Source organism: Hymenobacter segetis, from assembly GCF_038448715.1.
Lineage (GTDB): Bacteria > Bacteroidota > Bacteroidia > Cytophagales > Hymenobacteraceae > Hymenobacter > Hymenobacter segetis.
This window is the reverse complement of sequence record NZ_JBCEVZ010000008.1, coordinates 1-56,709: the sequence shown is the minus strand read 5'-3', so window position 1 is coordinate 56,709 and position 56,709 is coordinate 1. Positions and strand designations below refer to the sequence as shown.

General features: G+C 60.0%; 53 protein-coding genes and 1 tRNA gene (1 of these 54 only partly in view). 31 read left to right on the top strand and 23 right to left on the bottom strand.

Annotation, left to right across the window (positions count from 1 at the left end):
• The 3 genes from AAFH49_RS05365 to AAFH49_RS05355 all read left to right on the top strand — a co-directional run.
• Positions 1–856: the 3' portion of a phytoene desaturase family protein gene (locus tag AAFH49_RS05365; RefSeq protein WP_342296475.1), read on the top strand. Its footprint begins 593 nt before the window's first position; the window shows 856 of its 1,449 coding nt (coding positions 594–1,449); its start codon lies off the left edge, out of view; it ends in the stop codon at positions 854–856.
• 70 nt (positions 857–926) lie between these two features.
• The gene (locus AAFH49_RS05360) at positions 927–1,415 is read left to right on the top strand and encodes a TlpA family protein disulfide reductase (RefSeq protein WP_342296474.1); all 489 of its coding nucleotides are present in this window, start codon (positions 927–929) and stop codon (positions 1,413–1,415) included.
• A 36-nt stretch (positions 1,416–1,451) separates the two neighbouring features.
• Entirely contained in the window at positions 1,452–2,057 is a 606-nt protein-coding gene (locus tag AAFH49_RS05355) for a thioredoxin family protein (RefSeq protein WP_342296473.1), read from the top strand.
• Between the two features lie 68 nt (positions 2,058–2,125).
• Here AAFH49_RS05355 and AAFH49_RS05350 read toward each other — a convergent pair whose 3' ends face one another.
• The 3 genes from AAFH49_RS05350 to AAFH49_RS05340 form a co-directional block, all read right to left on the bottom strand.
• Positions 2,126–3,100 (bottom strand): NAD(P)H-quinone oxidoreductase, encoded by a 975-nt coding sequence (locus AAFH49_RS05350; protein WP_342296472.1) that lies wholly within the window; start codon positions 3,098–3,100, stop codon positions 2,126–2,128.
• 112 nt (positions 3,101–3,212) lie between these two features.
• Positions 3,213–3,740 (bottom strand): PAS domain-containing protein, encoded by a 528-nt coding sequence (locus AAFH49_RS05345; protein ID WP_342296471.1) that lies wholly within the window; start codon positions 3,738–3,740, stop codon positions 3,213–3,215.
• A gap of 37 nt (positions 3,741–3,777) precedes the next feature.
• Positions 3,778–4,143, bottom strand: coding sequence for a hypothetical protein (locus AAFH49_RS05340; protein ID WP_342296470.1), 366 nt, complete (start codon positions 4,141–4,143; stop codon positions 3,778–3,780).
• Between the two features lie 187 nt (positions 4,144–4,330).
• Between AAFH49_RS05340 and AAFH49_RS05335 the strand changes: the two genes are divergently transcribed.
• Positions 4,331–4,903 (top strand): hypothetical protein, encoded by a 573-nt coding sequence (locus AAFH49_RS05335; protein WP_342296469.1) that lies wholly within the window; start codon positions 4,331–4,333, stop codon positions 4,901–4,903.
• A 136-nt stretch (positions 4,904–5,039) separates the two neighbouring features.
• Here AAFH49_RS05335 and AAFH49_RS05330 read toward each other — a convergent pair whose 3' ends face one another.
• Positions 5,040–7,229 carry a glutamine synthetase III family protein gene (locus tag AAFH49_RS05330; protein WP_342296468.1) on the bottom strand — a complete coding sequence of 730 codons (2,190 nt, stop codon included), beginning with the start codon at positions 7,227–7,229 and terminating at the stop codon, positions 5,040–5,042.
• Positions 7,230–7,478: 249 nt separating this feature from the next.
• Here AAFH49_RS05330 and AAFH49_RS05325 point away from each other — a divergent pair, with 249 nt between their 5' ends.
• Both AAFH49_RS05325 and mtaB read left to right on the top strand, forming a co-directional pair.
• Entirely contained in the window at positions 7,479–9,341 is a 1,863-nt protein-coding gene (locus AAFH49_RS05325) for an LTA synthase family protein (RefSeq protein ID WP_342296467.1), read from the top strand.
• 30 nt (positions 9,342–9,371) lie between these two features.
• A complete protein-coding gene (gene mtaB / locus AAFH49_RS05320) occupies positions 9,372–10,706 on the top strand; it encodes a tRNA (N(6)-L-threonylcarbamoyladenosine(37)-C(2))-methylthiotransferase MtaB (protein ID WP_342296466.1) in 1,335 nt (444 codons plus the stop codon).
• Between the two features lie 195 nt (positions 10,707–10,901).
• On the opposite strand, the gene AAFH49_RS05315 is transcribed toward mtaB, so the two are convergent.
• The 3 genes from AAFH49_RS05315 to AAFH49_RS05305 all read right to left on the bottom strand — a co-directional run bounded on the left by AAFH49_RS05315 (position 10,902) and on the right by AAFH49_RS05305 (position 13,891).
• Positions 10,902–11,732, bottom strand: coding sequence for a hypothetical protein (locus AAFH49_RS05315; protein ID WP_342296465.1), 831 nt, complete (start codon positions 11,730–11,732; stop codon positions 10,902–10,904).
• 49 nt (positions 11,733–11,781) lie between these two features.
• On the bottom strand, positions 11,782–12,582 hold the full coding sequence (locus tag AAFH49_RS05310; RefSeq protein WP_342296464.1) for a hypothetical protein: 801 nt from the start codon (positions 12,580–12,582) through the stop codon (positions 11,782–11,784).
• 67 nt (positions 12,583–12,649) lie between these two features.
• Positions 12,650–13,891 (bottom strand): ABC transporter permease, encoded by a 1,242-nt coding sequence (locus tag AAFH49_RS05305; protein ID WP_342296463.1) that lies wholly within the window; start codon positions 13,889–13,891, stop codon positions 12,650–12,652.
• 177 nt (positions 13,892–14,068) lie between these two features.
• On the opposite strand from AAFH49_RS05305, the gene AAFH49_RS05300 reads away from it, so the two are divergent.
• Together AAFH49_RS05300 and AAFH49_RS05295 are read left to right on the top strand one after the other, a co-directional pair.
• The gene (locus AAFH49_RS05300; protein WP_342296462.1) at positions 14,069–15,334 is read left to right on the top strand and encodes an asparagine synthetase B; all 1,266 of its coding nucleotides are present in this window, start codon (positions 14,069–14,071) and stop codon (positions 15,332–15,334) included.
• 227 nt (positions 15,335–15,561) lie between these two features.
• On the top strand, positions 15,562–16,359 hold the full coding sequence (locus AAFH49_RS05295; protein ID WP_342296461.1) for a phosphatase PAP2 family protein: 798 nt from the start codon (positions 15,562–15,564) through the stop codon (positions 16,357–16,359).
• Between the two features lie 192 nt (positions 16,360–16,551).
• Here AAFH49_RS05295 and AAFH49_RS05290 read toward each other — a convergent pair whose 3' ends face one another.
• Positions 16,552–16,860, bottom strand: coding sequence for a hypothetical protein (locus tag AAFH49_RS05290; RefSeq protein WP_342296460.1), 309 nt, complete (start codon positions 16,858–16,860; stop codon positions 16,552–16,554).
• A gap of 252 nt (positions 16,861–17,112) precedes the next feature.
• Here AAFH49_RS05290 and AAFH49_RS05285 point away from each other — a divergent pair, with 252 nt between their 5' ends.
• From AAFH49_RS05285 to fahA, 3 genes are all read left to right on the top strand, one after another.
• Positions 17,113–18,216 carry an Mrp/NBP35 family ATP-binding protein gene (locus AAFH49_RS05285; protein WP_342296459.1) on the top strand — a complete coding sequence of 368 codons (1,104 nt, stop codon included), beginning with the start codon at positions 17,113–17,115 and terminating at the stop codon, positions 18,214–18,216.
• A 48-nt stretch (positions 18,217–18,264) separates the two neighbouring features.
• Positions 18,265–18,480, top strand: a complete 216-nt coding sequence (locus AAFH49_RS05280; RefSeq protein ID WP_198069023.1) for a NifU family protein — start codon at positions 18,265–18,267, stop codon at positions 18,478–18,480.
• Between the two features lie 188 nt (positions 18,481–18,668).
• Positions 18,669–19,961, top strand: a complete 1,293-nt coding sequence (gene fahA / locus AAFH49_RS05275; RefSeq protein ID WP_342296458.1) for a fumarylacetoacetase — start codon at positions 18,669–18,671, stop codon at positions 19,959–19,961.
• 175 nt (positions 19,962–20,136) lie between these two features.
• Here the strand turns inward: fahA and AAFH49_RS05270 are convergent, their stop codons facing one another.
• The 3 genes from AAFH49_RS05270 to lpxK form a co-directional block, all read right to left on the bottom strand.
• Positions 20,137–20,736, bottom strand: a complete 600-nt coding sequence (locus tag AAFH49_RS05270; RefSeq protein ID WP_425293317.1) for a MiaE family protein — start codon at positions 20,734–20,736, stop codon at positions 20,137–20,139.
• 7 nt (positions 20,737–20,743) lie between these two features.
• A complete protein-coding gene (locus AAFH49_RS05265) occupies positions 20,744–22,717 on the bottom strand; it encodes a putative porin (protein ID WP_342296456.1) in 1,974 nt (657 codons plus the stop codon).
• Between the two features lie 123 nt (positions 22,718–22,840).
• On the bottom strand, positions 22,841–23,911 hold the full coding sequence (gene lpxK, locus AAFH49_RS05260) for a tetraacyldisaccharide 4'-kinase (RefSeq protein ID WP_342296455.1): 1,071 nt from the start codon (positions 23,909–23,911) through the stop codon (positions 22,841–22,843).
• 90 nt (positions 23,912–24,001) lie between these two features.
• Between lpxK and AAFH49_RS05255 the strand changes: the two genes are divergently transcribed.
• From AAFH49_RS05255 to groL, 12 genes are all read left to right on the top strand, one after another.
• Entirely contained in the window at positions 24,002–24,691 is a 690-nt protein-coding gene (locus AAFH49_RS05255; protein WP_342296454.1) for a uracil-DNA glycosylase family protein, read from the top strand.
• A gap of 25 nt (positions 24,692–24,716) precedes the next feature.
• Positions 24,717–25,838: a Nif3-like dinuclear metal center hexameric protein gene (locus AAFH49_RS05250; protein ID WP_342296453.1), complete on the top strand. Its 1,122-nt coding sequence runs from the start codon at positions 24,717–24,719 to the stop codon at positions 25,836–25,838.
• Complete coding sequence (locus AAFH49_RS05245) at positions 25,828–26,589, top strand: zinc ribbon domain-containing protein (protein WP_342296452.1); 762 nt, start codon at positions 25,828–25,830, stop codon at positions 26,587–26,589. The genes AAFH49_RS05250 and AAFH49_RS05245 overlap by 11 nt, the downstream gene beginning before the upstream one ends.
• A gap of 106 nt (positions 26,590–26,695) precedes the next feature.
• Positions 26,696–28,249 (top strand): DUF3808 domain-containing protein, encoded by a 1,554-nt coding sequence (locus AAFH49_RS05240; protein WP_342296451.1) that lies wholly within the window; start codon positions 26,696–26,698, stop codon positions 28,247–28,249.
• 57 nt (positions 28,250–28,306) lie between these two features.
• Positions 28,307–29,581 carry an anthranilate synthase component I family protein gene (locus AAFH49_RS05235; RefSeq protein ID WP_342296450.1) on the top strand — a complete coding sequence of 425 codons (1,275 nt, stop codon included), beginning with the start codon at positions 28,307–28,309 and terminating at the stop codon, positions 29,579–29,581.
• Between the two features lie 155 nt (positions 29,582–29,736).
• Positions 29,737–31,173, top strand: coding sequence for a tRNA (N6-isopentenyl adenosine(37)-C2)-methylthiotransferase MiaB (gene miaB, locus AAFH49_RS05230; protein WP_342296449.1), 1,437 nt, complete (start codon positions 29,737–29,739; stop codon positions 31,171–31,173).
• A gap of 59 nt (positions 31,174–31,232) precedes the next feature.
• Positions 31,233–32,525 carry a sigma-54 interaction domain-containing protein gene (locus AAFH49_RS05225; RefSeq protein WP_342296448.1) on the top strand — a complete coding sequence of 431 codons (1,293 nt, stop codon included), beginning with the start codon at positions 31,233–31,235 and terminating at the stop codon, positions 32,523–32,525.
• Positions 32,526–32,556: 31 nt separating this feature from the next.
• Positions 32,557–33,042, top strand: a complete 486-nt coding sequence (locus AAFH49_RS05220; protein ID WP_342296447.1) for an LptE family protein — start codon at positions 32,557–32,559, stop codon at positions 33,040–33,042.
• Between the two features lie 215 nt (positions 33,043–33,257).
• A complete protein-coding gene (locus AAFH49_RS05215) occupies positions 33,258–34,868 on the top strand; it encodes a hypothetical protein (RefSeq protein WP_342296446.1) in 1,611 nt (536 codons plus the stop codon).
• Positions 34,869–34,895: 27 nt separating this feature from the next.
• A complete protein-coding gene (gene secG / locus AAFH49_RS05210) occupies positions 34,896–35,294 on the top strand; it encodes a preprotein translocase subunit SecG (protein WP_342296445.1) in 399 nt (132 codons plus the stop codon).
• 246 nt (positions 35,295–35,540) lie between these two features.
• Positions 35,541–35,834, top strand: a complete 294-nt coding sequence (gene groES / locus AAFH49_RS05205; protein WP_342296444.1) for a co-chaperone GroES — start codon at positions 35,541–35,543, stop codon at positions 35,832–35,834.
• 63 nt (positions 35,835–35,897) lie between these two features.
• The gene (groL, locus tag AAFH49_RS05200) at positions 35,898–37,544 is read left to right on the top strand and encodes a chaperonin GroEL (RefSeq protein WP_342296443.1); all 1,647 of its coding nucleotides are present in this window, start codon (positions 35,898–35,900) and stop codon (positions 37,542–37,544) included.
• A 27-nt stretch (positions 37,545–37,571) separates the two neighbouring features.
• Here groL and AAFH49_RS05195 read toward each other — a convergent pair whose 3' ends face one another.
• The 3 genes from AAFH49_RS05195 to AAFH49_RS05185 all read right to left on the bottom strand — a co-directional run bounded on the left by AAFH49_RS05195 (position 37,572) and on the right by AAFH49_RS05185 (position 40,695).
• Positions 37,572–37,922, bottom strand: coding sequence for a hypothetical protein (locus tag AAFH49_RS05195; RefSeq protein ID WP_342296442.1), 351 nt, complete (start codon positions 37,920–37,922; stop codon positions 37,572–37,574).
• A gap of 56 nt (positions 37,923–37,978) precedes the next feature.
• Positions 37,979–39,544: a peptide MFS transporter gene (locus tag AAFH49_RS05190; protein ID WP_342296441.1), complete on the bottom strand. Its 1,566-nt coding sequence runs from the start codon at positions 39,542–39,544 to the stop codon at positions 37,979–37,981.
• Positions 39,545–39,777: 233 nt separating this feature from the next.
• Complete coding sequence (locus AAFH49_RS05185; RefSeq protein WP_342296440.1) at positions 39,778–40,695, bottom strand: AraC family transcriptional regulator; 918 nt, start codon at positions 40,693–40,695, stop codon at positions 39,778–39,780.
• A 231-nt stretch (positions 40,696–40,926) separates the two neighbouring features.
• On the opposite strand from AAFH49_RS05185, the gene pckA reads away from it, so the two are divergent.
• Entirely contained in the window at positions 40,927–42,552 is a 1,626-nt protein-coding gene (gene pckA / locus AAFH49_RS05180) for a phosphoenolpyruvate carboxykinase (ATP) (RefSeq protein ID WP_342296439.1), read from the top strand.
• Between the two features lie 93 nt (positions 42,553–42,645).
• Here the strand turns inward: pckA and AAFH49_RS05175 are convergent, their stop codons facing one another.
• The gene (locus tag AAFH49_RS05175; protein ID WP_342296438.1) at positions 42,646–43,605 is read right to left on the bottom strand and encodes an NmrA/HSCARG family protein; all 960 of its coding nucleotides are present in this window, start codon (positions 43,603–43,605) and stop codon (positions 42,646–42,648) included.
• A gap of 157 nt (positions 43,606–43,762) precedes the next feature.
• Between AAFH49_RS05175 and AAFH49_RS05170 the strand changes: the two genes are divergently transcribed.
• Positions 43,763–44,458: a 16S rRNA (uracil(1498)-N(3))-methyltransferase gene (locus tag AAFH49_RS05170; protein ID WP_342296437.1), complete on the top strand. Its 696-nt coding sequence runs from the start codon at positions 43,763–43,765 to the stop codon at positions 44,456–44,458.
• 6 nt (positions 44,459–44,464) lie between these two features.
• Here the strand turns inward: AAFH49_RS05170 and AAFH49_RS05165 are convergent, their stop codons facing one another.
• From AAFH49_RS05165 to AAFH49_RS05150, 4 genes are all read right to left on the bottom strand, one after another.
• A complete protein-coding gene (locus AAFH49_RS05165; RefSeq protein ID WP_342296436.1) occupies positions 44,465–45,334 on the bottom strand; it encodes a cation diffusion facilitator family transporter in 870 nt (289 codons plus the stop codon).
• 45 nt (positions 45,335–45,379) lie between these two features.
• Positions 45,380–45,835 carry a hypothetical protein gene (locus AAFH49_RS05160; protein WP_342296435.1) on the bottom strand — a complete coding sequence of 152 codons (456 nt, stop codon included), beginning with the start codon at positions 45,833–45,835 and terminating at the stop codon, positions 45,380–45,382.
• Between the two features lie 85 nt (positions 45,836–45,920).
• A complete protein-coding gene (locus tag AAFH49_RS05155) occupies positions 45,921–46,607 on the bottom strand; it encodes a hypothetical protein (protein ID WP_342296434.1) in 687 nt (228 codons plus the stop codon).
• An 89-nt stretch (positions 46,608–46,696) separates the two neighbouring features.
• Positions 46,697–47,242, bottom strand: coding sequence for a Crp/Fnr family transcriptional regulator (locus tag AAFH49_RS05150; protein WP_342296433.1), 546 nt, complete (start codon positions 47,240–47,242; stop codon positions 46,697–46,699).
• Between the two features lie 202 nt (positions 47,243–47,444).
• Between AAFH49_RS05150 and AAFH49_RS05145 the strand changes: the two genes are divergently transcribed.
• From AAFH49_RS05145 to AAFH49_RS05125, 5 genes are read left to right on the top strand one after another with little or no spacing between them, the layout of a single operon-like run.
• A complete protein-coding gene (locus tag AAFH49_RS05145) occupies positions 47,445–48,101 on the top strand; it encodes a DUF4159 domain-containing protein (RefSeq protein ID WP_342296432.1) in 657 nt (218 codons plus the stop codon).
• 60 nt (positions 48,102–48,161) lie between these two features.
• Positions 48,162–48,746: a biliverdin-producing heme oxygenase gene (locus AAFH49_RS05140; protein WP_342296431.1), complete on the top strand. Its 585-nt coding sequence runs from the start codon at positions 48,162–48,164 to the stop codon at positions 48,744–48,746.
• Positions 48,728–51,043 (top strand): ATP-binding protein, encoded by a 2,316-nt coding sequence (locus AAFH49_RS05135; RefSeq protein ID WP_342296430.1) that lies wholly within the window; start codon positions 48,728–48,730, stop codon positions 51,041–51,043. Before AAFH49_RS05140 ends, AAFH49_RS05135 begins: the two co-directional genes overlap by 19 nt.
• Before the next feature lie 4 nt (positions 51,044–51,047).
• Complete coding sequence (locus AAFH49_RS05130; RefSeq protein ID WP_342296429.1) at positions 51,048–51,494, top strand: response regulator; 447 nt, start codon at positions 51,048–51,050, stop codon at positions 51,492–51,494.
• 6 nt (positions 51,495–51,500) lie between these two features.
• Positions 51,501–52,748: a sensor histidine kinase gene (locus AAFH49_RS05125; RefSeq protein ID WP_342296428.1), complete on the top strand. Its 1,248-nt coding sequence runs from the start codon at positions 51,501–51,503 to the stop codon at positions 52,746–52,748.
• A 103-nt stretch (positions 52,749–52,851) separates the two neighbouring features.
• On the opposite strand, the gene AAFH49_RS05120 is transcribed toward AAFH49_RS05125, so the two are convergent.
• The 4 genes from AAFH49_RS05120 to AAFH49_RS05105 all read right to left on the bottom strand — a co-directional run bounded on the left by AAFH49_RS05120 (position 52,852) and on the right by AAFH49_RS05105 (position 56,332).
• Positions 52,852–53,388, bottom strand: a complete 537-nt coding sequence (locus tag AAFH49_RS05120) for a 1-acyl-sn-glycerol-3-phosphate acyltransferase (RefSeq protein WP_342296427.1) — start codon at positions 53,386–53,388, stop codon at positions 52,852–52,854.
• 172 nt (positions 53,389–53,560) lie between these two features.
• Positions 53,561–54,373 carry a patatin-like phospholipase family protein gene (locus AAFH49_RS05115; RefSeq protein ID WP_342296426.1) on the bottom strand — a complete coding sequence of 271 codons (813 nt, stop codon included), beginning with the start codon at positions 54,371–54,373 and terminating at the stop codon, positions 53,561–53,563.
• Between the two features lie 63 nt (positions 54,374–54,436).
• Positions 54,437–55,285 carry an MBL fold metallo-hydrolase gene (locus AAFH49_RS05110; RefSeq protein ID WP_342296425.1) on the bottom strand — a complete coding sequence of 283 codons (849 nt, stop codon included), beginning with the start codon at positions 55,283–55,285 and terminating at the stop codon, positions 54,437–54,439.
• Positions 55,286–55,384: 99 nt separating this feature from the next.
• Positions 55,385–56,332 (bottom strand): acetyl-CoA carboxylase carboxyltransferase subunit alpha, encoded by a 948-nt coding sequence (locus tag AAFH49_RS05105; RefSeq protein ID WP_342296424.1) that lies wholly within the window; start codon positions 56,330–56,332, stop codon positions 55,385–55,387.
• Between the two features lie 302 nt (positions 56,333–56,634).
• On the opposite strand from AAFH49_RS05105, the gene AAFH49_RS05100 reads away from it, so the two are divergent.
• Positions 56,635–56,708: transfer RNA gene (locus AAFH49_RS05100), tRNA-Asp, on the top strand.
• The last annotated feature ends 1 nt before the right edge of the window (position 56,709 follow it).

Genomic DNA, 56,709 nt, shown 5'->3' with positions numbered 1-56,709 from the left:
GTTGGTGCTGCTGATTGCGGCCCACCGCGGCGGCTGGCCAATGCCCAAAGGCGGCTCCCAAGCAATTGCCGATGCGCTGGTGGCGCATTTCGTGGCCCTGGGCGGACGGGTTGAAACCGGCACGTCTGTGCGTTCACTGGCGCAGCTGCCGTCGGCGCGGGCCGTGCTTTTTGATGTGACCCCAGCGCAGCTGCTTCAGATTGCCGGGCATAGCCTGTCGAGTATTTACCAGTGGCAGTTGCGGCGCTACCGCTACGGCATGGGGGTCTTCAAAATCGACTGGGCACTGGCCGAACCAATTCCCTTCACCGCGCCTGAATGTGCCCGGGCCGGCACTATCCATTTGGGCAATACGCTGGCCGAAATCGCCGCCAGCGAACAAGCCACCTCACGCGGCCAGCACTCAGAAAAGCCCTTTGTGCTGCTGGCCCAGCAAAGCCTCTTCGACGCCACTCGCGCTCCGGCCGGGCGGCACACCGCCTGGGCCTACTGCCACGTCCCCAACGGCTCGCGCCAGAACATGACCGCCGCCATCGAGCGCCAAGTCGAACGCTTTGCACCCGGCTTTCGGGAGCGCATTCTGGCCCGCCACACTTTCGACACCGCCCAGATGGAGGAATACAACCCCAACTATGTGGGCGGCGACATCAACGGCGGACGATTGGACATCAGCCAGTTATTCACGCGCCCGGCGCTACGGGCATCGCCCTACCGCACCTCGCAACGCGGGCTATATTTGTGTTCCTCGGCCACACCACCCGGCGGGGGCGTGCACGGCATGTGCGGCTATTACGCCGCCCGCCGCGCCCTGCGCGATGTATTTCGGCTGCCCGCGCCGCCGCTGTATGGGGCGTAAATCAGGGCCGGGCGCAACTTCCGGCCGCACTTGCCTGTCTGTGGAGGAACGCCCCCGCTGCTCATATTTAATGCGTCTGATAAAAATCCTTGTTCTGGGCGGCAGCTTGCTCTGCTCCGCCTCTGCATTTGCCCAGCAGATAACTGTCATCCGATTTCCGGAGCTGCAAAAGCGCCTGGCACGGCCTACGGACACGACCTACGTGGTGAATTTCTGGGCTACCTGGTGCGCGCCCTGTGTGAAAGAATTGCCCAATTTCGAGCAGCTGCGCGTGGCTAATGCTACCAAAAAAGTAAAAATCCTGCTCGTAAGCTTGGACTACGCTTCGCAACTCGACAAGAAGGTGAAACCCTTCGTGAAGCAGCGCGGCCTGAAATCGGAGGTGCTGCTACTGAACGAGCCCGACCCCAACGAATGGATTTCCAAAGTGGACGTCAAATGGTCAGGTGCGCTACCCTTTACCCTGATTTTCAACAACAAGACCAAACGCCGCGCCACCTTCGAGCGCGAGCTGTCAGCCGCCGAGCTCCAGGCAGCCCTGAAAAACATTCAGCAATAACTATCTTTAAAGAACACCCCGCAATCTCTTTGAGCCATGAAAAAAGCCCTGACATTCCTCGCCCTCTGCTTCATATTACTGAGCAGCTTCGTGTTGCGCCCACTGGCCGACGGATACAAAGTCGGAGATAAAGCCGCCGATTTCAAGCTAAAAAACATCGACGGCAAAATGGTGTCGCTGGCTGATAACAAAGCTGCCAAAGGCTACATTGTGGTATTCACCTGCAACACCTGCCCTTTCGCCAAAGCCTACGAAAGCCGCATCATCGACTTGAACACCAAATATGCGCCGCTGGGCTACCCCGTGGTAGCCATCAACCCCAACGACCCGGCCGTGGCCCCCAGCGACTCCTACGCTGCCATGCAAAGCAAGAAATACGCCTTCCCCTACCTGCAGGACGAGTCGCAGCAAGTGGCCAAAACCTACGGTGCCACGCGCACGCCGCACCTCTTCGTGCTCACCCGTAAGGGGACGGATTTTGTGGTGTCCTACATCGGGGCCATCGACGATAATTCGGAAGACGCTAAACTGGCGAAAACCAAGTACGTGGAAAATGCCATGACGGAAATTCTGGCCGTCAAGCCCGCCACTACCAGCGAAACCAAGGCCATCGGCTGCGGCATTAAATGGAAGCGGGCGTAAGCGTTTAGCTTTTCATTAAAGCAAAAAGGCCCGTTCCAAACGATATGGAACGGGCCTTTTTGCTTGAACTACACACCTACTTCCAGCACAATTTTGCCGATATGGGCACTGCTTTCCATTAATTCATGCGCAGCAGCAGCCTCCGCAAGCGGAAAAGTTTTGTAGATAACCGGCCGGAACTTGCCGGCCGCAATCAGCGGCCACACGTGCTGCTCGACGGCTGCTGCCAGCGCGGCTTTAAATTCGGCTGAGCGGGGCCGCAGCGTGCTGCCCGTGATGCTCAGCCGCCGCCGCATCACCTCCAGCGCGTTGAATTCGCCCTTGCCGCCTTGCATGGCATTCACGAACACCAAGCGGCCGTCGTCCTTCAGCAGGCGCAGGTTTTTGGCGATGTAGTCGCCGCCAATCATGTCGAGAATCACATCGACGCCGGCCTCGTTCAGTACCGCCTCAAAATCCTGGGTTTTGTAGTTGATGGCCCAGTCGGCCCCCAGCTCCAGACAAGCCGAGCATTTGGCATCATCGCCGGCCGTGATGGCCACGTGGCTGCCCAACGCCCGCGCCAGCTGAATGGCCGTGGTGCCAATGCCGCTGCTGCCGCCGTGCACCAGCAGCGTTTCGCCGGGCTGCAGGCCGCCGCGCTGAAACACGTTGTGCCACACTGTAAACACGGTTTCGGGCAGCGCAGCGGCCTCTACCATGCTCAGGCCGGCGGGCACGGGCAGGCAGTGGCGAGCATCCACCACGGCGTATTCGGCATAGCCACCAGCGGGCAGCAGGGCGCACACGGCATCGCCGGGCTGCCAGCGGGTCACATCGGCCCCACTGGATTCTATGGTGCCGGCTATTTCCAGGCCGGGCACCAAGCCGGTTACGTCGCCGCTACCGGCATACTTGCCCTGGCGCATCAGTACATCCGGCCGGTTTACACCGGCGGCGTGCACGCGGATGAGCACTTCGTGCGCCGCTGGCTGCGGCTTGGACTGCTGTTGCAAGTGGAGAACTTCCGGCCCGCCGGGCTGCTGGATAACGATGGCATTCATAGGAAACAGGAAAATGGGCGACCCAAGCGGGTCAACGGATAAGCAGATGATACCGCTACTAACGCAAAACGGCTCCGAAGAGCCGTTTTGAACAATGCTTATTCGCTAAAGCCTATTTGCCCGCCGCTTCGCGCAGTTGTTTTACTTCCCGCTCCAAATCCAGCGTGCGGAACATTACCTTGGCTTCGAGGTCCGAGTACGCGGCTTCGAGCTGGTCACGCATCTGGCGCTGCTCCTGGATGTCGGTGCAGGTGCCAAACCAGGCGATAATCTCGCCATTCTCGCCCCGGCGCGGCAGGGCTTGGCCCAGAAACCAGCGGTACGAGCCATCCTTGGCTTTGAAGCGGTATTCGATATTGTAGTTATCGCCGGTGGCCAGCGAGTGGCCCCATACGTCACGGGCGCGGGCACGGTCGTCGGGGTGCAGCAGGTTGTTCCACATATCCGGCCCCACGCTGTCGGCCAGCACATAGCCCGTGAAATTGGTCCAGCGCTGGTTGAAATAGGTGTGAAACCCATTCTGGTCAGTAATCCAGACCAATTGCGGAATCATATCGGCCAGGAAAGTGAACTGCTCAGGCCCTACGAGCCCATTCTGGGCGATGGCGGGCAACGGGGTAACTTCTTGCGGTGTGCTCACGAATCAGAAAAGCTTAAAAACCGAAATAAAAGTACGCTTAGGCGCGGTCGAGCTGCATTTCCATGCCCGACGCGAAATACAGATTCAATTGACTGCGCAAGCCATCGGCCGAGCGGCGCATGCGTGTGACCAAGGCGCGGGTAGCCTCGTTGGGCAGCTCGAAGTTGAGGTAGGGCCGGTTCATGAGCTCGTCGCGCATCACAGCCCAGTTGCCGGTTTGGCTGGGGCCGGGCGGCGTGGGCTTGGCCTCTACCTTACCCGGCCGGAGCACCAGCCGGTCGGCCAGTGCCAGTGGACTAGCGGGGTCATTGTGGTTCAGCACCCGGCTGGCCACCTGCCATTCCCCGCCGAAATAGTCATCGGGCAGATGTTGTAAATTTATATCCAGCAGCAAATCAGACATACAGAAGAAAAAGCGCCACCCTTAGGTGGAAAATTAACAAGCAAATGGCAGATGGGTTACCACATTTTTGGGCCAATCCCCAATTTTCAGTAGTTCCCGCAAACCATTGCTTACCGCAGCGCCTAACCCCTTTGGGCGTTGCTGCGTTCCTTACGCAGCCCATTAGGGCCGATATTCGTTGCAATCCATGAAAAAACCACGCTTCCTGCCCACCCTTCTCGGTGCCGCCCGCTTCACCGGCCTCGCGGCCTGGCAAACAGGCCGCCTGTTTCGCCAGCTGGCCGGCCGTGCCCTCGACAGCGTGCAGGACGTGCTCCGGGCCGAAGTAGAGAAAGGCAACCTCAAGCTGGTCGCCGATTTCCTGGCCGATAAAGCGCTGCCCGCCGCACGCGTCCTGCTCATCGAGCAAATGACCGTGCGTCTGCTGCTCCGCCTGGGCTTGCGCGGTGCGCTGGCCTCCAACGTGGTGGGCTGGGTGCTGCCCTTCGTGATTGAAAAGCTGATTGTCGTGGGCAACAAAAGCGGCTTGTTTGATAAGCTAAAGGCCAATCCCACAGTCAGCGACGCCTTGGAAAAGCTAGACGAGCTGCGCAGTGCTACCTGGAAAATGCTGGTACCCGACCCTGGCAGCAGCGCCGAAGTAGTGGTTGATGAAGCCGAAGATGCCCTAACGCCCCGCCTGCCCTTGCTACTAGCCGCACCCGCGCCTAAAGCCAGAAAAACCGCCAAGCCTCGTCAGGCAGACACAATTCCAGAATAAGTCAAAAGCAAACCCCACTGCAAACGATTGCGGCCGCTTACCAAAAAAAGCCATCTCACCCGAGATGGCTCTTTCAAAACCGGGGCGCGGCGAGAATTCCCACCCAACACCGGACCCGATTCCGTCCGCTGACGAATTACCGGCTGAACAATAGTTCGCGGTACTTCACCAGAGGCCAGTCCTCGTCGGCCACCATCTGCTCCAGTTTATCAACGGCGCGGCGGATGGGGTCGAATTTTGGTTTTACTTCTTCGCAGTACGCTACGGCCAGGGCGCGGGCGTCTCCGATTTTGTTAGCTTTTTTACGCGCCTCCGTCATGGCGTCGGCGTTGGTTTTGATGGTCGAAACGTAGCGGGAAATGGCTTTAATCATTTCCAGCGTTACCTGGCTGTGCTCGTCGTCGAGGCCGAGCTCGCGCAGGCCGCGCACGTTGTTCACCAGCTTGGTCTGATACGAAAGCGCGGTCGGGATGATGTGGTTGATGGCCAAATCGCCCATTACGCGGCTTTCAATCTGGATTTTCTTCATGTACTCCTCCAGCAAAATCTCGTGGCGGGCGTGCAGCTCAATTTCCGAGAAGATGCCGTGACGGGCAAACAGGTCAGCCGCATCATCGCGAACAAGAGCATCCAAGGCCTGGGGCGTGGTGGCAATGTTGCTGAGGCCACGCTTTTCGGCTTCTTCTTTCCATTCGTCGGAGTAGCCGTTGCCCTCGAAACGAATATTCTTCGAAGATATTACATACTCGCGGAGAATTTCCACGATGGCCACTTCTTTTTTCTTGCCCTGCTCGATGAGGCTGTCAACCGACTCCTTGAAGTCGATGAGCTGGTCGGCAACGATGGTGTTGAGTACCGTCATGGCCGAGGAGCAGTTGGCCGACGAACCCACGGCACGCAGCTCGAACTTGTTGCCGGTGAAGGCGAAGGGCGAGGTACGGTTGCGGTCGGTGTTGTCGAGCAGGATGGCTGGAATCTTGTCGATGCCCAGCTTCAGGTAAATGTTGTCGCCTTTGTCAAGCGGCAGCTTGGCGGTGCGCTCCAACTCGTCGAGCACGCCGTCCAGCATCGAACCCAGGAACACCGACATGATGGCCGGCGGGGCCTCGTTGGCACCCAGACGGTGGTCGTTGCTGGCCGAGGCGATGCTCGAACGCAGCAAATCAGCGTAGCGGTGCACCGCTTTGATGGTGGTGATGAGGAAGGCCAAGAATTGCAGGTTCTCCTTGGGACGACGGCCGGGGGCGAGCAGGTTTACACCGGTGTCGGTGCTCATTGCCCAGTTGTTGTGCTTGCCGCTACCGTTCACGCCGGCGAAGGGCTTCTCGTGCAGCAGCACTTTGAAGTTGTGACGCTCGCCTACGCGGGCCATCACGTCCATCAGCAACTGGTTGTGGTCAACGGCCAAGTTAGCGTCCTCAAACGTGGGGGCACACTCAAACTGGTTGGGAGCCACCTCGTTGTGACGGGTGCGCAACGGAATACCGAGCAGGTTAGCTTCTTCCTCAAACTCCAGCATGAAGCCGTGCACACGGGCCGGAATCGAGCCGAAATAATGGTCATCGAGCTGCTGGCCTTTGGCCGGCGTGTGCCCAAACAGGGTACGGCCGGTCATCACCAGGTCGGGGCGGGCGTCGTACAGCGCCTTGTCAACCAGGAAATACTCCTGCTCGATGCCGAGCGTGGTGTTCACGCGGCTCACGTCTTTGTCGAAGTAGTGGCAAACGTCGAGGGCCGACTTTTCCAGCAGGGCCAGCGACTTCAGCAGCGGGGCTTTGTAGTCGAGGGCTTCGCCGGTGTAAGCCACGAAAATCGTGGGGATGCACAGCGTTTTGGCACCTACGGTTTCGATGATGAAGGCGGGCGAAGTGGGGTCCCAGGCGGTGTAGCCACGGGCCTCGAAGGTGTTACGGATGCCGCCGTTGGGGAACGACGAGGCATCGGGCTCCTGCTGCACGAGGGCCGAACCTTTGAAGTTTTCAATTGGCCGACCGTCGGAGTTCAGGTCGAAGAACGAGTCGTGCTTTTCAGCGGTGGCGCCGGTCAGGGGCTGGAACCAGTGGGTGTAGTGGGTAGCACCCTTGGCCATGGCCCAGGTTTTCATGGCCGAGGCCACGGCGTCGGCCACGTTGCGCTCCACGGTAGCGCCCTGCTTGATGGCGGCCTGGAGCTTTTTGAAATAATCGCCGGGCATGGTGGCCCGCATGGCTTCCAGATTGAACACGCTTTGCCCAAAGCTGTCGGAGCGACGGGCGGCGGCGGGCTCCACGGTAATGGGGCGGCGCAGATTAACGAGTTCTAAAGCTTTAAAGCGGAGGATGGCCATAAGAATTGACTACCAAACGGGGAAAGAGTGAAGCGGATGAGTTCGTATTCTGAGGGCAAAGATAAAACATGAATCACAAATCATAGCGAGTCGCCCTGAATTCTTAAGTCTTTTTCTCGTTTTGCGCCTCTTTTTACTGTTACACCCTTTCATTTTTGCCCTCTTTTCGAAAATTAAGCCGGCTTCCTAGTTGAGCTTGTTAGGAGACTAATGTTTTTGGGGCGCAACGGTGGCGTCTATCTTTAGGGCGTGAAAAACCGCTTTGCGTTCCAGCCGCGCTACTTTTTTTTCTGGCTGGTGTTTTTTGAGCTATGCCGGGGCCTTTTTCTGGGATATCAGCACAAGGCAACGGCTCAGTTGTCGGTGGCGCAGGTGCTGGGTAGTCTGGGACATGGCCTGCGGCTGGATGCTTCGGCGGCGGCTTATGTGTGCCTGATTCCTTTTCTCCTATTTGTGATTGGCAGCCTATTTCCCCGGTTCCACTTGCAGCGGCTGCTAACGGGCTATTCGGCCATCATCGGCATCGTGCTGGCGGTGCTAGTCACGGCTGACCTGGAGCTGTACCGTGCGTGGGGCTTCCGGCTCGATGACACGCCTATCCAGTACCTGAATTCGCCGCAGGAAATGGCGGCCTCGGCCGGCAGCGCGCCCATTGCCCTGCTGGTGCTGCTGCTGCTGGGCCTGGTGGGCGCGGGCACCTACCTATATAAGGTAATGGTGGGACGGCTTGCGCCACTGCCGGCGTGGTTTGGGCGCGGGCGGGCGGCGCTGGCCAGCCTGCTCTACGCCGCGCTGCTGGTAGTGCCGCTGCGCGGAGGCACCCAGCAGATTCCGGTGAACCAAAGCGACGTGTATTTCTCCAACGTGGCCTTTGCCAACCACGCGGCCCTCAATGCGCCGTGGAACATGATAAGCGCGCTGGTGCTGCGGGCGGCCGAGCAGCCCATCCAGCCCTTCATGCCCGACAGCACGGCCCGCCGTCTGGTGGCAGGACTGTACCCACTGGCTGTGGGTGCGCCGGCCCGGCCCGATTCGTCGGCGCTGGTGCTGAGCGAAGCGCGGCCCAACGTGCTGTTCATCATTCTCGAAAGCTTCACTTCGAAGTTTGTGGGCAGCGTGGGCGGCGAAAAGGGCGTGACGCCCACCCTCGACAGCCTGGCCCGAACCGGGATTCTGTTCAACAACATCTTCGCGGCCGGCGACCGCAGCCAGAAGGGCCTGGTTTCGCTGCTTTCGGGCTACCCCAATCAGCCTACTACCAGCATCATCAAGTTCCCCCGCAAAACGGAGCGCCTCCCTCATTTGGGCCGGTCGCTGGCGGCGGTGGGCTACCGCTCGCACTATTATTATGGGGGTGAGCTGGCGTTTGCCAACATGAGAAGCTACCTGCAAGCGGGTGGCTACGAGAAATTTACGGAGCGAAATGATTTTGCTGCGGCCGACCAGAACTCGAAGTGGGGGGCACATGATGGGGTGCTGTTCAACCGTATTCTGGGCGACCTGCGCCAGCAGCAGCAGCCGTTCTTCGTCACGGCCTTCACGCTCAGCAGTCACGAGCCTTTTGAGGTGCCGATGAAACCGCATTTCCGCGGCACCGATGAGGTGGCGCTGTTCCGCAATTCCGTTTATTATACGGATTATACGCTGGGCAAATTTCTAAAAGAGGCCAAAAAGCAGCCCTGGTACGCCCATACCCTAATCGTTCTGGTGGCCGACCATGGCCACCAACAGCCCGGCAACTCCTCAAACCAAAGCCCCGACAAATTCCGGATTCCGCTGTTGCTGGCCGGCGGCGCGTTGCGGCCCGAAGCCCGGGGCCGGGTGGTGAGCGCCCTGGGTTCGCAAACGGACGTGGCCACTACGCTGCTGCACCAGTTGCAGCTGCCGGCCACCGCCTTCGTCTGGAGCCGCGACCTGCTGGCTCCGCACAACCCGCCCTTTGTGTATTACTGCTTTAATAACGGTTTCGGGGCTGTTTCGCCTCAAGGCACCATCACCTTTGATAACGTGGGCAGCCACGTTATCGACCGCGACGCCGGCACCCCCGACAGCCAGTTGAAACTGGGCCAGGCCATGGAGCAGGTATCAATGGAAGACTTTGCGCACAAGTAGAACGCGCCCGGGCCGTACCTTTGCGGGACTATGCCTACCCCCCAATCCGTTGCTTTTTATACCCTCGGCTGCAAGCTGAACTTCTCCGAAACATCGGCTATCGGCCGGCAGTTTGAGGAAAAAGGCTTCCAGAAAATCCCTTTTGAGGCCGGGGCCGACCTCTATGTTATCAATACCTGCTCGGTGACAGACCACGCCGACCGCAAGTGCCGCAAGGTGGTGCAGCAGGCCCTGAAGCACAATCCGGATGCGTTTGTGGCCATCGTGGGCTGCTACGCGCAGCTTAAGCCGCAGGAAATCGCGGCCATTCCCGGCGTGAGCGCCGTGCTGGGTGCGGCCGAGAAGTTTATGCTCGTGGATATCCTGGCCGATTTCAAGAAGCCCGCCGTCGGGCAGCCCGGCGCGGTGCACGCCTCGCCCATCTCGGAAGCCACCGAATTTGTGGCCGCGCACTCCTTCGGTGACCGCACCCGCACCTTCCTCAAAGTGCAGGACGGCTGCGACTATTCCTGCTCGTTCTGCACCATCCCGCTGGCGCGGGGCGGCAGCCGCTCGGGCAGCGTAGCCAGCGTGGTGGAGCGCGTGGAGAAACTGGCCGAAACCGGTGTAAAGGAAATCGTGCTCACCGGCGTCAATCTTGGCGATTTCGGCCTGCAAGGCCCCGAGCGCGAGCGCCGCGAAGATTTCACCCAACTGGTACAGGCATTGGACCAGGTAGCCGGCATCCGCCGCTTCCGCATCAGCAGCTGCGAGCCCAATCTTCTCACCGATGAGATTCTGACCACCGTGGCCGCGTCGGAACGATTCATGCCGCACTTCCACATCCCGCTGCAAAGCGGCTCGGATAAAATTCTGGGCCTGATGCGCCGCCGCTACCGCCGGGCGCTCTACGCCCAGCGCGTGGCCCGCATCAAGGAACTCATGCCGCACGCCTGCATCGGCGTCGATGTCATCGTGGGCTTTCCCGGCGAAACGGACGCGGATTTTTTAGACACCTATAATTTTCTGAACGAGCTGCCCATTAGCTATCTGCACGTTTTTCCGTACTCGGAGCGGGCCGATACGCTGGCTCCCACCCTGCCCGGCCGCGTGCAGGACCGGGTGCGGCACGAGCGCACCACCCAGCTGCGCAGCCTTTCGGAGAAGAAAAAGCGGTTTTTCTACGAAGAACACCTCGGCCTCGAAACCGAAGTGCTGTTTGAAGACGACGTGACCAATGGCCAAATGGAGGGCTTCACGCCCAACTACATCCGCGTAGCCGCGAAATACGACCCGCTGCTGGTGGGCGAAATGAAGCCGCTGCGCCTCACAAGCGTGAATGCTGCCGGGCTGATGGAGGCCGAAGAAATGGGCATATTCGCCTAATCCCCGGACCATGGATTCGCTCAAATTTTTCGGATTTCCCGGATTTTGTGAACGGTACACACAGTTAAGAACCAAACGTCGCTTAAAAAGTAAAAAGGCCACTTTCGGAGTGGACTTTTTACTTTTTATCTGATATAAAGTCGTCGACAAAATCCGGGGAATCCGAAAAATCCGAGCGAATCCGTGGTCCGGGGATTAGACCATGCTCTGCCGGGCCATAGCCAGCATTTCGCGCAGCATCTGTTGCTGCTCCAGCAGGTGCTGGTTGCGCATTTCGGAAAGGGCCAACTGGTGCTGCAAGTGCTGAGCGTGCAGAGCAGCAGCCACATAAACTTCAGGCGAGGGCGTGCTTGGAGGCAATATTGCCGGGGCGGATATGGGCTGAGACTGTGCGGCAGCCGCCATCGGTACGGGCTCCGGCATCTGTGGCACGCTCGGTGCGGCCGGGGCTTGAGCAGTCGGCGTAACGGGTGTAACCTGGGCTTCGGGAGTAGCAGGTGCTTCAATTGCGACGGGCGTTTCAACTACAGCGGGGGTAGCTGAAACCGGCGCGGACTGGGGCATTTCAATCTCAGTGGGTGCTGACGCCCCAACGGCGCGCACGGGCTGATTGGCCGCGGCAGCTAGCGCCAACGTAGCCGCAATTTCGGCGGGCTGGAGCCGGGAGCCGGCCACGCCCGGCCCGGCCCGGCGGGCAGCGTGAACTTCCACATCGGATAAATCGATGGGTTCAAGCGGCGCTTCCGGTGAGATTGCGGCGGGTGGTGCGACGGCTTTAGGGGCATGTTCGCCGCTCACCAGCATGGGGCCCCGGCCCAGCAAAAGCCAGTCTCTGGACACATTTGGATAAATCTCAAATACTTTGCACAGCAGGTCGTAGCCGGGCTTGTTGCGGCCGTCGATGAGGTGCTGAACAACGCTGGCCGTCTTGCCCAGGGAGATGGCAAAGCTGTTTTTGGTCAACCCAAACTGCTGAATGAGTTGCGCAAAGCGCTGGTCGATAGGAACGGAAACGGGCACAGCCATACACTTACACAAATGAGTAGTTGTGCAAATGTATAACATTCGGCCATGTTTACTTTAGTTTGACCTGCGTGGCTTTTGCAGCTACTGGCACCAGCAGCCCGCGCGGCTGGACCCGGGCGTATGGAAAATGATAGGTGTTGTCGGGCTCGAAATTCAGGATGACGTGCGGCAGCATCCGTTCGTAGTACAGCCGCACCTCGTGCGGCGTGAGAGCAAAGCTTTCTAAATCCGGTTCGGAAGCGCGGGCTTCTTCGGCGGGCCCAGCGTCTGACTGAAATCGCACGCGCTTAGCGGTCCAATCCCAGCTGAAACGCTCGGCCACGGTAGTAATGACGGCTGAATCTGCTTCGTTGCCCATACCGGCCAGGGTTTCGCCAAAGCGGCGGCTGATGGCACCGTGCATCCGGCGCGTCAGTTGCGCGGGCGGGTCGGCTAAGAGGTCGGCCAGGGCCAGCTGACGGCCAGTGCGCAGGTCGAAGGTGACGTGCAGGGCCTGCTCCCACGAATAGGCCCCAGTGAATTCCTGCGAGTATTCTATGGATAGCAGACCTTGCTGATTTAGCAGCACGCTATAGTCACAGCCCGTCAGGCCCTGCCCGACCGTCTGCCAGCCCCGGCCGCCTTCCGCATCGAAACAACACGTCCGCTCGGCTTGGCGCAGTTGCTGGCGCACGCTCAGCCTGGAGTCGGTTTCCCCACTAAGCACCAGCGCCACGATGCGGCGGTTGATGCGTCCGGCCACGGCGGAATCGGCTAGTTGCACCTGCGGCACTTTAAATCGATTGGCCTGCCGGCCTTCCGTAACCGTAACGACGCGTGCCGGGGCCACCCCAGCCCCGGCTTGTGCCAAGCCAGGTGTGGCCCCAGCTAAAAACCAGGCACATAAAACCCAATTACATAGCCTGTTCACAACTATGTTATTCGTAGCGCAGCGAATCAATCGGGTCCAGCGCGGCGGCTTTGCTGGCCGGGTAGTAGCCCGAGGCCATACCCACGCCCACGCAGATAACCAGGCCCGCCGCCATCCAGCCCCACGGCACCAGGAAGGACCCCGAACCCACGAACTTGGCCACTAGGTTGCCGCCAAGCACGCCCAGCAGAATGCCCATGCCGCCGCCCAGCAGGCAAATCACAATGGCCTCCATCAGAAACTGAAACCGGATTTGGCGGGCCGTGGCACCCAGTGCCTTGCGAATGCCGATTTCGCGGGTGCGCTCCGTTACCGACACCAGCATGATGTTCATGAGGGCAATGCTGGCCCCGAGCAGCGTTACGAAGGCAATGATGCTACCACCGGCCTTCATTTTGCCCGAAATCGAATCCAGGTCATTGGCCAGCGACTCGCTGCTTTCGACCACGAAACTTTCTTCCTGGCCCAACTTGTCGTGCCGCACGGCGCGCATGATGCCGGTGGCCTGGCCCATGATGAAGTTTAGGGTGGCGTGGTTGTCGGTGGCCGTTTTCACGTCGTAGGTGAGGGCGCGCTGGCGAGGCATCTGGTTGCCGGTTTCGAGGGGCAGCAGGGCGATGCGGTCGGCCCCGCCGCCCCCACCGGCTCCGCTGCCGCTCTTTTCGAGCAGGCCCACAATCAGGAAGCGGCGGCCCATAGCGGCCACGTATTTGCCCACCGGGCTTTGCTTCGGGAATAGTTTGGAGCGGATTTCGTCGCCCACAATCATCACGTTGGCCCCGCTGTTGAGCTCGGATTGTGAGAAGGTGCGGCCGCCGGCCAGGTTGTAGCCTTCGATTTTCAGGTAGTTTTCGTCGCCGGCCACCACTTGCATGTTGGGGTTGGTTTTGGTACCGTTGGCTTTCATCTCCACAGCCCCGGCGATGAAGGCCGAAATGCCAACTTTGGCATTGTCGCCGATGGCCTTTTTGTACTGCTTGGCTTGCAGGAAGTTGATGGGCGGATATTGCTTGGCCTGCACGCCGCCGCGCCGCCCGCGGTTGCTGTAGCCTTTGGCGTGCAGCTCAAATGAGTTGGCTCCGAGGCTGGCAAAGGTTTCGGACAGCGAATTTTTCATCGCATCGATGCCCGTGAGGATGCCCACCAGCGCAAACAGCCCGATGCTGAGAATAAGCGCCGTGAGAATGGTGCGCAGTAGGTTGGCGCGGATGGAACGGAAGGCTTCGCGGACGTTTTCGAAAGGGCTCATGGGCAGGGACTTTGGCCGGCAGGGTTGGCGTTGCCGAGGAAATGGACGTGCCTGCAGCGGGTTGCTACGGGGGCCACACGGCAGCGCAAGGACGCCAAAGTTCGGCGGCCGACGCTTAACTTGAACCACTGGCGCCGCAACCTCGTTGGTTTGCTGCGTTTCCTTCTCTCAAAAACTATGCTGCTCAAGCGTTTTTTGTTGCTTTTGCTCGTGGCCGTGGCCCCGCTGGCGGCCCGCGCCAACCATGTGTTCATCCCAATGGATAACACCCAGAAAGAGTGCCTGAAGGCCTACGGCGTGGCTTTCTGGCTGCTTCAGCGCGAAGTACCCGTCGACTGGTTACTTAATTATCGGGGCGGCTCTTTTGCCTTCGAGAGCACTCCGGGGGCCGAGAATGAGCTGGCCGTGCGCGGCGTCAGCTTTCAGGTAATCAGCGAGGCGCAGTACACCAGCATACTCCAGGAAATAGCTGACCCCAACGCCAACATGGACGTGATGAAGCTGGAGAAAGTGCCCAAAATCGCGGTCTACACGCCCAAAGGCAAGCAGCCTTGGGACGATGCCGTGACCATGGTGCTCACCTACGCCGAAATCCCCTACACCCAGATTTACGACGACGAGGTGCTGAAGGGCGAGCTGCCCAAGTACGACTGGCTGCACCTGCACCACGAAGATTTCACCGGCGAGTACGGCAAGTTCTACGCCACCTACCGCAACTACCCGTGGTACCAGCAGCAGGTGCGCGATGCCGAAGCCGCCGCCAAGCGCAACGGCTTTGCCAAAGTGAGTGTGATGAAAGGCGCGGTGGCCACCAAAATGCAGGAATTCATAGCAGGCGGTGGCTTCCTGTTCGCCATGTGCTCGGCCACCGACAGCTACGACATTGCGCTGGCGGGCTTGGGCATCGACATCGTAGAAAGCATGTACGACGGCGACCCAGCCGACCCCAATGCCCAATCCAAGCTGAATTTCAACCGCTGCCTGGCCTTCCAGAACTTCCAGCTGGTGCGCGACCCGTATTTCTACGAGTATTCCAACATCGACATGCAGCCCAATGAGCGTGGCCTAGGCGAGCAGAACGACTATTTCTCGCTCTTCACCTACTCGGCCAAGTACGACCCGGTGCCCACCATGCTCTGCCAGAACCACGACAAAACCATCCACGGCTTCATGGGCCAGACTACGGCCTTCCGCAAAAGCCTCATCAAGCCCGACGTCATCGTGATGGGCGAAACCAAGCAAACCGGCGAGGCCCGCTACATCCACGGCACGCTGGGCAAAGGCACCTGGACCTTTTACGGCGGCCACGACCCCGAAGACTACCAGCACCTCGTGGGCGAAGAGCCGACCGACCTGGCGCTGCACCCCAACTCGCCCGGCTACCGATTGATATTGAACAACATTCTCTTCCCGGCGGCCAAGAAGAAGAAGCAGAAAACCTAAGCCGCACGGCTCTACATCCCCAAGCCCCAACTTTCACCGGTTGGGGCTTTTTTATTGACTGGAATTTTTAGCCGGCAGGCATTATTCCTTTTCGCAGCGCCCGGCATTTTGCCTTGACGGGAATTTCCCGGCTGTTCGCACCGCGTAGCGTGCCATTCGCCGGGTTCAGTCCCGTGGCAGGGCTACTTGTGGCTTAATTTTAAGGACCACATTTATATGCCTTTGATTTGCTTTTACGCTTAAGCCTATTCCTGTTTGCGTTGGGCAGCTTGACTGCTAGTCCGGCCCACGCCCAGCAACTCCCGGCTTTGCCGGCTGATTCGGCCATTCAGGCCCCACGGCCTGTCAATAAGGTCCGGGCCGTGGCCCTGCGCATTGCCGTACCCTCGGCGCTGGTTGCGGTGGGTGTGATGGCCCACAGTCCCACTTACAGCACGGTGCTTTGCCAGGCCAAACAGGACATGCAGGCCGAAACGCAGGAGGTTTTCAGGGGCTTCGATTCGTATGGCATCGACGACTATTCGCGTCACGCGCCCTTAGCCTTGGCTTACGGCCTGATGGCCACCGGCCACCGGGGCGAGCGCTCGGCCGTGGGCTTCACCCTCATCTACCTGGCCGCCCACGAGCTCGACGAAGGCATCGTGAGCAACCTCAAGCGCATCACCGCCGAGCCGCGCCCCTACAACGCCCAGGATTTGAGCTCTTTTCCGTCGTCGCACACGGCGCAGGCCTTTCTCACGGCCACGCTGCTGCACGAGCAGTACGGCCGCCAGTACCCGTGGGTGAGCGTGAGCGGCTACGCCGTGGCCACCGCCACCGGGGCCATGCGCCTGATGGGCAACAAGCACTGGGCCACCGATGTGCTGGCCGGGGCCGCCATCGGTTTCCTCTCGGCCGAAACCGTGTGGCACCTGTATCCCGCCTTCACCAAAATGCTGCCGCCGCGCCTGACGCACAAGCTGCTGCTGGTGCCCACCTACGTGCCCGGCGCGGGGGCCGGGGCCGCACTGGCCTTCCGGCCGTAGCGCCAACAGCATTCACCCAGGAATTGCACCTCCGCCCCTTTGCCGGCAACGTGTCCACTCAACCAATATCGAGGACGAACATAACGACTTGCTCGCCCCGCACACCGGCGCGCTCAGCATATCCGCCGGCCTGCTAACTGCCCGCCAGCCCGCACCTGAAACTTGTGCATGGCCTTTGCCAGCGCCAGCGGCTTACCGCTGGCTTGTGGGAAAGCTTGTTGAGGCCGCCGCAGTGAGGGTTGCCGTCATGTACCAGCCCGCCTGCGTGGCGGTATTGCTGGCCAGTAGCTGCACATATAACTTGCCCGGCGCGGTGGTCGTAACCGAATTCTCCCGTAAGGTCAACGGGCCAATTTCCGGCTGTAGGCGTGGCAAAGCCACTTTAGCGGCCTTGGGCACAATCAACTCAAATACGACCAGTTGCTCCAGTTCTTCTTCACATTGGGCACAGCATAAAGGGAGCAGACCGCCGGGTCCAGCATCTTGGTCACGATGTTGCATAAAGGTTGCACGAGAAAGGTGAGTTAAATGACACGCCGGAAAGAAAGGAAAATGTTTTTTTCGTAAATATGACATCTGTCATCCGGACAACCACAATTTAAAAAAATAATTTTAATTATTTTTTTTATTATCATAATCATATAAACCAACAACCTCAACAGTAGCAAGCAGCCAATACCGCGCTGCCGAACCGTGCCGGCCCTTCCGGGGTTATCTTTGCAGTACGCTGCCATTTGGCGCATTGCCTTATCCATGACCATAACCAAAGAAGCCGTTCTCAAAGCCCTGGGCTACGTGGAAGAGCCCGACCTGGGCCAGGACCTCGTGACGCTCAACATGATTGAGAACATTGCCATTGACGGCCTTACCGTCGCGTTTACCGTAGTGCTCACCACGCCCGCCTGCCCGCTCAAGCAGCTCATTCACGATGCCTGTGAACGCGCCATCCACACGATGGTGGACAAGGACGCCAACGTGGTGATTACCATGGATTCGCGCGTGACCACCGGCCGCCACAACCGCGGCGACCTGCTGCCCGGCGTCAAAAACATCATCGCCATTGCCTCGGGCAAGGGCGGCGTGGGCAAAAGCACCGTCACGGCCAACCTGGCGGTGGCCCTTGCCGCTACCGGGGCCAAAGTTGGTCTGGTCGATGCCGACATTTCGGGCCCCAGCATGCCCGTCATGTTCAACGTAGAGAACGAAGCGCCGCACGTTTTCCAGGGCCCGAACGGTAAGAACCTGATTCAGCCCATCGAAAAATACGGCGTGAAGCTGATGAGCATCGGCTTCCTGGCCCCGGCCGAGAGCGCCATTGTGTGGCGCGGGCCGATGGCTTCGTCGGCCCTCAAGCAATTCATCACTGAAGTGGATTGGGGAGAGTTGGACTATCTGCTGCTCGACCTGCCGCCCGGCACTTCCGACATTCACCTCACGCTGGTGCAAACCGTGCCCGTGACCGGGGCCGTCATCGTGACCACGCCCCAAAAAGTGGCGCTGGCCGATGCCCAGAAGGGTTTGCAGATGTTCCGCCAGCCCCAAATCAATGTGCCTGTGTTGGGCGTGGTGGAGAACATGGCCTGGTTTACTCCCGCCGAGCTGCCCAACAACAAATACTTCATCTTCGGCGAAAACGGCGGCCAACGCCTGGCCGCGCAGCACGACGTACCCCTGCTGGGCCAACTGCCGCTGGTACAGAGCATCCGCGAAAACGGCGACCAGGGCCAGCCGGCCGTGCTCGACCCGGAATCGGTGGTGGGCAAGATGTTCGCTGATTTGGCCGAGGCCGTGGCCCGCCAGGTGAGTATCCGCAACAACGTGGCCCCCAAAACGGCCGTCGTGCAAATGAATTCCTAACTACCCGTGGAAACAACAACCTCCCCTCCCGCCTTCGACCATCCGCTGATGCCCCGCATCGAAGCGGCCCTCAACACTCTGCGCCCCTACCTGGCCACTGATGGCGGCAACGTGCGCGTGGCCAACATCACCCCCGAGGGCGTGCTGCAACTGGAGTGGGAAGGGGCCTGCGGGGCCTGCCCCATGTCGCCGATGACCCGCGCCGGCTTGGAAGACACGGTGAAAAAAGCCGTACCCGAAATCACGGCCGTGGAGGCGCGGTAGGCCTTTTTCTACTTATTGAAACCCCATAGAACGTCATGCTGAGCGAAGCCGAAGCATCTCTACCGCGCAAGTAATTATTTGCTTCTGCGGTAGAGATGCTTCGGCTTCGCTCAGCATGACGTTCTGTTTATTGCGAGCTTCCCGCGCAGTCCACCCTAATTTTACCGCCCGAACTTCACCACACTCACATGCCCAACGCCCTTAACTCGCCCGCACTCCGTTCCTGGATTGATATTCGCCCCGAAAGTGACTTCCCCATCCAGAACCTGCCCTTTGGCGTGTTTGAAACCGATGAGCGCGGGCCGCATCTGTGCGTGGCCATTGGCGGCTATATCTTTGATTTATATGCCGCCAGCCAGTTTGGTTTTTTTGAGGATTTGGATGAGTTGGGCGATGCCCAGCCGAAAGTGTTCCGGCGGAAGTCGCTCAATGCATTTCTGCGGCTGGGCCGGCCGGCCTGGCGCGCCGTGCGCCAGCGCGTGAGCGAGCTGCTGCGCCACGACGAGCCCCGCCTGCGCGACAACGAGCTGGCCGTGCGCGACTGCCTCCTGCGCCAGACCGAAGTACGCATGCTGCGCCCCGTGAAGCCCGCCAACTACACCGATTTCTACAGCAGCATCGAGCACGCCACCAACGTGGGCACCATGTTCCGCGACCCGGCCAACGCCCTGCTGCCCAACTGGCGGCACCTGCCCATCGGCTACCACGGGCGCACCAGCAGCATCGTGGCCTCGGGCACGCCCATTCGCCGGCCCAACGGCCAGCGCAAGGCTCCGACCGAGGACGCGCCCACCTTCGGCCCTAGCCGCCAGCTCGATTTTGAGCTGGAAATGGCCTTTGTGGTCGGCACCGGCACCGAGCTAGGCACGACGGTGCCCATCGGCGAAGCCGAAGACCACATCTTCGGCCTCTGCCTGTTCAACGACTGGAGCGCCCGCGACCTGCAAAGCTGGGAATACGTGCCGCTGGGGCCGTTTCTGGGCAAAAACTTCGGCAGCAGCGTGGCCCCGTGGGTGGTGACGCTGGATGCGCTGGAGCCCTTCCGCGTGGCCGGCCCGGTGCAGGAGCCCGCGCCTCTGCCCTACCTGAGCCAAAGCGGCGCGCACAACTTCGACGTGCACCTCGAAGTTGCCCTGGCCCCCGCCAACGGCCCCGAAACCACCATCAGCCGCGCCAATTTCGGGCTGATGTACTGGAGTATGGCCCAGCAGCTCACCCACCACGCCTCCAACGGCTGCAACCTCGAAGCCGGCGACCTCTACGCCTCCGGCACCATCTCGGGCCCCACGCCCGATTCGCTGGGCTCCATGCTGGAGCTGTCGTGGCGCGGCACCCGGCCCGTGCCCCTGGCCGATGGCTCGGAGCGGAGCTTCCTGCTCGATGGCGATACCGTGACCATGCGCGGCTACGCGGAGAAGGACGGTATTCGCATTGGCTTTGGCGAAGTGCGCGGCACGGTGCTGCCGGCGCTGTCATTGTAGTCGCCTGTCATTGCGAGGAGGCACAACGAAGCAATCCGTCCTGTCAAAACCAGATTCTTTATTAAGCGACAAGCCCCGGCACTGTGCAGTACCGGGGCTTGTTACATTTCAGGGTTTATCACATTGCAAAGGACGGATTGCCACGCTCCACTGCGTTCCGCTCGCAATGACAAAATCAATGCATTCGGTCGTCGCGCACGGGCAAATTCGTCACGATTTCACCTTCAATTACCAGTAATTCCTGCAACCGTTCTTCGACTAATTTCGGGTCGCAATATTCTTTGGCCAAATCGACGTAGCTCACGAAATGCGCGGCTTCGGAAACCATTAATTCGTAATAGAATTTACTTAATTCCTGGTCGGCGATATTTTGCCAGAGCAATTTAAAACGCTCGCAGCTGCGGGCTTCAATTAGCGCCGAAACCAGGAGTTGGTCCATGAGCTGGCGCTCGCGGGCACCACCTTTGCGCACGTGGGCCAGCAGCTGCACCACGTACTCGTCTTTGCGCGGGCGGCCCAGGGCAAAACCGCGCTTGCGTAGCTCCAGCAGCACTCTTTCGAAGTGGCTCCACTCCTCGGCCACTAGGTCGGTGAGCTCGTCCACGAGGCGGGTTTTCTCGGGGTAATGGATAATCATGCTGATGCCGGTGCTGGCGGCTTTCTGCTCGCACCAGGCATGGTCGACCAGAATATCTTCGATATTTTTCTCCGCAATATTTACCCAGCGCGGGTCGGTATTGAGTTTTAATTTGAGGATGGTTTTTTCTTTCATCATCATATTTCTAATTGAAGAAATTCCACTTCAAACCGAACTGAAACCGACGCGGATAGCCAGTATAAAAAGGCGAAGCGTAATAGCCGTTGTAACTACCGGCCAAGCCCTGGTTGACGTAAGCCATTTTCAGAAATAGCGAAACGGCTTTGATATCGGCCACAAAAAACACGTCGGCAACGGCGTGGGCCCCGATGGTGAAATGGTCCTGCTGGTAGAATTGCTGAGTGCTGGGGCTGTAGTCGTAGCCCCGGAAAGCGTACTGATAATAGACTTCGGCGCCAATCTGGTTGAACAGCGCTTTGCGGAAAATATAGCTTTCGTAAAACACTCGCGAATTGGTGACCAGGCTGGGGATTCGCAGGCCTTCGGTGTCGTTGTCGCCCTTGGTGTAGGTGGCCTGATTGTCGAAGCCCACCCGGCCCAGCATGGTGCGGTGCCGGGCGAAGGCGATGACCAAATTACGGTTGGTGCCGAGCTGCTGGGGCACGCCGGTGGTGCCGTAATACACCAAATTAGCGATATTGACGACGCTCGCGCTGGCCTCAAAGCGCTGCCCGGTGAGGAGGCCCAGGCTGGGTAATTTCAGCTGCAGGCGGCCCGTGAGCTGCCGGGTACTGGTATTGTTTTTGAATTTTTCATCCAGGGCATTGGTAGCCGGGTTGATGAAGCTGCCACCTTCCCAATGGCTCCAGTTGTAGTGGTTGCCGACGAACTCCTGCTGGGTGAGTGTGGGCGAGTAGGAATTGACTAATGCCTCGCCCGACAGTGGGCCGGTGCGGACAATGCCCCGCAGCCAATATTCGGGCTTGAAATTATCGGTACTCAGGCCGGTGAGGGGCAGCAGGTACAGTTCACCAGCCGTTTCGATGGCGTAAATCGTGCGGTAGTTAAACGCCGCCGTACCACCCACAAACACTTGGTTAAACTGCCGTTCCGGCGCAGCTGGCCGTAGCAGCAGGTTGGAGGTGGTGGAGCCCGGCGCCAGCGTCCTGCTCACCACCGAGGCGCTACGGTCGCGGGCGTAGAGGCGGTATTCGACGGCTTTGGTGCGGCCTAGCACGCCGAAGGTGTTCTCAACCTGTCGGTACTCGGCCCGGTCGATGGTGGCCGTGGCACTGTTTATTATTCGGGGGAAGAACGAGCCCTCCAGGGTAAGGTCGGTACGGGCCTTGGTCAGGTTCAAATCGGCGAAACTGTTGTACTGGCGCTTAGCGTCGAAGGTGTGGTAGACGGTGAGGCCACGCCCGAGCAGGCGGTAAGTGTGGGTGAGGTAGAATTCGTCACGGTCCTCGTTGTTGGCCGCCTGGGTCAGCCACACCTGTTGCTCGCGGTAATTGAAGAGGTCCTGCGGGGTCTTTTCGTCCGGGAGCAGCGGCTTGATGCCCCCCTGCTCTAGGGCCCGGTGGCGCACGTTACTGAAGTTGAACAGCAGGTGGTACCGCTCGTTCTCGTTCTGGTAGCGGCCGAAAAACAACAGGTTGGAGTGCTCCACCAAGCCATCGCGGGAGCCCGCAGGTGCAAGGACCTTGTTTGAGGCAATGCGCTCGTAGGCCATGCCCACGCTGAAGTTCTTTTTCAGGCTGCGGCTGTAGCTGATTTCAAACACCTGCTCGCCCGTGCCCGACTGTATCACCCGAAAAAATGAATAGGGCGAGCGGGAATCATAGTACGGCACCGTGCGGGAATCGCGGGCGTACTTGTCGAATACGTTGCGCCCGAAACGGGCTCCCAGCTCCAGATTGGGCTGATAAAGCAACGGCCTCGAAGCCGAGCCCACCGTGCCCAAGTCCTGCTGGAAAGTGGTGTCGTGAAACCAGAACCGCGCCTGCGGCGCTTTGGTAAGCGTGGTATCGAGCGGCGTGCCGGAGGTGGAATCGCGCAGCACCTCGGCCTCGTAGATGAGGCGCGTGGTTTTGGGGCCATACAGCACCTTGGTCGAGTCGTCGACCACCTGTGCCCGCGCCGTGGACGCGGCCAGCATCAGTAGCAGACAGGCAAGGAGCCACAGGCGCGGCCAAGAAAGTAAAAAAGGGAATTGCAGAGCCTTCAAGGAGGAAACGAAATAGGTCGGAGCGCACCGGCGCGCCGGCCAAGTCAATATAAATCAAGCATTCGTAGCGAGCGCAGGCGGTAGCAACTGGCGCAGAACCACGCCACCATCACCCAGAAACGCCACCCGCACCGGAATGGTATAGAGCGGCAGCCCCGCCCGGGCGGCCCGCAATTCGGGAGCCAGCAGGCGCGTGGCGTCCTTTTCCGTCGTAAAAATAGGCCAGCCCGGCTGCCAATGCGCCCGCAGCGCCGCCACATCTTCCGGCGTGAAGGCGTGATGGTCGGGAAACCGGGCGTGGTATTGGATTTTATACCCTTGTTTCTCAAGCTCCTCCCGCAACGGGCCGGGCTGGGCAATGCCCGTCAGCAACACGGCCGGGCCGGCGGTGGAAGCAACGGGCAAACTCGTGGCAGCTGCATCCGGTAGCACCTGGGGGACGGCATATTGGTAAGCGGAGAAAAGCACGGGCACCTCCGACCGGCTGTAGCGGCGAATATGCTGCACAACGGCCTGCTGGTCAGCTTCTGAAAGATTGGGCGGGCATTTGGTCACGATGACGACATCGGCCCGGGCGGCTCCGGCGCGGCTTTCGCGCAGGCGGCCGGCGGGCAGCACGTAGTCCTCATAAAAAGGCCGGGCCAGCTCCGTGAGCAGAATATTGAGCGTGGGCTGCACAGCACGGTGCTGGTAGGCATCATCGAGCACGATGACGGTGATTTCCGGGTGTTCGCGGAGCAGTAAATGGGCGCCCAGCCGGCGCTCCTCGGCCACGGCCACCACCACCTTGCGGGCCGCGAATTGCTCGAAATACTGCCAGGGCTCATCGCCCACCGTCGCGGCCGAATCGGCAGGGCCGGCCAGACGCGGGCCGGTGGTCTGGCGGCCATAGCCCCGGCTGAGGATGGCCGGGCGTTGGCCCTGGCGCAGCAACTCCTCCACCAGCCAGATGACGTGGGGCGTTTTGCCGGTGCCGCCCACCCGCAGGTTGCCCACGTTGAGCAGCGGCACGGCGAAGGTTTCGGCACGTTTCCAGCGTACATCGTACAGCCAGTTGCGCACAGCCAGCACGGCGGCGTAGAGCCAGGAAAAAGGCAGCAGCAAAAAAGCCAATCCAGACGGCATACGCGAAAATGTGCGGTAACAAGCGCCTACAAAAGTACGGTGCGGGTCCGCCCGGCACACCGTAGCTTCTTTCCTTTCCAACACTCATTTATGCCCTCTTTTTCCGACCAGCTACTGGATTTTCTCCGAAATTTCCCCCTGCCCGCCGCATTGCCTGATGGTGTGGAGGCCCAAAGCCCCTTCCGCGAGCCGGCCGTATTCGACTTGCTGAGCCAGTTTGCGCATAAATTCTATCCCGACGCTCCGCCCCGCGTGGCCGTGCTGGGCATCAATCCCGGCCGGCTGGGCATGGGCCGCACCGGCGTTGCCTTCACCGACCCGGGTACGCTGACCGAATTTTGTGGCATCGAACACGATTTACCCCGGCAACGGCCCGAAACGTCCACCCAATTCGTGTACAAAGTCATCGAAGCAATGGGCGGCCCGGCGGCTTTTTATCAGCACTTTTATATGGGGTCGCTGTACCCATTGGTGCTGCTGAAAGGCGGGCTGAACTATAATTACTACGACTCGCCTGTCCTTACTAAAGCCTTGTGGCCTGATATACAGCTTTCGCTGCGCCAACAGGTGGAAGCATTAGGTTTGCGGCGCGATGTGGCCGTGAGCCTGGGCAAGCGCAACGGCGAATTTTTCAAGCGCCTCAACGCCGAGTTGGGCTTGTTCGATGAAATCGTCGTGCTGGACCACCCGCGCTACCTCATGCAATACAAAAGCCGCGACACGGCCGCCAACGTAGCGCATTATGTAAAAGCACTGGGCCAACTCCTGCCCAATTCATAATTCAAAACTCATAATTCAAATACAAGTGCCCACCGTTCAAGACCTCGCCCGCCTGCTGGAAGCCGCCGCGCCCCTCGCCTATCAGGAAAGCTACGACAACGCCGGCCTGCAATGCGGTGACCCACAGGCCGAAATCACCGGCGTGCTCATCACGCTGGACTGCACCCCGGCCGTGGTTGCCGAAGCCGTGCGGCGCGGCTGCAACGTGGTGGTGGCCCACCACCCGGTCATTTTCCGGCCCCTCAAGCGCCTCACCGGGGCCAATGAAGTGGAGCAAACCATCATCGCCGCCCTGAAGAACGACGTGGCCATCTACGCCGCCCACACCAACCTCGACAACGTGCGCGGCGGTGTAAATGACAAGCTCGCCGAAAAACTTGGTCTGCTAAAAACCCGCGTACTGGCCCCGCAAAGTGGCACTCTGGCCCGTCTCATCACCTACGTTCCCAACCGGCCCGAAGACCAGCAAACCGACCTCGCCGGCCATGTACTGGCCGCCCTCTACGCCGCCGGAGCCGGCCAGGTGGGCCAGTATTCCGACTGCAGCTTCCGCACCGAAGGCACCGGCACCTTCACGCCCGGCAACGGCACCCAACCCGCCATCGGCACCCAAAACCAGGCTGAAACGGTAGCCGAATTGCGCCTCGAAGTGCTGCTGCCACTGCACCGACAGGTAGCGGTGTTGCGGGCATTGCGGGCCGCGCATCCTTATGAAGAGATTGCTTATGAATTGATTAAACTGGAAAACGTGCACCAGGAAATAGGTGCGGGCCTGGTGGGCGAACTGCACGAAGCGCTGGCCCCGGCCGAGTTCCGGCAGTTGCTGAAGCGGCAGCTACTGGTGCCCGTGGTGCGCCATACGGCGTTCGAAAAACCCATCAAAACGGTGGCCATCTGCGGCGGGGCGGGCGCGTTTCTCATCGGCGCGGCGCGGGCCTCCGGGGCCGATGCCTACGTGACCGGCGATGTGAAATACCATGAGTTTTTTGGAGCCGAGGGCCAACTGATGCTCTGCGACGTGGGCCATTTTGAGAGCGAACAGTTCACCGGCGAAGTGTTCCGGGATTTGCTAACGGCCGGATTTGAACGTACTTTTGCGGTCTTAATCGCTGAAACCCCTACGAACCCCGTTCAATATGACTGCTAAAAGTGCCGCCGTGGCTCCCGCCGACGTTCCCGTAGCCGCTAAGCTCGAAGCCCTGCTCACCCTGCAGCACCTCGATTCGCAGCTCGACGAAATCCGGCGCGTGCGGGGCGATTTGCCCGAGGAAGTGAGCGACCTCGAAGACGAAATTGCTGGCTACGAGGTGCGTGTGAAGAAATTCGACGAGGACATTCAGGGCCTGAACGACTTCATCAAGAGCCGCAAGCAAGCCAGCAAGGATGCCGAAACGCTCATCAAAAAGTACGACGAGCAGCAGCAGAACGTGCGCAATAACCGCGAGTTCGAAGCCATTGCCAAGGAAATTGAATTGCAGCGCCTGGAAATCCAGATTGCCGACAAGAAAATCAAGGAGTCGCAGTACCAGATTGACGTGAAAAACGCCGAAATCAGCGGTACGAAGTCGAAACTGGACGAGCGCCGCAAGGACCTCGACACCAAGAAAAGCGAACTCGACACCATCATTTCGGAAAACGAAGAGGAAGAGCGCGCCATCATGGCCCAGCGCGAGGAAGCCACCAAGCCGGTGGAAGACCGCCTGCTGACGGCCTACACCCGCATTCGCGGTAACGTGCGCAACGGTCTGGCCGTGGTGCTGGTGCGCCGCGACGCCTGTGGCGGCTGCTTCAACACGGTGCCGCCCCAGCGCCAGGCTGACATCATTTCGCACAAGAAAATCATCGTGTGCGAGCACTGCGGCCGGATTCTGGCCGATGTGGAAGCTCGTATTTCGTAGTTTTCGCTTGCTTTGAACTGAAAAAGGAACGGCACTGCCGTTCCTTTTTTGTTGCCGGACTTTTGGTCTTCGTTTGTTCATGTTTGGTTGTGCTTTCTCCGTTGCTGTGTTTCGCACCCGTGCCCGTCGGGCGGGGGTGCTGCTGGCGTTGGTGAGTGGGCCGCTGCAGGCGCAGGCCCGGTGGGTGCAGCCAGTTCAGGCCGTCGAAACCCAACAGTTGGCTGCTAATGCCGAACAGCCCGCGAGCCAAAAGCCTGAATCACTTACCACCAACAGCCGCCGAGCTTACGCCGAAGTCTTCAAGCTTCGTCTTGACGCGGCCCGTGCCTTATTGCGTCCCGAGTTAGCCAGCACGCCCACGGCCCCCGCTCCTCTGCTGGTGGCCAATTGCGCCGACTTCGTGGAGCTGCTCATTACCCAGGATGCCAGCCGTTACGATGCACTCACGGACTCGCAGGAAGCTCGCTTAGATGCGTTGGATGATGCCCCGGCCAGCGCTTTGCGCGACTACGCCCGGGCCGAAATCACGCTACATCTGGGCCTGAGCCAACTGCTTTTCAAGCACGTGGTGATGGGCGGCTATCACCTGCGTAGCGGCTACCACCAGATGCAGGACGTGGTGAAGCATTACCCCAACTTCTTACCGGCGCGCAAAACATTGGGCGTGTGCGAGTTTGCCGTAGGCTCCCTGCCCGAAGGCTACCACTGGCTGCTGCGCCTGCTGGGCCTCACGGCCAACTCCGATACTGGTCTGCAACGCCTGGCGCAGGCCGCCGCGCAGCCGAACGATTTCCAGCTCGAAAGCCAGATTTTCCTGGCTCTGATTCGGGAGAGCTACTATAAAAAGCCGGCCGAAGCTCTGCGTCTGGCCGAGCAGCTCACCACCCAACAGCCCGACAACCTGCTTTTTGCCTACCTACGCACCAGCGTGGAAAAGCGCCAGCACCACGGCGCGGCGGCCCTGGCTACCTACCGCGCCCGCCCCACCGGCCCCGGCTACCTGCCCACCGCCTACCTGCACCACATGGCCGCCGACTTGCTGCTATACCGTGGCGAATATGCGGCTTCGGAACGCGAAAACCTGACGTTTCTGCACGAGTTCCATGGCCAGCACTACCGCAAGGATGCGGCTTTCAAGCTCTACCTGGCGGCGTGGCTGAGCGGCCAGCCGGCGGCCGCGGCGAAGTACCGCGCGCTCATCAACCAGCCCGGCCCGGCCGATGTGGAGGAGGACGTGTACGCCCAGCATTACTACCAGGAAGCCGTGGCCCTCAATCCCATTCTAACCAAGGCCCGGCTACAATCCGATGGCGGCTACGACCGCGAGGCACTGAGTACGCTACGGGCATTCCACGCCACTCAGGCCACTCTCTGGCGCGACCGCATTGAGGCCCCCTACCGCCGTGCCCGCGCCTATCAGGGCCTGGGCCGGCTCGATTCGGCCTGGTTTTACTTTGAGCAGACCCAGACCGAGGCCGGCCCCAAAGCGCCCTATTACTACGCCCCCCAGGCCGCCCTGCAACAGGGCTACATGGCCCAAAGCGTGGGCAATAAGCCCACCGCGCGCCTCTACTTCCGGCGGGCGCTGAATTATCCCTGGCACGAATACAAAAACAGCACCGATGCCAAAGCCAAATTGGCCCTGCGGGAGTTGAAGTAGCCCGACCTTTGCAGCCGGTGCCCGCTGCTTCGGTTGCCATTCCTGTCTATTTCTGCTGTGTCTGCTACTGCCCCCGTAACCGTTCCGCTGCACGAGTTGCCCGCCGATTTTCGGACACGGGCGCTACACTGGGGCGCGGCCTTTCCGAATTGCACCTACTTCGAGCCCAATGACCTGTCCTACCCGCAGGGTGCTTTCGAGCGCCTGCTGGCGGTAGCGCCGGCCGGAGGCGAAAATGCCCATTCGCTGGCTGATTTATCCGGGCATGTGGCGGTGGGGCCGCGCTTCGGCTTCCTGACTTACGATTTAAAAAACGACATCGAGGCGCTGCAAAGCGAAAATTTCAGCGGTTTTGCTTGGCCGCGCCTGCATTCCTTCACCCCGGAAACCTGGCTGGTGTGGCGGGCCGACACCATGGAAATCCATGGGCGAACAGACGGGATTTTAGACCAGATTCTGGCGCAGTCAGTGCCGCCCGCTGTGGCGCTAGCCGTGCCCGCAGTGCGCCCACGCCTACCCAAAGCAGACTATTTACGGTCGGTAGAAGCCATTCGGGAGGATATCCTAAATGGCGAAGTATACGAACTGAACCTCTGCCAGGAATTCTATGCCGAGAACGTAGCGCTGAACCCCGTGGAGGTTTTCTGGCAGCTCATGCAGGCATCGCCCGCGCCGTTTGCGGGCTTTGTGCGCTGGCACGACCATTTCCTGCTCTGCGCCTCGCCCGAGCGGTTTCTGGCGAGCCGCTCCGGCCAGCTGATTTCCCAGCCCATCAAAGGCACCATCCGGCGCGGAGCCACACCGGCGGCCGATGAGCAACAGCGCCAAACCCTGCTGCACGACGAAAAAGAGCGCGCCGAAAACCTCATGATTGTGGACCTCGTGCGCAACGACCTCGCCCGCGTGGCCCGCACCGGCACCGTGCGCGTGCCCGAGCTTTTCGGCCTCTACCCCTTTCGCCACCTCTGGCAGATGATTTCGACCGTCACCGCCGACCTGCGCCCCGGCACCGACTTGGCCGAAATCCTCCGCGCTACCTTCCCCATGGGTTCGATGACCGGCGCCCCGAAAATCCGCGCCATGCAACTCATCGAACACTATGAAAGCAGTCGGCGCGGCCTCTATAGCGGCAGCATCGGCTACGTGGGGGCCGATGGAAATTTCGATTTCAACGTCGTCATCCGCTCCCTGCAATACCGCCAGGATACCGGCTACCTCAGCTTCCAGGTTGGCTCCGCCATTACGTATGACTCCGACCCGGAGCGTGAATATGAGGAGTGCCTGCTGAAAGCCAAGGCTTTGCTGGAAGTATTGAAGAGCAATATTGAGTAGGGTGCGGGGCTTGTCCCCGCCCGTCGTTGAACGATTAGCAAACGAGCCGTTCAACGACGGGCGGGGACAAGCCCCGCACCCTACAATATTCTGCCATTCTGTCATTTTACCACTGGTTGCCGTATCTTTGTGCCCCGCCGAAACGCGCTTAGAATATGGCCCAACCCCTCTTAACCCTTGATTTTTTAGATAAAGCCGCTCCCACCGCCGAGGCTACGCCCAGCGGCGAGGTGCGCGTGACGGCCGCTACCCGTACCGGCCGCCAGCGTAAGCTCTACATCGAGAGCTACGGCTGCCAGATGAATTTCTCGGACTCCGAAATCGTGTCAAGCATTCTGTTCGACGAAGGTTTCGATACCACCGACGACCTAGCCAACGCCGACCTCGTCCTGCTTAACACATGCTCCATCCGCGAGAAGGCCGAGCAGACGGTGCGCATGCGCCTGTCGCAAATCAACTCGCACAAAAAGCGCAAGCCCGGCATGCTCGTGGGCGTGCTCGGCTGCATGGCCGAGCGCCTGAAAAGCAAGTTTCTGGAAGAAGAGAAAATCGTGGACCTCGTAGTCGGCCCCGATGCTTACCGGGATTTGCCCGGCCTCATCAGCCAGGTTGATGGCGGCCAGAAAGGCGTGAACGTGCTGCTGAGCCGCGAGGAAACCTACGCCGACATCACGCCCGTGCGCCTGAATTCCAACGGTGTGGCGGCCTTCATCAGCATCATGCGCGGCTGCGATAACATGTGCTCGTTCTGCGTGGTGCCCTTCACCCGGGGCCGCGAGCGCAGCCGCGATGCCCACAGCATCATCCAGGAAGCCAACGACCTAGTGGCGGCCGGCTACAAGGAAGTGACCCTGCTGGGCCAGAACGTGGACTCCTACAAATGGGCCTCGGCCGATGGCACCGAACACGTCAACTTCGCCCAGTTGCTGGAGCGCGTGGCCCTCATCAGCCCTGAGCTGCGGGTGCGCTTCTCGACTTCGCACCCCAAGGACATCACCGACGAGGTGCTGCACACCATGGCGCGCCACGAAAACATCTGCAAATACATTCACCTGCCGGCCCAGAGTGGCAACTCGCGCATTCTCAACCTGATGAACCGGACTTACGACCGGCCCTGGTACGAGGAGCGGGTAAACAAAATCCGTGAGATTCTGGGCGAAGACTGCGCCATCTCGACCGATATGATTGCCGGTTTTTGCTCCGAAACCGAGGAGGAGCACGAGGACACCAAGAGCCTGATTCACTTCGTGAAGTATGACATGGCCTATCAGTTCTTCTACTCGGAGCGCCCCGGCACGCTGGCCGCCCGCAAATTGGCCGATGATGTTCCACTCGAAACCAAGAAGCGTCGCTTGCAGGAATTGATTGACATTCAGCAAGTCTACAGCGCCGAGCGCAACGCCCGCGCCGTGGGCCAGGTGCACAGAGTGCTGGTTGAGAATTTCTCTAAACGCTCGAAAGACGACCTGAGCGGCCGCAACAGCCAGAACCAGGTTATCATCTTCCCCAAGCAAAATTTCAAGAAAGGCGACTACGTGAATGTGCTGGTGCACAGCAGTTCCGCAAGCACTTTGCTGGGCACGGCTGTTTAGTTGGGGTTTCGACCTTGTAACTGCCGCTGCCTCATCCTACTCACGAATCAACTTTCGCCTTGACAACGCAAGAAATCCAATCCATCAAGCTCCGGTTCGGCATCATCGGCAATGCGCCGGCGCTGAACTACGCCATTCAGGTGGCCGCGCAGGTCGCGCCCACTGATATGACGGTGCTCATCACCGGCGAAAGCGGGTCGGGCAAGGAGTCTTTTTCCAAGATTATCCATGCCTTGTCGCCGCGCAAGCACGGGCAGTTTATTGCCATCAACTGCGGCGCTATTCCTGAAGGCACCATTGATTCCGAGTTATTTGGTCACGAAAAGGGCTCCTTCACCGGTGCCAACGAAGCCCGCAAAGGCTATTTCGAGGTAACCAACGGCGGCACCATTTTCCTGGACGAAATCGGCGAAATGCCGCTGGGCACCCAGGCCCGCCTGCTGCGCGTGCTGGAGAATGGCGAGTTTATCCGGGTGGGTTCCAGCAAGGTGCAGAAGACCGATGTGCGCGTGGTGGCCGCCACCAACGTGAACCTGCTCGACCGCGTGCAGGCCGGCACCTTCCGCGAAGACCTATATTACCGCCTCAACACGGTGCCCATCACGGTGCCGCCTTTGCGTGAGCGCGGCGAGGATATCTACCTGCTGTTCCGCAAGTTTGCTTCGGATGCGGCGGAGCGGTACCGCACCCGGCCCATCACGCTGCTGCCCGATGCCGTGCCGGTGCTCACGCGCTTCCGCTTCCCCGGCAACATTCGCCAGCTGAAGAATATCGCCGAGCAGATGTCGGTGCTTGAAACCGAGCGCGACGTGGATGCCCGTCGCCTTGCGCCCTACCTGCCGCAGGACCAAGCCAGCCGCCTGCCCATGCTGCTGGGGCCGGGCGCACCCGACGGGGCCACCGCCGGCTACTCCGAGCGCGATTTGCTCTACAAAATCCTGTTCGACATGCGCCGCGACATGACGGACCTCAAGAAAATGGTGCTGGAGTTGGCCACCGGCCAGCGCCCTCAAGAGGCCCAGGAATTGCTGCGCCAGAATAGTCACCTCTTCAGCAATACGGCACCTTCCGGCGCGTTTGACAGCAGCCAGGCCGCCGAATATTTCCTACCCGCGGCCCCAAACACTTACAACAACGAGCCGGCCACGAGCTACGACGACGAAACCCCGGTGGAGGACATTCCGCACGAAACCGAGGAGGAGACGCTTTCGCTCGACATCAAGGAACGCGAGATGATTCTCAAGGCGTTGAAGAAACACAACAACAAGCGCAAGTACGCCGCCCACGACTTGGGCATCTCGGAACGCACCCTGTACCGCAAACTCAAGCAATATGACCTGGAGCAAGTGTAAAGCCGCTTTTTATTCGATAGCTGCCCTTTGCATGGTATTGGGACTGAGCAGCTGCGGCATCTACTCGTTCAACGGCACCAACATCGACCCGGCGGTGCGCACGATTTCCATTGCCACCATCCAGAATAATTCGCCCTCGGGACCGGCTTTTCTGACGCAGCGTTTCACGGAAGATTTGAAAGATTACTTCCAGCGCAACACCAACCTGAAACTCGTGCCGCGCGACGGCGACTTGCAATTCGACGGCAACATCGTGGCCTACGACTTTGCGCCGGCCTCCATTCAGCAGGTTAATGGCGTGTCGCAAGCCGGCTCGAACCGCCTCACCATCCAGGTCAAAATCCGCTTCACCAACACCAAGGACGACAAGCAGAGCTTCGAGCAGGTGTTCCAGAACTTTGATGACTACGCGGCCAACCGCAACATCTCGACCATCAACAACGACCCATCCGCCGTGCGCACCACCACGGATAAAATCATTACCGACATTTTCAATAAGTCGGTAGCTAACTGGTAGGCGGCGAATAAATTGGGTTCTACTCAGGTCCGTTAGCGGGAAAATCAAGCGTCAAACTCCACGGGAAATATCCATTAACTGTACCATAGCAGCAAGGGTATCTGCGTAAATTAGCGTAATGTTGCACCCCCATTAATGGGTCCGGGACGCTGGTTTACGGCTTTGCTCCGAAAATCCGTCGTTTCTATTTACCGCCTCCACCGCCTGCTTCATCCGTGACCCGCGCTACGCTCCTGCACGTTCTCGACCGCCCCACCGCGCTGGGTCCGGCCGAAGTGCGCGAGCTTGAGCAGCTGGCCCAGGCCTTCCCCTACTGCCAAACGGCGCACCTGCTGCTGGCCAAAGCCGCCCACGACCAGGGCACTATGCTGGCCGGCCAGCGCCTGCGCCGCGCCGCCACCTACGCCGCCGACCGCAGCCTGCTGCGCCGCCTCATCGAGCAGGTAGAGCCGCTCCCCGTAGCTATTCCGGTTTCCGAGGCTGAGCCCGCCATTGAAGTCCCAGTCTTAGCCGTAATCGAGCCGGCCTCGGCTGCCGAAGCTGCACCATTACTCACCCCGGAACCGGTAGCGCCCGCCACCGAAATCCCTGCGCCACCACTGGCAGCCGTGGTAATTGAGGCGATACCTGAGCCGGTTGCAGCTGTTGCGGAGCCCCAGCCAGTAGCAATAACTCCGATAGTTCCGCCAACTTCTGTTGAAATAGAACAGGTTTTACCGCCTGCGGTGGCTGCTCAGTTGCCCACAGAACAGGCAGCCGCTTCTGCGCCTATTATTGAAGCCCTGCCTGAAGCAGTTCCAACGGCCGAGCCAATAGCTCCAGCGCCCACTGTTACGGAAGTATCGGTGGTGTTGCCGGAAGTAGCACCCGTAGCGGTAGAAGTGCTGGTAGCGCTACTGCCTTCGCATGAGTTGCCTCCGATAACTGCTGAACCGCAAGCAGTAGAACTAGTAGCAGAGCCTGCGCCAGTGGATTCGCTCATCCTGGTTGACCAGGAACAGGCCGCCATTACACCTGACAGCCTGCCCGAAACACTAGAAATAACTCCTGCGCCAGCCGCTGAAGCGCCTCAAGCAACTCTAGTCGCTGACGAATTACCCGCTCAGGCCCCTGCCATTCGGCCACCGGTAGAGGTGGGCGAAGCCCGGTTTGAGTTTGGCTTGGCCGATGCGGCCCCGGCCATCGTGCCGACTTACGAACTGCCCGGCCTGATTGATGAATGGGCCGCCTCGGCCGTTACGCGCAGCCTGGGTAGCTCCGGCGCATTTGCTCTGCCAAGCCCGGCCCCAGCCGCTCCCGTTTTCACCCCGGCCGCCTTCACCGGCGATGCCGTGGTAGGCTACTCCTTCGGCGAAAGCAGCCGTCTGGGTTTGTCCATGCAGTTATTGGACTTACTGATTGCCAAAGCCGAAGCCGCCGAAACGGCCACGGCCGTGGTGGCCGCCGCCCAGCCGCCGGCCGTGCCGCTCCCGCCCACCGGCACCTTCTTCGAGCCCGACCCTTTGTTACTCGACCACTGGGCCACGCACTGCCCCGCGCCGCCCGAACTGCCCTCCACGGTCGACCTTATCAATAACTTCCTTAAGCGGCAGCCGCGCCTCACGCGGCCCGGCATGCTACCGCCCTCGCCCGGCGGCCAGCCCGATTTGAGCGTGCGCAGCACCCGCGCCGAACCCGACCTCGTTTCCGAAAATCTGGCCCGCATCTTCGTGCGGCAGGGCAAAACGGCCCGCGCCATTGAGATTTATGAAAAGCTCATGGTGAAGCAGCCGGAAAAAATGGCGTACTTTGCACTCCAAATTCAATCATTGCAACCTTCAGCGTAATTTGCTTTTTCAGCTTCTTTACCCCTCATGTACACTGCTCTAATCATCCTCATTCTCCTGGTGTGTTTCCTGCTGGCCCTCGTAGTGCTGGCCCAAAACCCCAAAGGGGGCGGAATTTCCAGCCAGTTTAGCGCCGGCGGCGCGGCCAGCATGATGGGCGTGAAACGCACCGGCGACCTGCTCGAAAAACTCACCTGGGGCTTCGCCATTGGTCTGGTGGTGCTGTCGCTCGGCTCGCACATGCTCACCTCCACCGGCGGTGGCCCGGTGCGCAGCGTGAACCAGCAGCGTGCCCTCGAAACCAAGCTGCCTGCGCCTACTGCCCCGAGCGCTCCGGCCCCGACGGCTCCTGCCCCTGATGCAACCGCTCCGGCTACTGCTCCCACTGGCACCACTACGCCAGCTCCGGCAAACAAGCCTCAGTAATCGCGGCTTCTATTCTGAACCTGCAAAAGCCGGTGCTTCTCTAGCGAGAGGCACCGGCTTTTTCTTTGGGCCAACGCTGTATAGCTGCACGACTGAACCGGCCACCGGTACCGGCGCATCCGCCACTTCTGCCACATTTCACGGTTGAAACCTGCCCATTTTGTCAGGTTTGTGGCGCTGGCACGGGAAATGAGACAGGGCTGCACACGAAGATTTTCCATCTAATCCAACCCAAATACACCCAAAATGGCACTTAGCATCAAGCCCCAAGCTGACCGCATTATTGTTAAGGCTGCGGCCGCCGAGGAGAAAACCAAATCCGGCATTATCATCCCTGACACTGCTAAGGAAAAGCCTCAGCGTGGTACTGTAATGGCAGCAGGAGAAGGCCGGTATGCTGAAATGACTGGCACCTTAGTTCCGGTACGTGTTAAAGTTGGTGACGAAGTACTCTATGGCAAATATGCTGGCACCGAAATTACCGTCGATGGCGAGGATTACCTCATCATGAAAGAGTCGGACATTTTCGCTGTGCTCTAAGCGACTTGCTTGGGCTAATCGAAATCCTTAACATTTACCCTCCCAAATACTCCAACCCTAGCAATGGCTAAGAACATCCAATTCGACACCGAAGGCCGCGCCCGTCTGCAGGCCGGTGTGAACAAACTGGCGAACGCCGTGAAAGTGACCCTCGGCCCCAAAGGCCGCAACGTCATTATCGACAAGAAATTCGGCGCTCCCTCGATTACCAAGGACGGCGTGACCGTGGCCAAGGAAATTGAGCTGCGTGACCCGATTGAAAACATGGGCGCTCAGCTCGTGAAAGAAGTGGCTTCGAAAACGGCCGACCAGGCTGGCGACGGCACCACGACGGCAACGGTATTGGCCCAGGCCATCTACACCGCCGGCTCGAAAAACGTGGCCGCCGGTGCTAACCCGATGGACCTGAAGCGCGGCATCGACAAGGCGGTTATCGCCGTGGTTGCTAACCTGAAGTCTCAGTCGAAGAAGATTGAAAACTCGGCTGAAATAGCTCAAGTGGGCGCTATTTCGGCCAACAACGACATGGAAATCGGCCAGATGATTGCCGATGCCATGGACAAAGTTGGTAAAGAAGGCGTCATCACGGTAGAAGAAGCCCGTGGCACTGAAACCGAAGTGAAGACGGTGGAAGGCATGCAGTTTGACCGCGGCTACCTCTCCCCTTACTTCGTGACCAACCCCGAGAAAATGGAGGTTGAGTTCGACTCGCCTTACGTCCTCATCTACGACAAGAAAGTGAGCACCATGAAGGAGCTCCTGCCCGTGTTGGAGCAGGTGCTGCAGACCGGTAAGCCCCTCGTCATCATCTCGGAAGATGTGGACGGTGAGGCTCTGGCTACCCTCGTGGTGAACAAGCTGCGTGGCTCGCTGAAAATCGCGGCTGTGAAGGCTCCTGGCTTCGGCGACCGCCGCAAGGCCATGCTGGAAGACATTGCAACCCTCACGGGCGGTACCGTTATCAGCGAAGAGCAGGGCTACAAGCTCGAAAACGCTACCCTGGAGTACCTCGGTACGGCTGAGAAAATTATCATCGACAAGGACAACACGACCATCGTGAACGGCAAGGGCTCGAAAGAGGCCATCACCGGCCGTATCAGCCAGATTAAGGCGCAGATGGAAACCACCACGTCGGACTACGATAAGGAGAAACTGCAGGAGCGCCTCGCTAAACTGAGCGGCGGTGTTGCTATTCTCTACATCGGCGCTTCGACTGAAGTGGAAATGAAAGAGAAGAAAGACCGCGTGGACGATGCCCTGCACGCTACCCGCGCCGCCGTTGAGGAAGGCGTGGTACCCGGCGGTGGCGTGGCCCTGGTGCGTGCCATCGAGGCTTTGGCCGCGGTGGACACCCACAATGCTGACGAGCGCACCGGCGTGAACATCATCCGCACCGCCCTTGAGGCTCCCCTCCGCACTATCGTGGCCAATGCTGGCGGCGAAGGTTCGGTGGTGGTGCAGAAAGTGCGCGACGGCAAAGGTGACTACGGCTACAACGCCCGCGAGGACCGTTACGAAAACCTGGTGGCCGCTGGTATCATCGACCCCACCAAGGTGACCCGTCTGGCCCTCGAAAACGCTGCTTCTATCGCCGGCCTGTTGCTGACGACTGAGGCCGTGATTTCGGACGAGCCCGAGCCCAAGGACAACGGCCATAGCCACGGCGACGGCGGCATGGGCGGTATGGGTGGCATGGGCGGCATGATGTAAGTCAACGCCGCTGGCAGCCTTTCGCTGTTAGCTCATGAGAAAGCCCCGCTGGCAGTGCCGGCGGGGCTTTTTTGTGTCGAAAGAGGTCTGGAAGGTTTGTAGTCGGGACGGAAGGTTCAGACCAGTGACCGAAGGTTTGTAGTCGGGAAGCGGTTGGCGGGAGTCGGGAAGCAGTTGGCGGTAGTCGGGAAGCAGTTGGCGGCGGTCGGGAAGCAGTTGGCGGCGGTCGGGAAGCGGTTGGCGATAGTCGGGAAGGGTTTGGCGGGGGTCGGGAAGCAGTTGGCGGCTATCGGGAAGCCATTGGCGACCGTCGGGACGGAACTGGCGGGGCTCGGGATACGGCAGGCAGTAGCCGGCAAGCCCACCTTCGGGCAGCAAAAAGCCCCCGATGCTGCTGCATCGGGGGCTTTTTCAGAAGCTAAACAGACTCCGCCTTACGCCTGCGCAATAGGCGCGGGGTAGTTGCGGGCGTCCATCATCTTGGCCAGCTTGCCGCTGATGAGGAAGAGGATGGCGGCAGCCACGGCGGCCGAAACCACGAAGACCATGAAGAAATCGTAGAGGTTGGTGATGTGGTAGCCGAGTATTTCCGGGGCGGGGGCCGTCGATTTGGGGTCGGGGTAGAGGCTGCTCATGTAGCCGGCCAGGTAGTTGGCGGCGGCGTTGGCGAGGAACCACACGGCCATCAGCAGGGAGGCAAATTTGACGGGAGCCAGCTTGTTCACCAGCGACAGGCCGATGGGCGACAGGCAAAGCTCGCCCACGGAGTGCAGGAAATAGAGCGCCACCAGGAAGAACATGCTCACCTTCACGCCGGGCTGCAGGTTGTGCACGCCGAAGCACATCACGAGGTAGCCAGCGGCCAGCATGGCGAGGCCGATGCACATTTTGAGGGGGGATGGCGGCTCGGCCCCGCGACGGCCCAGGGCCGTCCAGACCATGGCCATGAGCGGCGCGCCCACCACCACGAAGATGGCGTTGAGGTTCTGGAAAATACTGGCCGGCAGCGTGAAGCCAAAGATGGTGCGGTTCATCTGCTCATCGGCGAAGAAGGTGAGCGAGGCCGGAGCCTGCTCGAACGCCGCCCAGAAAAACACCACGAAAAACGACACGATGAAAATCACCATGATGCCCTTGATGTCGGCCCCGCTCAGGGATTTATCGCTGAAAATCATGTAGGCAATGCCCACGACGGCCACGCCCAGCAGCGGCGCGATGGTGGGAAACTTGGCCGAATCGAGCCAGAGAATGCCCAGGATGATGGCCAGCAGCACCGGCAGCAGCGCGTAGACGCCCATGATGCCGCCCGAAATGGCGGGCGTTTCGCCCACCTGCACGCCTTCCGGCGTGTGGAGGTATTTGTCTTTGCCCCAGTTGAAAACGACGGTGCCCAGCAGCATGGCAATGCCGCAGGCCAGGAAAGCCCAGCGGAAATCGGCGGGGTTGCCGGTGTCGCCGATGAGGCTGGTGATGGTGTTGCCGATGAACGAGCCCAGGTTGATGCCCATGTAGAAGATGGTGTAGGCCGCGTCTTTGCGCTTATCGGCCGGGCTGTAGAGGGAGCCCACCATGCTCGAAATATTGGGTTTGAAGAAGCCGTTGCCCACAATCATCACGCCCAGGCCGAGGTACAGCATCCAGTGGCTCAGGGCGTGGGTGTCGGCCGCGCCGTAGTTCGAGGCCGAGAAAAACAGGGTGAACTGGCCCAGCGCCATCAGCAGGCCGCCGGTGAGGATGGAGCGCCGGTTGCCCCAGTAGCGGTCCGAAATGAAGCCGCCGATGAGGGGCGTGAGGTACACCAGACTGGTGTAGCCGCCGTAGAATTTGGACGCGAAGGCCTTGTCCATCATCATGGCCTTGGTGAGGAACAGCACCAGCACGGCGCGCATGCCGTAGTAGCTGAACCGCTCCCACATTTCGGTGGCGAAAAGCAGGTACAGGCCGCGCGGGTGGCTCGTGGACTCCGCGGATTGCTCTATGGGAGCAGGAATGGTTTGCATTGAAGAAAACTAGGGGTGAGAAATGAGTTGCTAGCAGGGGAAATGCGGCCCGCTGCATTCTTGATGCAATACGGGCACGGTAAATCTAAGAAAGTTTCGGCATTATGAAGCTTGTGGGCCGGGCTGAATTAATGGCAGAACTGTCATCCTGAGCGTAGCGAAGGACCTTTTCACCCCTGCGCCAGTTGAATTTACTGCCAACCGTTCAGCGGTGAGAAGGTCCTTCGCTGCGCTCAGGATGACAGTTCTGCCTTGCCGGTCTTGCCGGCTGAGTCACTCCGGTACGCTTTGGCCCGGTAGGCCCCGGGGGCCATCCCGGTTTGCTTGCGGAAAAACCGCGTGAAATACCCGGGGTCCACAAATTGCAATTCATAGGCAATTTCGGCCACCGAGAGCGAGGTATATAAGAGGTAATTGTGCGCCCGGCGAATGGTGTGGGCCTGCACAATCTGCTGGGCCGTTTTGCCCTTCACGGCCTGGCAGATGCGGTTGAGGTGAACCGGCGTAATCTTGAGCTCCTGGGCAAAATCGGAAATCTTCTTCTCGAAGGGCGCGGTGCGCTCGATGGCTTTCTGGAACTCGCGGAAGTAGTGCAGGGCGCGGTTGGGGCTTTCCTCCTGGCCCCGGCGGTGGTGCAGCAGCCGGAATATTTTCACGAACAGCAGCTTGAAATAGCCATTCAGCGCGAGCTGCTTGCCGGGCAGCTCCGAATTGATTTCCTCGTGAATCTGCTGCTCCAGGGCCGATAAATCGGCGAAGCTGACTTCGGAGTTGAATTCGGACAGAATGTGCAGCGCGTTGATTTCAACCAGCACACCGGGCGTGGCTTGCAGAATGGTATCGAGCAAGGCTTCTGATAAGGTGAGCGTGCGGCCCTTCACCTGCGGGCTGAAGGTGAAGCCGTGGACAGTATTGGCCGGAATGATGACCAGGCAGGGCGTGCGCAACTCTACCAGCTCGGTGGCCTCGAAAGCGGCGCGGCCGGCTTCGAGGAAAAACAGCTGGAACAGGTTTTCGTGCAGGTGCGGCTTCAGGCCCCAGTCGGTGAAGCGCTGGCGGGGCACGATGAGCTGACTTTTGAGGTAGTCGTGCGAAATCTGGGCACGGCTATCGCCGTAAATTCCGTTGTAGCGGGCAATATCGGTGCGCATGGACAAAAGGGCGAAAGACCGGGACAAACCAAACCTAAAGGTAGTCAGGCGTTGCATTCCTCCTATCGGTTTTGATTTTTAAGCCGTATATTCCACTTAACGGGCACAAGTCAGCGATACCTGGTTTGATTTGTCCTGCTAAAAAAACAAATTGTTTCACTGGTAACGTTTGCAGCGTTTCTACCTTTGTACCAGAAGTCAAGAGAATTCCCACCCAACACTTTCAGGGCCATGCAACAAGAATCCCAGTTTGCCGCCAATCTCCGCAATCGTTTGCAGCCTTTGGGCTTCACCGAAACCGCCACCGTTCACCTCAACCCAACGCCAGCCGAGCTCATTGAGCACGCCCTGCGCAACGGCGAAGGCCAGCTTACCGACACCGGCGCGCTGATGGCCGATACCGGCAAATTCACCGGCCGCTCGCCCAAAGACCGGTTTGTGGTGAAGGACGCCAACACCGAAAACAGCGTGTGGTGGGGCGATATCAACATCCCTTTCGACACCGATAAATTCGACCAGCTGCACCAGAAAATGGTGGCCTACCTGGCCGATAAGGAGCTGTACGTGCGCGAAGCCTACGCCGGAGCCAACCCCGACTACCAGCTTAAGCTGCGCATCGTGAACGAGCAGGCCTGGCACAACCTGTTTTGCTACAACATGTTCCTGCGTCCCGCGCCCGGCGCGGACACCTCCTGGACGCCCGACTTCAGCATCATCTGCGCCCCCGGCTTCGAGGCCGACCCGGCCGTGGACGGCACCCGCCAAGCCAACTTCGCCATCATCAACTTCACCAAGAAGATGATTCTGATTGGCGGCACGGGCTACGCCGGCGAGATGAAAAAAGGCATTTTCGGCGTACTGAACTACCTGCTGCCCCACGAGCACAACACGCTGAGCATGCACTGCTCGGCCAACGTGGGCAAAGGCGGCGACACGGCCATCTTCTTCGGCCTCTCCGGCACTGGCAAAACCACTTTGTCGGCCGACCCCAACCGCGGCCTCATCGGCGACGACGAGCACGGCTGGACGCCCGACGCCGGCATCTTCAACTTTGAAGGCGGCTGCTACGCCAAGGTGATTGACCTGAGCAAGGAGAAGGAGCCCGAGATTTACGATGCCATCCGTTTTGGCTCCATCGTGGAGAATACGCGCTTCATCCCCGGCACGCACACTGTGGACTACGCCAACAAGTCGGTGACCGAGAATACCCGCACCGCCTACCCCATCAACTTCATCCCGAACGCCATTGAGCCCGGCGTGGCTGACGCCCCGAAGAACATTTTCTTCCTCACGGCCGATGCTTTTGGGGTGATTCCGCCCATCAGCAAGCTCGATAAGAGCCACGCCATGTACCTGTTCATGTCGGGCTACACGGCTAAGGTGGCCGGCACCGAAATGGGCGTGACCGAGCCCCAGACCACGTTCTCGGCCTGCTTCGGCGCGGTGTTCCTGCCGCTGCACCCCACCAAATACGCCGAGATGCTGGGCCAGAAAATGGACGAAAACCCGGACATCAACGTGTGGCTCATCAACACGGGCTGGACGGGCGGCAGCTACGGCACCGGCCACCGCATGAAACTGCCATACACCCGCGCCATGATTACGGCCGCCCTCAACGGCCAGCTCGACGAGGTAAAATTCACCAAGCATCCCGTGTTTGGCATGATGGTGCCCGGCGCGGTGCCCGGCGTGCCTTCCGAAATCCTGGACCCGCGCAACACCTGGGCCGACAAGGAAGCCTACGACAAAACGGCTTCGGACCTGGCCGAGAAATTCGTGGAGAACTTTAAGAAATACGCCGAATTTGCCAATGAGGAAATCCTGGCCGGCGCGCCGCACATTGCGGTAGAAGCTTAGGTTTCCGCAGTAGTTCACTCACCAGAAAGCCCCGTCGGTTGCAGCCGACGGGGCTTTTGCTGTTTTATTGAAGGAAGCTGGACGGCTAAACGGTTAGCTCACCAGCTGCTCGACGGGAATGCGCTGGCCGTTTTTAATCAACCATTCTTTGAAGGTTTGCAGCTCGGGATTTAGCTCCCGCGAGAAGGCCAGATTCCGGGCCTTGAGGCAATCTTCGGCAAAATCCCGCTGGAACTGGAACATGTTTCCGAGGTCGTCGGCTCCGGGAAAGCCCAGGTTGCGGTATTGCTCGGGCGTTATCTCGTTGTAGGCAATGGGCAGGCCGAAAACTTTGGTCATAGCATCGGCCATTTGCTGGCCAGTAAGCTGCTCGCCGGCGATGCCAACCGTTTTGCCAATCAGCGCCTTGCCTTTCTTGAAGACGCCCAGCGCGCACTTGCCGATGTCCTCGGCCGCGATGCCCGACAGCTTGCTATTGCCGAGGGGGAAACTGATGGCCAGCTTGCCGTCCGGCCCCGGTTTCGGCCCCATGCCGAAGTAGATGAAGTTCTCCCAGTAGAACGAGGTGAGCAGGAAAGTGGTCGGCACTTTGAGGTCGGAGAAGTAATGGTTGGCCCCGCCTTTGCCGTCGAGGTGCGGCACTTTGTATTTGCCCATCAGCGTGGGCATCCGGTTGTCGGTCAGCGGAATCCACTTGCGCGAGTCCTCCAGCGTCGACCAGATAACGTGCTTCAGGCCCGCATCCTTGGCCGCCTGGGCCATATTGCGGGCCTGGGTATCCTCTTTCTCGGGCGAGTAATGCTCCCAGAAAAAGGTCACGCAATACGCGCCGTAAGCACCGGCCATTGCCCGGCGGATGCTCGCCGGGTCGTCAAGGTCGCCGGCTACGACCTGAGCCCCGAGCCGCACCAGCTGCTGCGCCTTGGACGAATGAATATCGCGGGTGACGGCGCGCACGGCGAATTCATCGGAGGCGTCATTCAAAATTGCGCGGACAAGGCCGCCGCCCTGGGCACCAGTGGCACCGAAGACGGTAATGAGTTTCTTTTGCATAGCTCAAGCGGTTGATAGAAATCAAAAAAAAGGAAACGTTACTAAATTTAATTAATATATTCAATATTTACTATTAATAAAAACAAGCTAATTGCCTCCCCTTATCAAGTAGCTCTCCGCAAAGCGGCTTTTACTCCACCCTGCCGTTCTTTGCGCCATGCATACCTTCTTTGCGCCCGACCTCGCCGGCCCTACCTACACCCTGCCCGAAGACGAAAGCAAGCACGCCGTGCGCGTGCTGCGCCTGGGCGTGGGCGACGAAGTGGAACTACTCGACGGCCGGGGCGGCCTCTACAAGGCGGCCGTGGCCGATGCCAATCCCAAGCGCTGCCAGCTTCGCATCACGCACCACGAGAGCGTGCCGCCCCGCTCCTACTTCACCCACGTAGCTGTGGCCCCCACCAAAAACCTCGACCGCATGGAGTGGTTCGTAGAAAAGGCCGTGGAAATTGGCGTAGAGCGCATCAGCTTCCTGCGCTGCGCCCGCTCCGAGCGCCGCGAGCTGAAGCTGGAGCGGCTGGAGAAAATTGCCATCAGCGCGTTGAAGCAGTCGGGCCAGGCCTGGCTGCCGCAGCTGGATGAGCTGCAGGATTTTGGGGCTTTTGTGGCCGGGGTTACGCCCGAAACCACATTTATTGCCCACCTGGAGGAAGGCGAGCGCACATCGCTGGCGCAGGTGGCCGGCGCGGGGCCGGGCTGCTGCGTACTAATCGGGCCGGAAGGGGATTTTACGCCGCAGGAAATCGCGCTGGCGCTAGCAAAAGGGATTCAGCCGGTCACGCTGGGCGCTTCGCGGCTGCGCACGGAGACTGCCGCGCTGGCGGCGGTTTTTACGGCGCACATCGGGCGTTAAAACCTTCTACCCCTGCGGCTCAATGTGAATCAGGACGTGGCCGAGCTGCGGAAGCTCACTGCGCAGGGTATCCTTGAGGTGGTGGGCAATTTCGTGGCCTTGCCGCACGGTAATATCGCCGCTCACGTTGGCGTGCAGGTCGACGTGGTACTGCATGCCGGCTTTGCGGATGAAGCACTTTTCGGTGCCGCGCACGCCATCTACCGTGAGGGCAACAGCCCTGATTTCCAGCACCAAATCATCGTAGACGTGCTCATCCAGGATTTCGCCCAGCGCCGGGCGGAAAATCTGGTAGCTGTTGTAGAAGATAAAGCCAGAGGCGAACAGGGCGGCCCAATCGTCGGCCGATTCATACCCTTTGCCCAATACCAGCGCGATGGAAATGCCGATGAACGCGGCCACCGACGTAATGGCGTCGCTGCGGTGGTGCCAGGCATCGGCTTTGAGCGAGGAACTGTTCGTCTCCTCTGCTTTTTTCATCACCTTGCGGAAGGAAATTTCCTTCCAGACGATGATGCCGCTCAGAATGCCCAACGTCCAGGCTTTGGGCAGGGCGTGGGGCGTGCCAATGTTCTGAATGCTCTCGTAGGCAATAATGGTGGCCGAGGTTATCAGAAAGCCCACCACCAGAAACGTTATCAGCGGCTCAATGCGGCCGTGGCCGTAGGGGTGGTTTTTATCGGCGGGCCGGCTGGCGTACTTGATGCCGAAAAGCACTAGGAACGACGCGAAAATATCGGTCGTGGATTCGATGGCATCGGCCACCAGCGCATAAGAATTGCCGAAATAGCCGGCCACTCCTTTGATTAGCGCCAGGCTCGTATTGCCAATGATGCTGAAATAGGTGGCTTTGATGGCGGTTTCTTCGTTGGTCATAAAGTGAGCCGAGATGCTATTCTGAAGCAAAAAGGGCGGGCCGCCCTATTTCAGGTAATACGTGCGGACCAGTTGCATGGCCTCTTTTTCGTCGGCCGTACAAACGTCGCAAAAAGTCCCGCGGCCATTGACCGGTCCTTCGTATTCCCAGGCAAAGGTATTGGGCGTCTGGCCAGCGCCGCTCACCGACAGCAAGTCATCACTGGGAACAACGGACAGCACCTGGCCATTGGCAAACTGCACCTTAAAGCCCGGCTGGCCATTCAACTGCGTTTTGCCGACGTATTTCAGCTTTACTTCTCTACGGCTAGGCCCGTACGAATAATAGATGTCGGTGCGCTTGCCGGCCTTCACCCAGAAGCTCAGGTGCTCATAGCCGACCGTGCCCGACGCGCCAAAAGAATACGAAGCGACTTTGGTGGGCGCGCTTTTGGTTTGAGCTTGGGCTGCGGCTCCGGCTAGGAGCAGCGTGGCGGTGATGGCAAGGAGCTGGACCTTCATGGTCAAACGGATGAAGTTCGGGAAGCTCGGCGGGGGCACCCACCGAGGCGGGCGGCCCCACGGTGGCGTTTACTAAACCCAGCGCTTAAATGTTGTCACTCTTAAGCAGCTGCCGAATAGCGGCCAGATGCGCCAGCAGCACTAGGGGCACCACGCAGCCCGGCAGCCATACAAACGGGAAATGCAGAATGGCCACGTTGGGCTGCTCGAAGGCGAAACGCTGCAAAGGCGTGGGGGCCGACAGCAGCGCGTTGACCACGATATTGAGCAGGGAAGCAAGTCCGAGAATGTTCCACAGCAGCAGCCCACGGCGGCCTAACTGCTGCTGGCGGAAAGCGAAATAATATATCACGGGAGCCGTGAGACCCGCCAGAATATCCCAGTTGCGACCTTCGAACGTCATCAGCTTCGGCACGGCTTGGTGCAGATACAGACCGAACAAAACCAGCTCGACTGGAAATCGGACCATGTGAAGCAGGGTCAGCATTTCTAGGCGCAACCCATCAAACCAGCGCCGCCCGGCGGCCGTGGCAAACAGCACCGCAATCAGCAGCAGCGGCGGGCCCAGCAGCAGCGCCAGTCGCGGCGGCAGCGCGTTGCTGATGGTGTAAAAGCCGCTCAGGCCCACGGCTCCTTGCAGCCCCAGCCAGGCCAGTAGCACCAGCAGCGTGCGCCCGGAACGGTGCGCGGCGAGATAGAACAGCCAGACGGCTAGGCCCGTGGTCAGGCCGAAAACGAGGCTGAGAAGCGCGGTATTGGGGAGCGTATGCATGGCCGGGCGGGTTGGTTTTTGGTACAACACAAAGGAACTGACCCACCTCCCGGCGCGGCTTGCCAAATGGCAAGAAAATGCGGCCGACGCTACTTTGCTGTCGGCCCTTTCCGAATCCGGCTCAGCGAGGTGTCGGTGATACCCAAGTAGGAGGCTACGGTTTTCAGCGGCGCGTGCTGGAGAATTTCGGGGCTGGCGTGGAGCAGGCTTTCGTAGCGGGCGGCGGCGGGCTCGGTTATCAGGGCCAGCATGCGGCTTTTGAGGGCCGCGTAGCCGCGCACCAACACCGAGCGGCCGAACTCCCGGAACTCGGGCCGGGCGTGAAATAAGGCGTTCAGTTGCTGGTGGGTGATGCTCCAGCCCTGGCAGTCGGTGAGGGCTTGGATGTACTCCTGCGAGGGTGTGCGGTTGAAAAACGACGCTACCTCGAACACAATCTGGCCACTGGCATAGAAGCCGGTGGTCACGTCGTTGCCGTCGGTATCGTAGGCGAAGGCGCGCATAAAGCCGCTGTCCAGAAACAGGTAGTCGTCGCTCACCTTGCCGGCCCGAAGTAGAAAATCGTGCTTGGCAATAGTCTTAGGCACAAAGGCAATGGCAATGTCTTCGGCCTGCGCGGCGCTGATGGGACCCATGCTTTGGAAAAATTGGGTTAGCTTCTCTTTCGTCATGAATCCTGTCTAAAATCGCGGCCTGCCGTGGCACCCAATATAGGTGCGAAGCCGGCACAGGTGGCTACATTGCGCCTGTGGTGCCCACCGTGCGGCCCGCAGGCCCGAACTTTACGATTCCCGCTGCCATTATACGGCTGGCGGGTTCGGCCTGCCCACTCGTTTTATGCTGAAATACCTGCTTTTATCCGCTTCGCTGCTGCTCTCGGCCGCCGAGCCCGCGCCCAGCTTCCGCATTGCCAAGCTGCACTACGGCGGCGGGGGCGACTGGTACGCCAACAAAACCTCGCTGCCCAACCTCATCAGCTTCTGCAACCAGAGCCTGAAAACCAACATCGCGCCCGACGAAGCCACCGTGGAGCTCGACGCGCCGGAGCTGCTCTCCTACCCCTTCATCCACATGACCGGGCATGGCAACGTGAGTTTCACCGCGGCCGAGGCCAAAAACCTGCGCCGTTACCTCACGGGTGGTGGTTTCCTGCACATCGATGACAATTACGGGCTCGATAAATTCATCCGGCCCGAGATGAAAAAGGTTTTTCCTGAGCTGGAGTTTGTGGAGCTGCCTTACTCCCACCCCATCTACCACCAGAAATACCAGTTTCCCAAAGGCTTGCCTAAGGTGCACGAGCACGACGGCAAGCGCGCTCAGGGTTTCGGGCTGGTGTACAAAGGCCGACTGGTGTGCTTCTACACCTATGAATGCGACCTGGGCAACGGCTGGGAAGACGTGGGCACCTACCCCGAAGACTCGCCCGCCATTCACGACGCGGCCCTGCGCATGGGCGCCAACCTGGTGAGCTACGCCCTGACCCAGGACTAAGCAAAAAATGCCGCGCCGCGTTCGATGGCCTATTTTCGCCTTATCAACGTTGCTTTTTCTATGCCCAATCCTCCGGAAAGCCCGGCTATTCTGCCGCGCCTTCGCCTAGAAACCAGACCATTCCACGACGCCGTGGAGCAAAACCCGTTCAATCAGGCCTTGAGCGCGGGCACGGTAACGGCTGCCGATACGGCACAATTCCTGGCTAAGATGTACGGTTTGCTGGAACCGTATGAAGCTCAGCTGAAAGCGCACGCCGCCACCTTTGGCCCCGCTTGGCAGCTCGACCAACGCTACCGTGCCCCCCTGATTCTGGATGATTTGGCCCGGCTGGGCCACGATGCCACGCCGCCTTCTTACCCCAAATTGCCGCCGCTCAGCACCCGCGCCCAACTGCTGGGGGCCATGTACGTTTTCGAAGGGTCGACGTTGGGTGGTCAGGTGATTGCGCGGCAGCTCGACAAGGCGGGCATTGCCGCGCACGCCTTTTTCACGGGCCGGGCCGAACGCACCGGACCGCTCTGGAAGGCCTTCTGCCAGCAGCTGACCGAGGCCGCCGAAACCGGCAACGACGACCCGACGGCCATTGCGGCCTCGGCCGTTCACACTTTTCAAGCCCTAGCTACATGGCTAAATCAGCGCTAAAACTCACCGACGAAAGCCTGCTCGGTCAACCCATTACGCTCAATAACTGCGACCGGGAGCCCATTCACATCCCCGGCCTGATTCAGCCCTACGGCTTTTTGCTGTGCCTCGATGAGCAGAGCCGTCGCGTGGTGCAGGCCAGCGCCAATACCTTGACGCTGCTGGGAATGGCCCCCGAAACCCTCATCGGGGCCGGTCTGGGCACATTGCTGGAGCCCGAGCAGCTGGTGGAAGTGGAGCGTGTGTGGACCAAACTGGGGCCGGACGGGCGGCTGCTGGGCATCCGTCTCGGGCGGGTGACGGGCCAGCCGGCCTACAAGCTCATCCTGCATCGCTACGACGGCCTGCTGTGGGTAGAAGGCGAGCCCGTGGCTGACACCAGCGTGAGTGCCATCGACTTGCCCGCTCTTAACGTGAGCCTGGGCCGCCTGCTCACGGCCGAAAGCGTGCTGGAATGCTGCCAGGTCACGGCCCAACAAGTGCGCGCCATCACGGGCTTCGACCGGGTGGCCATCTACCGCTTCGCGCCCGACGACAGCGGCGAAGTCATTGCCGAGGACGTGCGCGAGGACCTGCCCCCCTGGCTGGGCATGCACTACCCGGCCACCGACATTCCGAAGCAGGCCCGGGCCATGTACCTCAAAAACTGGCTGCGCTTTATCCCCAATGCCCGCTACGCGCCGGTGCCACTGGTGCCCACGGTGGTGCCCGGGGCCAGCCGCCCGCCGGACATGACGTATTCGGTGCTGCGCAGCGTGTCGCCCATTCACCTCGAATACCTGCATAATCTGGGCTCAGAGGCCACCATGACCATTTCGCTCATTCAGGAAGGGCGGCTGTGGGGCATGGTAACCTGCCATCACCAAAGCCCGCGCCTGGTGAGCTACGAGCTGCGCGACCTGTGCCAGTTCCTGGGCAAAACCGTATCGGCGCTGCTCAAAAGCAAGGAGCAGCAGGACGAGCAGGCCTACCGCCTGCGCATCCGTGAGGCCCAGGTGCGGCTGTTTGATTTGGTGGCCACCCAGACCAATTTCATGGATGGTCTGCACCGCTTCACCCCCAACCTGCTCGACGTACTGGATTGCGGCGGCGCGGCCATTTGCTTTGGTGGTGAGATTATTACCATGGGCCACACGCCCAAACCCCGCCAGATTGAGGAGGTGGTGGAATGGCTGCGGGACAACAATTCGAACGACGTTTTCGTCACCGATTCCTACGCCCAGCTGAACCCGGCGGGCAAGGCCATCCGGGGCACGGCCAGCGGCATTCTGGCGGTGGCACTGGCCCGCGAGGCGGGCGAATACATCCTCTGGTTCCGCCCCGAGCAGCTGCAAACCGTGACCTGGGCCGGCCGCAACGAAAAAAACCAGACCACCGCCGACGGCCAGATTTTCCTCTCGCCCCGGCAGTCGTTTGAGGCCTGGAAGCAGACCGTGGAGGAAACCTCAGCCCCGTGGCTGCCCCTCGAAATAGAAGCTGCTAAGGAAATCCGCCTGCACATTTCCGACATCCGGCTCAAGGTTTTCAATGAGCTGCAAGCCAAGGCCCTCAATCTGGCCCGCCTCAATGCCGAGCTGGAGCGCAGCAACGACGAGCTGGACTCGTTCGCCTACGTGGCCTCGCACGACCTCAAGGAGCCCCTGCGCGGCATCCACAACTACTCCCTGTTTTTGCTGGAAGACTACGCCGACCAGCTCGATGCCGAGGGCGTGAGCAAGCTTCAGACCCTGGTGCGCCTCAGCCAGCGCATGGAGTCCCTCATTGAGTCGCTGCTCCAGCTCTCACGCGTGGGCCGGGTCGAGCTGGCCCTCGATGCCGTGAATTTGAACGACGCCCTGGCCGACATTCTCGACCTGCTGCACCCCCGCCTGGAGCAAACCCAGACGACGGTGACCGTGCCCAGCCCTCTGCCCACCGTGCGCGGCAGCCGCACCTCCATTCACGAGGTATTCAACAATTTGCTGACCAACGCATTACGCTACAATAACCACGTCAAAAAGCAGGTTACCATCGGTGTAGCCCCGCCCGAAATTCGCGGCCCGAAAGGCACCGGAAATCCGACCGATTTCACCGTTATTTACGTACAGGATAACGGCATCGGCATCGACCCGAAGCACCACGAAAACATCTTTAAAATATTTAAGCGCCTGCACGCGCAGGACAAGTACGGCGGGGGCACCGGGGCCGGCCTGGCCATTGCCCGTAAAATGGTGGAGAAGCACGGCGGCGAGCTGTGGGTTGATTCCACGATTGGCAAAGGTGCCACTTTCTATTTTTCGATTCCCAACAATCTGTAAGTCAATGAATCCCACCGCCCTCATTCCCATCCTCGTGGTGGAAGACAGCGTTGAAGACTTCACGGCGCTGAGCCGGGCCTTCCGCAAAAACGCGGTGCCCAACCCCCTGCTGCGCTGCGAAGACGGCGACCAGGCCCTCGAATACCTCAAGGGCTACGGCAAGCACCCGGACTACCCCAGCCAGTTGCCCGTCATCATCATGCTCGACCTCAACATGCCCGGCACCGATGGCCGCGCCGTACTTGATATCCTCAAGAGTGACCCCGCCCTGCATACCATTCCGGTTATCATTTTCACCACCTCATCTAACAGAACCGATATTGCCGAATGCTACCGCCTGGGGGCCAATAGCTACCTCACCAAGCCCATCGGCTATCCCGAGCTGGAAGAAAAAGTGCGGCTGATTATCCGTTATTGGCTGGAGGCTTCCGAGCTTCCCTTGGCTGGTTAAGTACCTGTGAAGCGAATTCTACTGATTGACGACAACCCGGAGGACCGGATGCTATACCGGCGCTTCCTGGGCCAGCAGGCTGGTTTTCAGCGCCTGGAAATAGTGGAAGCATCCTCGGGGGCTGATGGGCTGGAGCAATTCCGCATTCAGCAGCCCGACTGTGTGCTGCTCGACTACAACCTGCCCGATACCGACGGCCTGGACCTGCTGGAGGCCCTGCGCGAACTGGCCCCGCCCGATACGCTGTGCGTGGTGATGATAACCGGCGGTGGCAACGAAACTCTGGCCGTGCGCGCCCTCAACTCTGGTGCGCTCGACTACCTGGTGAAGCAGCAGTTCGACCGCGAGCTACTGAATAAAACGGTGCTGCACGCCATCGAAAAAAACGAGTGGCGGCAGTACGTGGCCCGCTACCACGGCGAGCTGCAGGGCGTGAACCGCGAGCTGCGCGACTCCCTGGCCGAGCTCACCGAAATCCGCCAGGAGTTGCACGAGAAAAATGCCCAGCTCAGCGCCGCCAACCAGGAAATCGGGGCCCGCAACCGCCTACTGGCCCGCACCAATCAGGACCTCGACAACTTCGTGTACGCCGCCAGCCACGACCTGCGCCAGCCCCTCGACAACCTGCGCGGCCTCTTCGACGAGCTGCGCCGCACCGCCACCTTCCAGGACCCCGAAGAAGCCGTAGTGATGCGCCTACTGGAAGATTCCCTGCACAGCCTGTCCACCACCATCACCGACCTGGCGGCCGTGGTGCAGGAGCAGCGCAGCCCCGGCGAGCAAGCCGCCGAGCAGGTCACGTTTGACAGCCTTGTGGCCGATGTGCTCAAGGCCCTACGCCCGCAGCTGGTGGCCACCGCAGCCCACGTCGACACCGATTTTACCGGTTTGCCCACCCTGCGCTACGTGCGAAGCAACCTGCGCACCATGCTCATCAACCTGCTGGGCAACGCCCTCAAGTACCGGCATCCCGCCCGAGCACCCCACATTCGGGTGCGCACTTATAAAGCTGACGGTTGCCCGGTGCTCGAAGTGCTCGACAATGGCCTGGGCATGAATCTGGACCGCCACGGGGCCGAGCTATTCCAGCTGTTTCGGCGCTTCCACCCGCAGGCGGGCGAAGGCACGGGCGTAGGCCTGTTCCTCGTCAACCGGCTGGTGCAGTCTGAGGGCGGGCACATTGCCGTCGAAAGCGAGGAAGGCCAGGGCACGGTGTTCCGGGTATTTCTGCACGGCAATCGCGGCAAGTGCTAGGGCCTGAGCGCAGCGCTCAAGAGGCTTCAAACGCCACTCGGCCCGAAAAACCTGTCCAAAAGCTGGCAGGTTTTTCGGGCCGAGGGCGTTTGAAGCTTAATTCCTAGCGCACGCCCTGCTCGGGAAAGCGCCCCGATTTAGTGCGATAAAACGCTTTAATTTTGGCCTCATCGGCCTCGTAATCACCTGTGGGCCACACGGCTTCGCCGATTCCGGCTTCCTTTTTGGCATAGTCCAGGTACCCCAGCCGGATGGGCACGTGCGCGCCCAAGGCCGCAAAGTAGTAGCCCTTACGCCAGCGCGGCTGGTAGGCCCGCGTGCCCTCCGGCGTGATGAGAATCACCAGTTCCTCGTGCTCATCAAAGAGCTTCACCATGCCATCCACGAGGCTGTTGTTCTTGCTGCGGTCCACGGCCAGGCCGCCGATGGCCTTCACCAGCCAGCCCAGCGCGAAGTTTTCGGTCCACTCCTTTTTCACGGTGAAGCGCACGGGTACCCCCATCAAATAGAAGGCGGCCCGGGCCAGAATGATGTCCCAGTTACTGGTGTGCGGGGCCGCAATCATCATGCTTTTCTTGATGTCGGGGTTGTGAATCTCGCCCAGGTGCCAGCCGGCCACGCCGAACACGAGCTTGGCCATGGCATACCAGAAAGGGGATTTCGAACGAGCAGACTCAGGAGACATCAGTTTATAAGCGCAAGGAGAAAGGAAAAAAACAGCCAGAGCCTCGATGCCGCCGCTCGGCCCCGAATTCAATGGGAGTGCAAAGATGGGCAATTGGTCCAGAATTGCATTCAGGGGCCGCCCGCGCCTACAGCAACGCCTGCAAGGCCTCGGCCTGCCCCATGGCGTAGCGGTAGCCGATGTCGAACAGCTCGGGGCCGCGCTTGTAGCTCAGGGGGCGGTAGTGGCGCAGCTCGGGCGGCTCCAGCAGCAGGTCACACTGGTTTTTGCGGGCCGCCGTGTTGGCATTGATGGCTAGGTGCAGGGTGCGCTCGATGAGGCGGCGGAAGGTGGGAATGCGGGCTTCGGGGTTGATAGGGTTGCAGTGCACACCCACCACGCGCAGGTTCGTTTGGCCCAGCAGCGGTTCCACGGGCAGGTTATTGAGCAGGCCGCCATCCACTAGCTGCCGCCCTTGGTACTCCACCGGCCGGTAAATTATCGGCACCGCTGACGAAGCCAGCAGCGGCGGCAACAGCGCCCCCGAATTGAAATACACCGACTCGCCCACCATCAAATCCGTGGCCACCAGCGTCAGCGGCCGGCTCAAATCCTCAAAATTGACCGTACTGCCCAGGTGCCGGGCCAGCAATTGCTCCACCGCATCGAGGTGCAGCAGCCCAAACCGGCTGAACGCCGGCCGCGTGAGCCGAAACACATTGGTAGCCAGTAATAATCGCAAAATCTCGCGCGGCGCAAAGCCCGCCGCGTAAAACACGCTGGCAATGGCCCCCGAGCTCACACCCGCCAGCTGCGCCACCGGCAACTGCAACTCATCCAAGGCCGCCAGCACGCCCAGGTGCGCAATCCCGCGCGCCCCGCCGCCCGATAATGCCAACCCAAGCTGCGGATTGGTCCGTTGGTGGGTTTGCGAATTGGTGGGGTCGTAAGGAAGCTGCACGTTCTTAGCTGTCGGATTTTGTCCTGATACGTTGTTCTCCCATTATTCCGCCACTCCACCGAATTACAAATCCGCCACCCGCAGGGTCTGGTCCAGGCGTATGCCTCTGTCGGTCAGGGCTACGGTACAGGCTTCGTTGGTAGGGTCATGTTCCAGCAGCAGCACCCAGTTTTCTTCGGCAGCGCGGCGCAGCACGGCTTCTTTCTCGGGCATCGTGATGAGCGGACGCACATCGTAGCTCATCACGTAGGGCAGCGGAATATGCGCGGCACTGGGCAGCAAGTCGGCCATGAAAGCCAGCGTGCGGCCCTTGTAATCCAGCACGGGCACCATCATTTTCTCGGTGTGCCCGTCGGCCAGAATGATTTCTCGAAACTGTGGCAGCTCATCGGGCACGCCCTTTTGCAGGTCGATAAACTTCAAATGCCCGCTTTCCTGAATCGGCAGAATGTTCTCCTTCAGAAAGCTGGCCTTTTCGCGCGGGTTGGGCGTCACGGCCCAGTCCCAGTGCGCCTCATTGCTCCAATAGGTGGCATTCGGAAAAGCCAGTTGCAATACCCCATCGGGCCGGCGCTGCACCGAGCCGCCGCAATGGTCGAAGTGCAGATGCGTCAGGAAAACATCGGTAATGTCGGCGCTGGAGAAGCCCAGCTTGCGCAAGGACTTCTCCAGCGTGTCGTCGCCGTGCAGGTAAAAATGGCCCCGGAATTTCTCGTCCTGCTTGTCGCCAATGCCATTATCAATCAGCAGCAACCGGCCGCCATCCTCAATCAGCAGGCAGCGCATGGCCCAGGTGCACATGTTGTTGGCATCGGGCGGGTTCAACTTCTGCCACATGCTTTTGGGCACCACGCCAAACATGGCGCCGCCGTCGAGCTTGAAAAGGCCGGTATCGATGGTGTGGATGGTCATTTTTTAGGGGATGAGGGTGGGATGGTATGAGGTATGAGGGACAATTATACGCTAGTATTCCAACTCTTGCCCTCCTCCCCCATACCTTCCAACCTTAACCTATTCCACCACCACGCCCATCGCCGAAAACTTATCAATACGCTGCGAAATCCGGTCTGCCACCGAAATCGCGCTCAGTTCCTTCAGCGTCTTCAGCAACGTGCTTTTTAGCGTTTCAATCATGATTTCGGGCGCGGTGTGTGCCCCGCCCAGCGGCTCCTTCACAATACCATCAACCAGACCGGCCGATTTCATATCCGTGGCCGTGAGCTTGAGCGCTTCGGCCGCCTGTTCCTTATAATCCCAGGAGCGCCACAGAATGCTACTGCACGACTCCGGCGAAATAACAGAGTACCAGGTATTTTCCAGCATCAACACCCGGTCGCCGATGGCGATACCCAATGCCCCGCCGCTCGCGCCCTCGCCAATGATGACGCAGATAACCGGCACCTTCAGCATGAACATCTCCTTGAGGTTGCGGGCAATGGCCTCACCCTGCCCCCGCTCTTCGGCCTCCAGGCCGGGGAAAGCGCCGGGCGTGTCAATGAGTGTCACCACGGGTACGTTGAACTTCTCGGCCAGTTTCATCAGGCGCAAGGCCTTGCGGTAGCCCTCGGGATTAGGCATGCCGAAGTTGCGAAACTGGCGCTGCTTGGTGTTGTGGCCCTTTTGCTGGCCGATGAACATCACCGTCTGGCCATCAATCTCGCCGAAGCCGCCCACCATGGCCTTGTCGTCGCCCACGGTGCGGTCGCCGTGCAGTTCCACGAACTTCTCGGCCATGCCCTCAATATAGTCTAAGGTGTAGGGCCGCTCCGGGTGGCGCGAGAGCTGCACCCGCTGCCAGCGCGTGAGGTTGGCGTAGGTTTCCTTTTTAAGGTCTTTGATGCGTTTTTCCAGCGCCGCGACGGCTTCGCCTACTTCCACGTCGCTGTCGGCAGCGAGTTTCTGCATTTCAAGAAGCTTGCCTTCGAGGGCAGCGATGGGTTGTTCAAAATCGAGGAGCATGAGCGGCGAATGGCTTGGCAAGTGAGTAGGAAGGCGAAAATAGCGGGTAGCAGCGGTCTAAACAGGACTTATACCCGCTGCCATCGGCCCTAAATGCCGTGGGCACGGCGGTTGGCAAAGGTAAAACATCTGCCGTTGCGGTAGCGCCAGAAAAATAATCAGACTGATAAACAACCCCCAAGCTCCAAAACGCGACAGATTCGAGAAAAATATTGGCCTCATCCTTGCGGGTGGCAATTTCTTTCCCCTACCTTTGTGTCACCAAAGCGGAAAAGCACACGGCTTCTCCACTTGAGACACACGGTTTGGTAGTTCAGTTGGTTAGAATGCCGCCCTGTCACGGCGGAGGTCGCGGGTTCGAGTCCCGTCCAGACCGC

Excerpts from the sequence above, each read along its gene's own strand:
- AAFH49_RS05360 (WP_342296474.1), top strand. The coding sequence starts at position 927 with ATGCGTCTGATAAAAATCCTTGTTCTGGGCGGCAGCTTGCTCTGCTCC.
- AAFH49_RS05355 (WP_342296473.1), top strand. The coding sequence starts at position 1,452 with ATGAAAAAAGCCCTGACATTCCTCGCCCTCTGCTTCATATTACTGAGC.
- AAFH49_RS05350 (WP_342296472.1), bottom strand. The coding sequence starts at position 3,100 with ATGAATGCCATCGTTATCCAGCAGCCCGGCGGGCCGGAAGTTCTCCAC.
- AAFH49_RS05340 (WP_342296470.1), bottom strand. The coding sequence starts at position 4,143 with ATGTCTGATTTGCTGCTGGATATAAATTTACAACATCTGCCCGATGAC.
- AAFH49_RS05335 (WP_342296469.1), top strand. The coding sequence starts at position 4,331 with ATGAAAAAACCACGCTTCCTGCCCACCCTTCTCGGTGCCGCCCGCTTC.
- AAFH49_RS05330 (WP_342296468.1), bottom strand. The coding sequence starts at position 7,229 with ATGGCCATCCTCCGCTTTAAAGCTTTAGAACTCGTTAATCTGCGCCGC.
- mtaB (WP_342296466.1), top strand. The coding sequence starts at position 9,372 with ATGCCTACCCCCCAATCCGTTGCTTTTTATACCCTCGGCTGCAAGCTG.
- AAFH49_RS05315 (WP_342296465.1), bottom strand. The coding sequence starts at position 11,732 with ATGGCTGTGCCCGTTTCCGTTCCTATCGACCAGCGCTTTGCGCAACTC.
- AAFH49_RS05305 (WP_342296463.1), bottom strand. The coding sequence starts at position 13,891 with ATGAGCCCTTTCGAAAACGTCCGCGAAGCCTTCCGTTCCATCCGCGCC.
- AAFH49_RS05300 (WP_342296462.1), top strand. The coding sequence starts at position 14,069 with ATGCTGCTCAAGCGTTTTTTGTTGCTTTTGCTCGTGGCCGTGGCCCCG.
- AAFH49_RS05290 (WP_342296460.1), bottom strand. The coding sequence starts at position 16,860 with ATGCAACATCGTGACCAAGATGCTGGACCCGGCGGTCTGCTCCCTTTA.
- AAFH49_RS05285 (WP_342296459.1), top strand. The coding sequence starts at position 17,113 with ATGACCATAACCAAAGAAGCCGTTCTCAAAGCCCTGGGCTACGTGGAA.
- AAFH49_RS05280 (WP_198069023.1), top strand. The coding sequence starts at position 18,265 with ATGCCCCGCATCGAAGCGGCCCTCAACACTCTGCGCCCCTACCTGGCC.
- fahA (WP_342296458.1), top strand. The coding sequence starts at position 18,669 with ATGCCCAACGCCCTTAACTCGCCCGCACTCCGTTCCTGGATTGATATT.
- AAFH49_RS05270 (WP_425293317.1), bottom strand. The coding sequence starts at position 20,736 with ATGATGAAAGAAAAAACCATCCTCAAATTAAAACTCAATACCGACCCG.
- AAFH49_RS05265 (WP_342296456.1), bottom strand. The coding sequence starts at position 22,717 with ATGCTGGCCGCGTCCACGGCGCGGGCACAGGTGGTCGACGACTCGACC.
- lpxK (WP_342296455.1), bottom strand. The coding sequence starts at position 23,911 with ATGCCGTCTGGATTGGCTTTTTTGCTGCTGCCTTTTTCCTGGCTCTAC.
- AAFH49_RS05255 (WP_342296454.1), top strand. The coding sequence starts at position 24,002 with ATGCCCTCTTTTTCCGACCAGCTACTGGATTTTCTCCGAAATTTCCCC.
- AAFH49_RS05245 (WP_342296452.1), top strand. The coding sequence starts at position 25,828 with ATGACTGCTAAAAGTGCCGCCGTGGCTCCCGCCGACGTTCCCGTAGCC.
- miaB (WP_342296449.1), top strand. The coding sequence starts at position 29,737 with ATGGCCCAACCCCTCTTAACCCTTGATTTTTTAGATAAAGCCGCTCCC.
- AAFH49_RS05220 (WP_342296447.1), top strand. The coding sequence starts at position 32,557 with ATGGTATTGGGACTGAGCAGCTGCGGCATCTACTCGTTCAACGGCACC.
- secG (WP_342296445.1), top strand. The coding sequence starts at position 34,896 with ATGTACACTGCTCTAATCATCCTCATTCTCCTGGTGTGTTTCCTGCTG.
- groES (WP_342296444.1), top strand. The coding sequence starts at position 35,541 with ATGGCACTTAGCATCAAGCCCCAAGCTGACCGCATTATTGTTAAGGCT.
- groL (WP_342296443.1), top strand. The coding sequence starts at position 35,898 with ATGGCTAAGAACATCCAATTCGACACCGAAGGCCGCGCCCGTCTGCAG.
- AAFH49_RS05190 (WP_342296441.1), bottom strand. The coding sequence starts at position 39,544 with ATGCAAACCATTCCTGCTCCCATAGAGCAATCCGCGGAGTCCACGAGC.
- AAFH49_RS05185 (WP_342296440.1), bottom strand. The coding sequence starts at position 40,695 with ATGCGCACCGATATTGCCCGCTACAACGGAATTTACGGCGATAGCCGT.
- pckA (WP_342296439.1), top strand. The coding sequence starts at position 40,927 with ATGCAACAAGAATCCCAGTTTGCCGCCAATCTCCGCAATCGTTTGCAG.
- AAFH49_RS05175 (WP_342296438.1), bottom strand. The coding sequence starts at position 43,605 with ATGCAAAAGAAACTCATTACCGTCTTCGGTGCCACTGGTGCCCAGGGC.
- AAFH49_RS05170 (WP_342296437.1), top strand. The coding sequence starts at position 43,763 with ATGCATACCTTCTTTGCGCCCGACCTCGCCGGCCCTACCTACACCCTG.
- AAFH49_RS05165 (WP_342296436.1), bottom strand. The coding sequence starts at position 45,334 with ATGACCAACGAAGAAACCGCCATCAAAGCCACCTATTTCAGCATCATT.
- AAFH49_RS05160 (WP_342296435.1), bottom strand. The coding sequence starts at position 45,835 with ATGAAGGTCCAGCTCCTTGCCATCACCGCCACGCTGCTCCTAGCCGGA.
- AAFH49_RS05155 (WP_342296434.1), bottom strand. The coding sequence starts at position 46,607 with ATGCATACGCTCCCCAATACCGCGCTTCTCAGCCTCGTTTTCGGCCTG.
- AAFH49_RS05150 (WP_342296433.1), bottom strand. The coding sequence starts at position 47,242 with ATGGGTCCCATCAGCGCCGCGCAGGCCGAAGACATTGCCATTGCCTTT.
- AAFH49_RS05145 (WP_342296432.1), top strand. The coding sequence starts at position 47,445 with ATGCTGAAATACCTGCTTTTATCCGCTTCGCTGCTGCTCTCGGCCGCC.
- AAFH49_RS05140 (WP_342296431.1), top strand. The coding sequence starts at position 48,162 with ATGCCCAATCCTCCGGAAAGCCCGGCTATTCTGCCGCGCCTTCGCCTA.
- AAFH49_RS05135 (WP_342296430.1), top strand. The coding sequence starts at position 48,728 with ATGGCTAAATCAGCGCTAAAACTCACCGACGAAAGCCTGCTCGGTCAA.
- AAFH49_RS05130 (WP_342296429.1), top strand. The coding sequence starts at position 51,048 with ATGAATCCCACCGCCCTCATTCCCATCCTCGTGGTGGAAGACAGCGTT.
- AAFH49_RS05120 (WP_342296427.1), bottom strand. The coding sequence starts at position 53,388 with ATGGCCAAGCTCGTGTTCGGCGTGGCCGGCTGGCACCTGGGCGAGATT.
- AAFH49_RS05110 (WP_342296425.1), bottom strand. The coding sequence starts at position 55,285 with ATGACCATCCACACCATCGATACCGGCCTTTTCAAGCTCGACGGCGGC.
- AAFH49_RS05105 (WP_342296424.1), bottom strand. The coding sequence starts at position 56,332 with ATGCTCCTCGATTTTGAACAACCCATCGCTGCCCTCGAAGGCAAGCTT.